At 63.9% G+C, this 55888-nt stretch carries 52 protein-coding genes and 1 pseudogene; 36 read left to right on the top strand and 17 right to left on the bottom strand.

Translation table 11 applies throughout. The annotated features are described in order from the left end of the window. Nucleotides 1–179 precede the first annotated feature (179 nt). Nucleotides 180–1628, top strand: coding sequence for an oligosaccharide flippase family protein (locus D8Y22_RS18860; RefSeq protein WP_141466226.1), 1449 nt, complete (start codon nt 180–182; stop codon nt 1626–1628). Nucleotides 1629–1799: 171 nt separating this feature from the next. Here the strand turns inward: D8Y22_RS18860 and D8Y22_RS18865 are convergent, their stop codons facing one another. Next, nucleotides 1800–2075 (bottom strand): hypothetical protein, encoded by a 276-nt coding sequence (locus D8Y22_RS18865; RefSeq protein WP_141466227.1) that lies wholly within the window; start codon nt 2073–2075, stop codon nt 1800–1802. Between the two features lie 77 nt (nt 2076–2152). Further along, nucleotides 2153–2410: a winged-helix domain-containing protein gene (locus D8Y22_RS18870; RefSeq protein WP_141466273.1), complete on the bottom strand. Its 258-nt coding sequence runs from the start codon at nt 2408–2410 to the stop codon at nt 2153–2155. Between the two features lie 250 nt (nt 2411–2660). On the opposite strand from D8Y22_RS18870, the gene D8Y22_RS18875 reads away from it, so the two are divergent. The 11 genes from D8Y22_RS18875 (at nt 2661) to cruF (ending at nt 12238) form a co-directional block, all read left to right on the top strand. Continuing rightward, the gene (locus D8Y22_RS18875) at nt 2661–3158 is read left to right on the top strand and encodes a hypothetical protein (protein ID WP_246084512.1); all 498 of its coding nucleotides are present in this window, start codon (nt 2661–2663) and stop codon (nt 3156–3158) included. After that, entirely contained in the window at nt 3151–4182 is a 1032-nt protein-coding gene (locus D8Y22_RS18880) for a hypothetical protein (protein WP_141466228.1), read from the top strand. Before D8Y22_RS18875 ends, D8Y22_RS18880 begins: the two co-directional genes overlap by 8 nt. Nucleotides 4183–4483: 301 nt before the next feature. Next, nucleotides 4484–5182, top strand: a complete 699-nt coding sequence (locus tag D8Y22_RS18885; protein WP_141466229.1) for a nucleotidyltransferase domain-containing protein — start codon at nt 4484–4486, stop codon at nt 5180–5182. Further along, nucleotides 5172–5681, top strand: coding sequence for a DNA-binding protein (locus tag D8Y22_RS18890; protein WP_141466230.1), 510 nt, complete (start codon nt 5172–5174; stop codon nt 5679–5681). Before D8Y22_RS18885 ends, D8Y22_RS18890 begins: the two co-directional genes overlap by 11 nt. Nucleotides 5682–5960: 279 nt before the next feature. Beyond that, the gene (locus D8Y22_RS18895; RefSeq protein WP_141466231.1) at nt 5961–6494 is read left to right on the top strand and encodes a DUF7437 domain-containing protein; all 534 of its coding nucleotides are present in this window, start codon (nt 5961–5963) and stop codon (nt 6492–6494) included. A gap of 154 nt (nt 6495–6648) precedes the next feature. Further along, complete coding sequence (locus D8Y22_RS18900) at nt 6649–6960, top strand: ribbon-helix-helix domain-containing protein (protein ID WP_141466232.1); 312 nt, start codon at nt 6649–6651, stop codon at nt 6958–6960. Further along, a complete protein-coding gene (locus D8Y22_RS18905) occupies nt 6957–7460 on the top strand; it encodes a PIN domain-containing protein (protein ID WP_141466233.1) in 504 nt (167 codons plus the stop codon). Before D8Y22_RS18900 ends, D8Y22_RS18905 begins: the two co-directional genes overlap by 4 nt. A 470-nt stretch (nt 7461–7930) precedes the next feature. Next, a complete protein-coding gene (gene aglF / locus D8Y22_RS18910; RefSeq protein ID WP_141466234.1) occupies nt 7931–8665 on the top strand; it encodes a UTP--glucose-1-phosphate uridylyltransferase AglF in 735 nt (244 codons plus the stop codon). A gap of 195 nt (nt 8666–8860) precedes the next feature. Further along, a complete protein-coding gene (locus tag D8Y22_RS18915) occupies nt 8861–10345 on the top strand; it encodes a phytoene desaturase family protein (protein ID WP_141466235.1) in 1485 nt (494 codons plus the stop codon). Between the two features lie 119 nt (nt 10346–10464). Continuing rightward, a complete protein-coding gene (locus tag D8Y22_RS18920) occupies nt 10465–11280 on the top strand; it encodes a prenyltransferase (protein WP_246084513.1) in 816 nt (271 codons plus the stop codon). Further along, nucleotides 11273–12238: a bisanhydrobacterioruberin hydratase gene (gene cruF, locus D8Y22_RS18925; protein WP_141466237.1), complete on the top strand. Its 966-nt coding sequence runs from the start codon at nt 11273–11275 to the stop codon at nt 12236–12238. Before D8Y22_RS18920 ends, cruF begins: the two co-directional genes overlap by 8 nt. Nucleotides 12239–12318: 80 nt before the next feature. On the opposite strand, the gene D8Y22_RS18930 is transcribed toward cruF, so the two are convergent. From D8Y22_RS18930 to D8Y22_RS18945, 4 genes are all read right to left on the bottom strand, one after another. Next, complete coding sequence (locus tag D8Y22_RS18930; protein WP_141466238.1) at nt 12319–12522, bottom strand: hypothetical protein; 204 nt, start codon at nt 12520–12522, stop codon at nt 12319–12321. 128 nt (nt 12523–12650) lie between these two features. Further along, on the bottom strand, nt 12651–13601 hold the full coding sequence (locus tag D8Y22_RS18935) for a phytoene/squalene synthase family protein (protein WP_141466239.1): 951 nt from the start codon (nt 13599–13601) through the stop codon (nt 12651–12653). 119 nt (nt 13602–13720) lie between these two features. Then, nucleotides 13721–15391 carry a bacterio-opsin activator domain-containing protein gene (locus tag D8Y22_RS18940; RefSeq protein ID WP_141466240.1) on the bottom strand — a complete coding sequence of 557 codons (1671 nt, stop codon included), beginning with the start codon at nt 15389–15391 and terminating at the stop codon, nt 13721–13723. A 69-nt stretch (nt 15392–15460) separates the two neighbouring features. Further along, nucleotides 15461–16702: an ornithine cyclodeaminase gene (locus D8Y22_RS18945; RefSeq protein ID WP_141466241.1), complete on the bottom strand. Its 1242-nt coding sequence runs from the start codon at nt 16700–16702 to the stop codon at nt 15461–15463. A 147-nt stretch (nt 16703–16849) separates the two neighbouring features. Between D8Y22_RS18945 and D8Y22_RS18950 the strand changes: the two genes are divergently transcribed. The 5 genes from D8Y22_RS18950 (at nt 16850) to D8Y22_RS18965 (ending at nt 19729) form a co-directional block, all read left to right on the top strand. Further along, nucleotides 16850–17437: an HTH domain-containing protein gene (locus tag D8Y22_RS18950; RefSeq protein WP_141466242.1), complete on the top strand. Its 588-nt coding sequence runs from the start codon at nt 16850–16852 to the stop codon at nt 17435–17437. A gap of 13 nt (nt 17438–17450) precedes the next feature. Further along, nucleotides 17451–17612 carry a hypothetical protein gene (locus tag D8Y22_RS22545; protein WP_174811914.1) on the top strand — a complete coding sequence of 54 codons (162 nt, stop codon included), beginning with the start codon at nt 17451–17453 and terminating at the stop codon, nt 17610–17612. An 82-nt stretch (nt 17613–17694) separates the two neighbouring features. Further along, complete coding sequence (gene msrB / locus D8Y22_RS18955; protein WP_141466243.1) at nt 17695–18099, top strand: peptide-methionine (R)-S-oxide reductase MsrB; 405 nt, start codon at nt 17695–17697, stop codon at nt 18097–18099. Nucleotides 18100–18149: 50 nt separating this feature from the next. Continuing rightward, nucleotides 18150–18572, top strand: coding sequence for a phosphoribosyl-AMP cyclohydrolase (gene hisI, locus D8Y22_RS18960; RefSeq protein WP_141466244.1), 423 nt, complete (start codon nt 18150–18152; stop codon nt 18570–18572). 5 nt (nt 18573–18577) lie between these two features. Further along, nucleotides 18578–19729 (top strand): DUF7118 family protein, encoded by a 1152-nt coding sequence (locus D8Y22_RS18965; protein WP_141466245.1) that lies wholly within the window; start codon nt 18578–18580, stop codon nt 19727–19729. Between the two features lie 28 nt (nt 19730–19757). Here D8Y22_RS18965 and D8Y22_RS18970 read toward each other — a convergent pair whose 3' ends face one another. After that, nucleotides 19758–21419: a helix-turn-helix domain-containing protein gene (locus D8Y22_RS18970; RefSeq protein WP_174811915.1), complete on the bottom strand. Its 1662-nt coding sequence runs from the start codon at nt 21417–21419 to the stop codon at nt 19758–19760. Nucleotides 21420–21704: 285 nt separating this feature from the next. Here D8Y22_RS18970 and D8Y22_RS18975 point away from each other — a divergent pair, with 285 nt between their 5' ends. Together D8Y22_RS18975 and D8Y22_RS18980 are read left to right on the top strand one after the other, a co-directional pair. Beyond that, the gene (locus tag D8Y22_RS18975; RefSeq protein WP_141466247.1) at nt 21705–23534 is read left to right on the top strand and encodes a histidine kinase N-terminal 7TM domain-containing protein; all 1830 of its coding nucleotides are present in this window, start codon (nt 21705–21707) and stop codon (nt 23532–23534) included. Nucleotides 23535–23886: 352 nt separating this feature from the next. Continuing rightward, nucleotides 23887–32484, top strand: coding sequence for a CARDB domain-containing protein (locus D8Y22_RS18980; RefSeq protein WP_141466248.1), 8598 nt, complete (start codon nt 23887–23889; stop codon nt 32482–32484). Here the strand turns inward: D8Y22_RS18980 and D8Y22_RS23435 are convergent. Further along, the gene (locus D8Y22_RS23435; RefSeq protein ID WP_217350904.1) at nt 32475–32939 is read right to left on the bottom strand and encodes a hypothetical protein; all 465 of its coding nucleotides are present in this window, start codon (nt 32937–32939) and stop codon (nt 32475–32477) included. The genes D8Y22_RS18980 and D8Y22_RS23435 overlap by 10 nt on opposite strands. A 162-nt stretch (nt 32940–33101) precedes the next feature. Then, entirely contained in the window at nt 33102–34466 is a 1365-nt protein-coding gene (gene glmM / locus D8Y22_RS18990) for a phosphoglucosamine mutase (RefSeq protein WP_141466249.1), read from the bottom strand. A gap of 83 nt (nt 34467–34549) precedes the next feature. Between glmM and D8Y22_RS18995 the strand changes: the two genes are divergently transcribed. The 3 genes from D8Y22_RS18995 (at nt 34550) to aglJ (ending at nt 37418) form a co-directional block, all read left to right on the top strand. Beyond that, nucleotides 34550–35440 (top strand): HVO_0234 family beta-propeller protein, encoded by an 891-nt coding sequence (locus D8Y22_RS18995; RefSeq protein ID WP_141466250.1) that lies wholly within the window; start codon nt 34550–34552, stop codon nt 35438–35440. 46 nt (nt 35441–35486) lie between these two features. Next, nucleotides 35487–36338 carry a ribose-phosphate diphosphokinase gene (gene prs / locus D8Y22_RS19000; RefSeq protein ID WP_141466251.1) on the top strand — a complete coding sequence of 284 codons (852 nt, stop codon included), beginning with the start codon at nt 35487–35489 and terminating at the stop codon, nt 36336–36338. Between the two features lie 69 nt (nt 36339–36407). Further along, on the top strand, nt 36408–37418 hold the full coding sequence (aglJ, locus tag D8Y22_RS19005) for an S-layer glycoprotein N-glycosyltransferase AglJ (RefSeq protein WP_141466252.1): 1011 nt from the start codon (nt 36408–36410) through the stop codon (nt 37416–37418). Between the two features lie 10 nt (nt 37419–37428). On the opposite strand, the gene D8Y22_RS19010 is transcribed toward aglJ, so the two are convergent. Continuing rightward, nucleotides 37429–37758: a DUF5789 family protein gene (locus tag D8Y22_RS19010; protein ID WP_141466253.1), complete on the bottom strand. Its 330-nt coding sequence runs from the start codon at nt 37756–37758 to the stop codon at nt 37429–37431. Between the two features lie 144 nt (nt 37759–37902). On the opposite strand from D8Y22_RS19010, the gene D8Y22_RS19015 reads away from it, so the two are divergent. After that, nucleotides 37903–38112, top strand: coding sequence for a ribbon-helix-helix domain-containing protein (locus D8Y22_RS19015; RefSeq protein ID WP_141466254.1), 210 nt, complete (start codon nt 37903–37905; stop codon nt 38110–38112). 277 nt (nt 38113–38389) lie between these two features. Here D8Y22_RS19015 and D8Y22_RS19020 read toward each other — a convergent pair whose 3' ends face one another. Then, nucleotides 38390–38821 carry an MPN domain-containing protein gene (locus tag D8Y22_RS19020; protein ID WP_141466255.1) on the bottom strand — a complete coding sequence of 144 codons (432 nt, stop codon included), beginning with the start codon at nt 38819–38821 and terminating at the stop codon, nt 38390–38392. A gap of 89 nt (nt 38822–38910) precedes the next feature. Beyond that, the gene (locus D8Y22_RS19025; protein WP_141466256.1) at nt 38911–39594 is read right to left on the bottom strand and encodes a hypothetical protein; all 684 of its coding nucleotides are present in this window, start codon (nt 39592–39594) and stop codon (nt 38911–38913) included. Between the two features lie 188 nt (nt 39595–39782). On the opposite strand from D8Y22_RS19025, the gene D8Y22_RS19030 reads away from it, so the two are divergent. Both D8Y22_RS19030 and D8Y22_RS19035 read left to right on the top strand, forming a co-directional pair. Next, the gene (locus D8Y22_RS19030) at nt 39783–40829 is read left to right on the top strand and encodes a hypothetical protein (RefSeq protein WP_141466257.1); all 1047 of its coding nucleotides are present in this window, start codon (nt 39783–39785) and stop codon (nt 40827–40829) included. Nucleotides 40830–40933: 104 nt separating this feature from the next. Next, complete coding sequence (locus D8Y22_RS19035) at nt 40934–41623, top strand: VOC family protein (protein ID WP_141466258.1); 690 nt, start codon at nt 40934–40936, stop codon at nt 41621–41623. A 55-nt stretch (nt 41624–41678) separates the two neighbouring features. Here the strand turns inward: D8Y22_RS19035 and D8Y22_RS22560 are convergent. The 3 genes and pseudogenes from D8Y22_RS22560 to D8Y22_RS19050 form a co-directional block, all read right to left on the bottom strand. Further along, a pseudogene (locus D8Y22_RS22560) lies at nt 41679–42099 on the bottom strand (histidine kinase dimerization/phospho-acceptor domain-containing protein); the annotation flags it as partial. 215 nt (nt 42100–42314) lie between these two features. Further along, nucleotides 42315–42605, bottom strand: coding sequence for a DUF5779 family protein (locus tag D8Y22_RS19045; protein WP_141466259.1), 291 nt, complete (start codon nt 42603–42605; stop codon nt 42315–42317). A gap of 224 nt (nt 42606–42829) precedes the next feature. Continuing rightward, nucleotides 42830–43285 (bottom strand): ferritin-like domain-containing protein, encoded by a 456-nt coding sequence (locus tag D8Y22_RS19050; protein ID WP_141466260.1) that lies wholly within the window; start codon nt 43283–43285, stop codon nt 42830–42832. 393 nt (nt 43286–43678) lie between these two features. Between D8Y22_RS19050 and D8Y22_RS19055 the strand changes: the two genes are divergently transcribed. The 7 genes from D8Y22_RS19055 (at nt 43679) to leuD (ending at nt 51108) form a co-directional block, all read left to right on the top strand. Beyond that, complete coding sequence (locus D8Y22_RS19055; protein ID WP_449421063.1) at nt 43679–44923, top strand: LeuA family protein; 1245 nt, start codon at nt 43679–43681, stop codon at nt 44921–44923. Nucleotides 44924–45228: 305 nt separating this feature from the next. Beyond that, nucleotides 45229–47055, top strand: a complete 1827-nt coding sequence (gene ilvB / locus D8Y22_RS19060) for a biosynthetic-type acetolactate synthase large subunit (RefSeq protein ID WP_141466261.1) — start codon at nt 45229–45231, stop codon at nt 47053–47055. Then, on the top strand, nt 47052–47717 hold the full coding sequence (gene ilvN / locus D8Y22_RS19065) for an acetolactate synthase small subunit (RefSeq protein ID WP_141466262.1): 666 nt from the start codon (nt 47052–47054) through the stop codon (nt 47715–47717). Before ilvB ends, ilvN begins: the two co-directional genes overlap by 4 nt. After that, complete coding sequence (gene ilvC, locus D8Y22_RS19070) at nt 47710–48768, top strand: ketol-acid reductoisomerase (protein ID WP_141466263.1); 1059 nt, start codon at nt 47710–47712, stop codon at nt 48766–48768. Before ilvN ends, ilvC begins: the two co-directional genes overlap by 8 nt. Nucleotides 48769–48785: 17 nt before the next feature. Next, complete coding sequence (locus D8Y22_RS19075; protein ID WP_141466264.1) at nt 48786–49052, top strand: hypothetical protein; 267 nt, start codon at nt 48786–48788, stop codon at nt 49050–49052. Next, nucleotides 49049–50470 (top strand): 3-isopropylmalate dehydratase large subunit, encoded by a 1422-nt coding sequence (gene leuC / locus D8Y22_RS19080; RefSeq protein WP_141466265.1) that lies wholly within the window; start codon nt 49049–49051, stop codon nt 50468–50470. Before D8Y22_RS19075 ends, leuC begins: the two co-directional genes overlap by 4 nt. After that, nucleotides 50467–51108: a 3-isopropylmalate dehydratase small subunit gene (gene leuD, locus D8Y22_RS19085; protein WP_141466266.1), complete on the top strand. Its 642-nt coding sequence runs from the start codon at nt 50467–50469 to the stop codon at nt 51106–51108. Before leuC ends, leuD begins: the two co-directional genes overlap by 4 nt. A gap of 34 nt (nt 51109–51142) precedes the next feature. On the opposite strand, the gene D8Y22_RS19090 is transcribed toward leuD, so the two are convergent. Continuing rightward, complete coding sequence (locus D8Y22_RS19090) at nt 51143–51487, bottom strand: CBS domain-containing protein (protein ID WP_141466267.1); 345 nt, start codon at nt 51485–51487, stop codon at nt 51143–51145. A gap of 147 nt (nt 51488–51634) precedes the next feature. Between D8Y22_RS19090 and D8Y22_RS19095 the strand changes: the two genes are divergently transcribed. The 3 genes from D8Y22_RS19095 to D8Y22_RS19105 all read left to right on the top strand — a co-directional run bounded on the left by D8Y22_RS19095 (nt 51635) and on the right by D8Y22_RS19105 (nt 53918). Next, nucleotides 51635–52615: an isocitrate/isopropylmalate dehydrogenase family protein gene (locus tag D8Y22_RS19095; RefSeq protein WP_141466268.1), complete on the top strand. Its 981-nt coding sequence runs from the start codon at nt 51635–51637 to the stop codon at nt 52613–52615. A gap of 176 nt (nt 52616–52791) precedes the next feature. Further along, a complete protein-coding gene (locus D8Y22_RS19100; protein ID WP_141466269.1) occupies nt 52792–53295 on the top strand; it encodes a protein-tyrosine phosphatase family protein in 504 nt (167 codons plus the stop codon). A gap of 95 nt (nt 53296–53390) precedes the next feature. Continuing rightward, nucleotides 53391–53918 (top strand): prolipoprotein diacylglyceryl transferase, encoded by a 528-nt coding sequence (locus tag D8Y22_RS19105; RefSeq protein ID WP_141466270.1) that lies wholly within the window; start codon nt 53391–53393, stop codon nt 53916–53918. 66 nt (nt 53919–53984) lie between these two features. Here D8Y22_RS19105 and D8Y22_RS19110 read toward each other — a convergent pair whose 3' ends face one another. Beyond that, on the bottom strand, nt 53985–55091 hold the full coding sequence (locus D8Y22_RS19110; RefSeq protein WP_141466271.1) for an aminotransferase class V-fold PLP-dependent enzyme: 1107 nt from the start codon (nt 55089–55091) through the stop codon (nt 53985–53987). A gap of 181 nt (nt 55092–55272) precedes the next feature. Here D8Y22_RS19110 and D8Y22_RS19115 point away from each other — a divergent pair. Beyond that, nucleotides 55273–55888 (top strand): IS607 family transposase (locus D8Y22_RS19115; protein WP_141466272.1); only part of this gene is annotated, 616 nt, incomplete at its 3' end.

Genomic DNA, 55888 nt, shown 5'->3' on the forward strand with positions numbered 1-55888 from the left:
TTGTCGGGTAGATCTACGGAGAACAGATTCGGCTCTGATTCGGCGGCAAATCACACTTCAGCGCCGGTTAGCTGAGGCTGATTTGTGAGGTACTGACTCTGAAATCATCAGTAACGATCCAAGCCTGAAAGTGAGAAGTACTTAGTTCGTCCCACGAGAGACACAACCGTACGTCTTCCATGCGCCTCGGCCAGACCTCCATTATATACGTCATTTCGAAGTTCGCTATCTCCGTTATTGGCTTTCTCGCCACGGTGTACTTTACGCGAACGCTGGGAGTGGAAATTTACGGATTCTATGCGATCACACTCGCACTGGTCTCCTGGCTAGGTGTCGTGAAGAGCGTCGGATTCGGCGATGCGATCGTCAAGCGAATGAGCGAGGACGAAGAGCCAGACGCCTACCTTGCTGCAGGAACGACGATCAAAGGGATACTCACCACCGTTGTTGCGGTTGGTGTACTGATTTTTCAGGAGCAAGTAAATTCCTACGTTGGCCAACCAGTTGCCGAGTTCGTTGTCCTCTTGCTAATTGTTTCAATATTCAGTGGACTGATCAGCTCTGCGCTTAAAGGTACACATCGAGTTCACGTTTATGCACCACTCAGTACGCTGAAAGAGGCTGGAAGAAGCGTAGCAATGGTTGCGCTCGTTTTTGCCGGCTGGGGGCTTTCCGGAATGCTTTTTGGACACGCTATCGGGACCGCAGTGATGGCTACGATCGGACTCTGGATCGTTCGACCGTCCATCGTTCGTCCCCAGTGGAGACACGTCGTTCGGTTGTTTGATTTCGCAAAATTTTCTTGGCTAGGGAGCATGCGAAAAAAGACGTTCAGTGAAGCGGATATCCTTATCTTGGGACTATTTGTCCCGGCTGGACTTACTGGAATTTATGCCGTTGCGTACTCACTATCGAAATTCCTCGAGATATTTGGAAGTGCAATCCAGAAGACGCTCTTCCCTGAAATGAGCAAACGATCTGCTCAGGATGATCTGGATATGATCGCGACTCTTACGAACGACGCACTTACTTTCGCCGGACTTTTCCTCATCCCTGGGATCGTTGGCTCGGCCATTCTTGGTGATCGACTGATGCTGGTCTATGGCCCAGGTTTTGACATCGGCCATTGGATTCTTGTCATCTTACTTGTTGGATTAACCGTCTATACCTACACGAAACAGCTCTTGAATACCCTCAATGCGATAGATCGTCCCGATCTCGCATTCCGAGCCAACGGTGCATTTATCGTCACGAACATTGTTCTCAATGTTGTTCTCGTCTACTCAATCGGCTGGTTCGGTGCTGCAATCGCTACTGCCTCTTCTACAGCTATTGGTTTCGTTCTCTCGCTCTACTACGTCAGGAAATTCATTGACACTCACTTGCCCTATTCTGAAATCGGTCGTCAGTCGATCGCTGCCATTAGCATGGGTGTAGTCGTCTATGTTGCCCGCCAACTTGGCGAAACAAATCTGGGATGGGTTGACGACTTCAACGTTGTATTTGTCCTGTTGCTTGTCAGTCTCGGCGCAGCCGTTTACTTCACCATTCTACTGGTTATCTCGAGGCGGTTCCGAACGACGGTCACGAACAATCTCCCATTCGACGTTCCGTTCGTGCCGACGTAACAGGGCTCACTTAGACTGTAGCCGGATCGAGCCCGTCGCTGTCGGGACTCGAGGCCTGATCGTCCTACCGTTCGAAAATCGAGACGGCGTCGACAAAGACCGCGGCAGAACCCCGGAGCATCTCGCATCGACGTCGTGATCTGATACAGGATGCCGGTGTCGACGAGACAGTCATCCGTAAAGAATATCGTCGATATCGGCCTCGTCCATCTCGAGGCCCGAACGCATCCGCCCCTGACGCATCGCCGTTTTCTCGTCCGCCGAAAGTGGCACCGTCGAGTCACGAAACGAGTCGATGACGTCGGTGCGGGATTCGTACGCGTCGTCGATCAATCGCGTGAGCAGTTCCTGTTGTGTGACGTTCTGGCCCGTTCGAAGACGGATCTCTGCCTGTAGCTCCTCGAGGTGCGATTTCGCGTCTTCGTCGACTTTTACCGCGGTCGCCATACGTCGCAGTTACACTCGTACCCCGGAAAACGTTTCCACGGTCCGGATGCGAACCGATTCGATGGTTCGCCCAGCGTTCAATCGTCGCCCTCGAGCGAACTCGCATCCAACTCCTCCTCCAGATACGCTATCCCCTTCTCGCTAACCTGATAATATCCTGCATCGTCGACTTTCTCGACTAGCCCGTGTTCCTCGAGTACACTCAGCCGCTGGCGCACAGTCGAATAGCCAATCTGGTGACCGTGACGATTCAGATTCTGATAGAGTGGCTTCGCAGGAAGCTCGAGGTCGTGTTCCGCGAGGAACTCGAGGATGAGTCCATCTTTGAGCGACATCCACGCAGGTCGGGGGCGCATTCGAGGCAGTCGTCCCACTGGTGAACATTAATTGTGGCTGGTCCCTCGACTGAACAACTTATTTCGTACGTGGAAGCGACGTAGATACGCTAGTCTATAAGTGGATCAAACTTGTTAGATAACTATACGGAAGCAAGAGTACGGACGTACCGCTCACAAGTCCGGAATAGCGGGCCGATGCCGCCAGCACCGAGCCCGCGAGAAGCTCCCGTAACAAGCCTACGGAAGCATGTCAAATGACGATTCACGGGGTAATGAAAGCCCCGACCGACGAGACGAACCGACCCCCTCGAGTACCATCCGAACCCACCTCGAGACGCTCGACACACTCACTCACGCGTTACTCGAGGCCCTCCACGATCCACACCTCGAGATCGATGGCCAGCCGCCCACGGAGTCCGATCGCCGCGAGGCCCGTCGACGGTGTCGCGAGATCAGAGCGGAGACGAGCCAGCTCGGGCTCCGCCTGTTTGGACCGGACGCGGTGATTCCCTACCGTCCGGAGGGCTCGAGCGACGCCGATGCACAGGGCGGCGTGACGGTCTACTCCGGCCCGGAGTCGGACCGCCTCGAGCGCGACCGGGACGACGAATCCGACGCGACCGAACTCGAGTCGGCCGACTCCACGGACGGTTCCGAACCCGATCCGAGAACTCACGACGACGGTTCAGACGAGAGCCGGGCCACCGACGACCGACCGGACGACAGCGAGGGGACCGATGACTGAGACCGACGCCGACGCTGCCCCGGATGCCCCCGAAGCCGCCGCGGCCGATCCATCCCTCGAGACCGTCCTCGAGGAACTCCGCACCCTCCGGGCGGAGACCGAACGCCTCGACACACGAGTCACGGATCTCGAGGACGAACTCGCCGACCGGACCGAAACGGTCGACACGCTCGAGGCCCGGATCGCCGACCTCGAGTCCCAGCTCCAGGATTCCGACCGACGCCTCGAGAGCTGCGAGTCCGAGACCGAGCGCCTGGACGCCCTCACCGAAGCCACCCGCAACCGCACGGGGGCCACCAAGGCCCGTCTCGAGGAGCTGCAGGCGCGCGAACTCGAGAAGGGGGCCCACCTTCGCGCATCCAACGTCGACGTCCACGAGGTCGACGTTCCGGGCGACCGCCTCGAGCGGGTCACCAAGTCCGACGGCGAGCGCTACGTTCGGCTGCCGAACGACGACGACCCGCTCGAGCGCGAGACGACTGTCGCGCTCGCCCACGCGGATCTCCTCCCGATCCAGCAACTCGCCAGACTGGACGCGGACCTGCGGCGCTCGAGCACGGACGCCCTGCCGACCAGACTCGCGGCGAGACTCTGGGAAGCCCGCGCCGACCCCGCCGTCGACGACGATCCCTGGACCGAGGGCTGCAAGTCCGTCCGGGAGTACGTCACGGCCGGCGATCTGAAACACTGGATCCGCAGACAGGAACCCGGAACGAGCGACGCCTACGCGAAGAAACTCGTCTCCAGGACGATCGACGCCATCCTCGAGCTCTCGAACCACCGCCTCGCGGTCCGCAAGCGTACCCAGCGAAAGAACGGTCTCGAGTACACCGAGCGCCGGCTGCTCCTCCCGGCCGACGCCGAGATCCCGGGGGAGACGACCGCCTCGAGCAGTACGCCGTCTGACTCGAGCAGTAAACCATCCGCCTCGAGCGGTACCCCGTCCGACTCGAGCTCGAGCGATCGATCGAACGACCGCGAACCCGACGCCCCGGACCCGGAGACAGCTGACGTCCTCGGCTGACCGTGGACGCCCGCGAGTACCCCCACCTCGAGCACGCCTCAAGCGAGGTCCCCACGCGCTGACTCACCACGCGACCCCACGCCAGCGGCCGTCTAGCTCGTGTCGGTAGCCGTGGTTGTCCCGACTCGAGCAGTCTCGGCAGTCCACAGTGGGACGCCCTCGAGGCTTCCGCCGAAGACGACGGTTGTCCACGGACATCGATCCGATGACGCACCGAGACGATTCGAGACGATGGCGTACTTCGCCAACTCGAGAGACGGCCTATATAAAATATAAATATGAATAGAATCCATACGCTACCATGGAAGCTGAAGGTGAAACAGATGGGGGCGGTGAATCCCAGTACGGAATGTCAATCACTGTCCCGATACCGGCCGCTGATAACGACTTGTACAGATACGAAGCGACCGACGGGGTGCTTCGGATCCTCGCGGACAACCCCTACGAGGAGTTCACGATCCGAGAGCTGAGTCGATTTGTGGGGTACAGTCACCCCGCGATCTCGAACGCAGTCGGCGTACTCGAGTCGAACGCGCTCGTGACCGTCTCGGCGGAAGGGAATCGAAAGCACGTCTCGATCGACCGCAACAGACTGACGAAACCCGACGATCCGGTGCTTCGGATTCCGCAGTCCGAATTTCACGCGCCCGTTCGAACGGCACTGGACCGATTACAGGACGAATTGGCCGATGTCGTGGGCATCCTCGTTTTTGGAAGCGTCGCTCGCGGTGAGGCCGATCGGCAAAGCGACATCGATCTGTGGGTACTCGTCCAGAGCGATCGCGCGACGAACCAGCGGAGAGCGAACGAAATCGGGACAGATCTCACAGAGACGCGATTCGCCGGCGATCGATACGAGTTTCAGATCCTCGTGGAATCGGCTCGATCCGCGTTGAACGTCAGCGATCGACTCACGGACGTGCTCGCCTCGAGTATTACGCTGTACGAGACGGAGACGCTCCGTCGGTTCAAGCGAGAGGTGCGTAGCGATGCCGAGTGACCCGTCTTCAATCGTCGCGGCGCTTCGCGATGCCGAGGAGGCGTTCGGAGGATATCGGTCTGGTGCCACGTACGAAGCCGATCTGGAGCCGGACGATCCGGAGATCACACAGCTTCGAAAAGCGTGTCGGCTACTCGAGGCCAGTCGAACGCTCCGAGCGAACGACGGGTATCATACGAGCGTGATAGAGATGTCCTTCGCGGCGATCGAACGAACGCTCGAGTGGTACGTCCTCGTTCAGTCCACCGATACTGTCGGGGATTTCCAGTCCCACCGATACGCGTACGATCGGGCGGCAGCACTCGGACTATTCTCACAGTCGCTTTGCGATGAACTCTATCAGATGCATTCCGACAACCGCTCAGCCGCGTACTATCGGGATACGGTTGCGACTGCAGAACAGGCGGACGCGTTGTTTCACCTTGCCGTCGAAATCCACGAATATACCGTCCAACACCTGCAGTATTCCCACGAGTGTCGCTGTAGCCAGACACACTAACTTCGGGTTATCGGTTGCCGTCGATCCACTTGAGCCGGGAGCGACCACCGACGCTCGTATTGTTCGCGTCTGATCTGGACCGACAGTCTACAGATACCCACGGCGAGTGTCTCGGTGTCATTCGCAGGATCCGGTAACCTGCATCCCTTCTCTCGAGCAGTCTCGGCAGTCCACAGCGGGACGCGCTCGAGGCTTCCGCCGAAGACGACGGTTGTCCACGGCGGGTCCTGAACCAAGGAGGGAAACAGTTATTGCGAATTATCCATAATTCGTAATTAGATGTCCCAATCAACGTCGCCCGGGACTCGAGTGCCGATCGAGCGGCTTCGAACGGCGATCGAGCTCCTGGAGAACACGTCGCTCGCTCGAATCTACGTGTACGTTCTCCGGACCGACGGCGCGACGGTCGACGATATCGTCACTGACCTCGAGATTCCCCAGGGGACTGCCTACGACTACGTCCGGCGGCTCGAGGCCGCGGACCTCGTGATGAAGACGCGATCGCAACGGCCCTACGAGTACCGCGCCGAACCGCTGTCCGTGACGATCACGGTCGAGGGAGACCAGCGGACGATCACGGCGGCGCTCGTGGATGCAGTTGCCAGAAGCGAGACGAACGAGGATATCGCCGTCTATCTCGAGCGTCACGGAATCGACGGACTCGCAATGGCCCTCGAGTACGCTCGCGAATTCGTCGACGGGACGGTCAACGCGAGACTCGCCGCTCGCGAACTCGACTGTTCGGTGATGGAAGCGGAGATAGTTCTGCAGGCGCTCGAGCCGGTCGTTCTCGACCACCGCGACGACGAATGACGGCGGTCCACCTCGCTGATCAGTATCTATCGGGTTCACTGGCATCGCTTCCAGTAACCGACGTCGACGTACCGCGTCGAGTGAACTGACACGATCGCGAGCATGACCCGAGGCCACCGACAGAACTACGGTATCGTGCACACAATGTACATGTATGAGTTCGAGTACTCGCGTCCACTTTCGTGCGCCCGAGCGATTGATCGAACAGGCGGACGCGCTCGCCATCGCGGAGGACAAGAACCGAACTGACGTCCTCGTCGAGGCGCTCCGGGAGTATCTCGCGAACGCCAGTGACGAAGCGCCCGTTCAGCAGGCGATCGCGAACGCGTACTACGAGGACCGACTCGAGTACGAGCAGGTGAAAGCGATCGTCGGCGTCGAAACCGCGCAGAACTTCCGCGTGCTCAAAGGTCAGTTGACCGATGATCAGCTGAGTGACGACCTCGCGGCCGCGCTCGACGAATGATCCTCGTCGCAGACACGTCCGCACTCGTCAGTATCGCGAGTACCGACGATGCACGGCACACCGCGCTCCCGATACTCCTGAACGGGTACGACGTCACCGCCCCGGAACACGTGATCGACGAACTCGAGTCGATCGCTGCGTACGAGGACGAACACGGAACGGCGGCACGAGCTATTCTCGACGAACAGGAGCGACTAACGGTCAGCGCGGTCGACCTCGATTCGGACTTCCCGCTCGACGACGGCGAAAACGCGGCGGTACAGTTAGCCGAAGATATCGAAGCGGCGTTCTTCTACTGTGACGAATACAACCAGCTCGCGCTCGTCCACGCGTCGCTCTCTGACGCTCGACTCGTAACGACGCCTCGGCTCCTGAAGGCGTTCGTCGTCGACGGTGACCTCTCGGCATCGGCGGCCAAAGACCTGCTAGATGGCATTGCAGAGCGACGGAGTTGGGGCGGTAACGCGTACGTTCATCAGGCGACACGCCTGTTCGAGTGATCGATAGTACCGACGAAGCCAGACACGGGAACCGGTCGGTAGTGTTTAGATAATACCGTGAGTTATCGATACAAGCAACAAACACCACGAAAGCCCCTGGCGCTCTCGGGTCGGTGCGCTCGCTGCGCTCCTCACGTCGTTGCGGTGCTTACGTCACGCGCCTTCCCCGTGAGCGCCAGCCCCTTTCATTCCCACCCGTGTCGCCTGACCAATCGGCCATCGCGGGGTGGGAATGAAAGGGGCTGACTCGCCTCGATCCCTCCCGGGCGACGGTGAGCCGAACGACGCGAAGCGAGTCTTTCGGAACAAGCACGCGACGGAGGAGCGCGCGCAGCGAGCCCCGGTGGGTCGAGCGAGTCAGGGGCTTTCGTGGTGGTCACAGCCATTTCTGGGAGACAAGGGTGCAAACTAAACACGACCAACCGGTTCGCTCACAAAATATATACGACCACATCCGAACCGTGTAGAGTATGCAAGCAGTCGTGCTGGCCGCGGGCAAGGGCACCCGCCTTCGGCCGCTGACCGACGACAAGCCGAAGGTCCTCGTCGAGGTCGACGGCACACCCCTCATTGAGGACGTCTTCGACAACCTCCTCGAGATCGGCGCGACCGAGTTTATCGTCGTCGTCGGGTATCAGAAAGAACAGATCATCGAGCGCTACGGCGACGAGTACGAGGGCGTTCCGATCACGTACGCCCACCAGCGCGAACAACTCGGTCTCGCCCACGCCATCCTTCAGGCCGAGCCCCACATCGATGATGACTTCATGCTGATGCTCGGCGACAACGTCTTCCGTGGGAACCTCGGGGACGTGATCAACCGCCAACAGGAAGATCGCGCGGACGCGGCCTTTCTCGTCGAAGAGGTTCCCTACGAGGAGGCCTCACGCTATGGCGTGCTCGACACCAACGAGTACGGCGAGATCGTCGAGGTCGTCGAAAAACCCGACGAGCCGCCCTCGAACCTGGTCATGACCGGCTTCTACACGTTCACCCCTGCGATCTTCCACGCCTGTCACCTCGTCCAGCCCTCCGACCGCGGCGAGTACGAACTGCCCGACGCGATCGATCTGCTGATCCAGTCCGGGCGGACGATCGACGCGATCCGGATGGACGGCTGGCGCATCGACGTCGGCTACCCAGACGATCGCGACCGGGCCGCCGAGCGACTCGAGGACGCCGATACACCGACACCGGCGGAGTAACGCCTCGAGGTGGTCCTCGCGTCGGCGTCGGCCGCGGACTCCGTGAGTTGCTGGCGGCGCGTGCGGACGACGACCTGGCCGTTCGAAAGCGGATCGGCGACGAGCTGTAAGCGGTGGGGAGTGTCCGTCGATCGGACCAGTCGTCCTCACTATGTGTGTCCCACGTTTATGCCCTAGTCCCTATTCACGTAGGGTATGCAATCGCTGGCCGGCGAGTCAGTCGTCGTGATCGGGAGCGGGTTCGGTGGGCTGGCAACGGCCTGTTATCTCGCCGACGCGGGTGCCGATGTCCGCGTTATCGAGAAGAACGACCAACTCGGCGGGCGGGCGAGTCGCCTCGAGCGCGACGGCTTTCGCTTCGATATGGGGCCGTCGTGGTATCTGATGCCGGACGTCTTCGAGCGGTTTTTCGGCGACTTCGATCGCACGCCGAGTGACTACTACGAACTGACCCATCTCGACCCACATTACCGCATTTGTTTCAAGGATGGCGATCGGGTCGACGTGACGCCCGATCTCGAGCGAACGAAAGACATTTTCGAGGAGTACGAAGCCGGTGCCGGCGACGCCCTGGAGCGCTACCTCCAGAAGTCCCGGGAGAATTACGAGGTCGGGATGGAACACTTCGTCTATGAGGATCGGACGCAACTGCGGGACTACCTCGATCTCGACGTGGCACGGCAGGCTCGTGGCCTGTCCTTGCTCGGCTCGATGCAGGGTCACGTCGAGGACTACTTCGAACATCCGAAGCTCCAACAGATCATGCAGTACACGCTGGTCTTTCTGGGCGGGTCGCCGACGAATACGCCGGCGCTGTACAACCTGATGAGCCACGTCGATTTCAATCTCGGCGTCTGGTACCCCGAGGGCGGTATCGGCAGCGTCGTCGACGGGATCGCCGATCTCGGTCGCGAACTCGGCGTCACGTACGAGACCGGTCGACCGGCGACGGCGATCAAGGGTCGGGAAGGTGCGTTTCTCGTCGAGACGCCGTCGAAACCGCTGCGACCGGATCTGGTGGTCAGCAACGCCGACTACGCCCACACGGAACGCGAGTTGTTGGCTCCCCAACAGCGCAGTTACGACGCCGATTACTGGGAGTCTCGGACGTACGCGCCGTCGGCGTTGCTGCTCTATCTGGGTGTCGAGGGCGATGTCGCGGAGCTTGCCCACCACACGCTGGTCCTGCCGACCGACTGGAACGAACACTTCGACCAGATCTTCGAGGATCCCCAGTGGCCCGACGATCCGGCCTACTACGTCTGTGTGCCCTCCGAAACCGACGACAGCGTCGCGCCGGCGGGCCACAGCGCGCTGTTCGTGCTGGTCCCGATCGCGCCGGGTCTCGAGGACGGCCCCGAGACGCGGGATCGATACCGTGACCGAGTGCTGTCCGATCTCGCGGCGAACACCGGCTGTGACCTGCGGGATCGAATCGTCCTCGAGGAGCGCTTTTGCGTCTCGGATTTCGCCCAGCGGTACAACAGTTTCGAGGGGACCGCGCTGGGGCTGGCCCACACCCTTCGCCAGACGGCGCTCTTTCGCCCGCCTCATCGATCGAAAGCAGTCGACGGGCTCTACTTCGTCGGGGGCGATACCACGCCGGGCATCGGGATGCCGATGTGTCTCATCAGCGGAGAGCTTACGGCCGAGACGGTGCTCGCGGATCACGGATCGTGACTGGGGATTCGGCCGATTCCGCGCGCGGGAGCGACGACGGAACCGGAACCGACGAGGGGAGAGGAGCCGGTTCCGGGGCCCCTCGAGCAGTCCGGGGATTTCGGTCGCAATGTGGCTATCTGCTGACGCTCTCGCGGCCGCGGTTCTGGTTGTATCTGGCGGGGCCGGTCGTCGTCGGGGTCGTCTACGCGGCCGAGACGACTGGGGAACTGTTCGCACCGGCGGCGATCGCCCTGTTTGCGTACTTCCTGGTGCCGGCGAACGTGTTCCTCTACGGAATCAACGATGTCTTCGACCGGGAGATCGACGCGGCTAATCCGAAAAAGGACGAGCGAGAAGTCCGCTACCGCGGGCAGCGATCCGTCCCGATCGCCGTCGTCGCGTCGGCAGCGCTCTCGTTGGCGCTCGTCCCGTTGCTCCCGCCGGGAGCGCTGGGTTGGGTCGGCGTCTTCCTCGTTCTCGGGGCGGCCTACAGCGCGCCGCCCGTTCGGTTCAAGACAACGCCGCTGCTGGACTCGGTTTCGAACGGCCTCTATATCGCCCCGGCCGGCGCGGCCTACGTCGCTATCGCCGGCTCACAGCCGCCACTTGTGGCCGTCGTCGGCGGATGGCTCTGGGCGATGGGGATGCACACGTTCTCGGCGATTCCGGACATCGAACCCGACCGGGAAACCGGGATCCGGACGACGGCGACGGTGCTTGGCCAGCGTCGAACCTACGCCTACTGCGGGGTGTGCTGGCTCGGGAGCGTCCTGGCCTTCGGCGCGCTCGAGTACCGCCTGGGGGCGGTAATGGCCGTTTATCCGGCCCTCGTCGCCGTCATCGCCGCCACGTCAGTTTCGGTCGATCGCGCCTACTGGTGGTTTCCGGCGATCAACACCGTCGTCGGCACCGTACTTTCTCTCGGTGGACTCTGGGTGATTCTGCATGGATGAATCCGATTTTGGTGGAGAATCGAGCGACGAGTCCCCGACCAGTCACGACCCTCCGACCGGTCGCCCGATCGACGAGCACGCTACTGGGACGGGGTCGACGGTGGCAGCCGATGACGGGTCGACGACGCGGGCAACGGTACAGCGTCGCCTCGAGAGCGTCATTCGGGAGAATCGGTTCACGATCGCGGTCGTCTTCCCGCTCGTCGGGGCGGTGACGCTGGTCGCCAGCGCCGAAGGGAGGCTGCCGGCCCCGCTCGCGTACAATCCGCTGTTGATCCTGTTCGGGACGCTGGTGATGCGGTCGCCGCTGCTGGTCGGGCTTGCACCCCGGATCGGCTGGTGGGCGCTCGGTTCGCTTGGCCTTTTGACGATCTACACCTACGCGATCGAACTCGTCGGCGTGCGAACCGACTGGCCCTACGGTGCCTTCGAGTATACGATTCAGCTCGGGCCGATGGTACTGGGCGAGGTGCCACTCGCGCTGCCGGTGTTTTTCATCCCGCTGGTGTTGAACGCCTACCTGCTGACGCTGCTCGTCCTGGGATCGTGGCGAAATCGCGCCGTCGTTCGGGTGCCGACGGCGATCGCCGCCGTCGTCGCGATCGATCTCGTCCTCGATCCGGCCGCCGTCGCCATCGGCTTCTGGGCGTTCGAACCGCCGGGGATCTACTACGGCGTCCCCGTCTCGAACTACGTCGGCTGGCTCATCTCCGGCAGCGTCGCCGTCGTCCTCGTCGATCTGGCGTTCGATCGAACCGCGCTGCTCGAGCGCGTCCGCGATTGCGAATTCATCCTCGACGATCTGGTGAGTTTCGTGTTGCTGTGGGGCGGGATCAACCTGCTCTATGGCAACTGGGTCGCCGCCGCCGTCGCCGGTGCGTTCTGTCTCGGCCTCGCGAGGACGGACCGATACGACCTCGAGATGGTGCGGACGGCCGTCCCCGGCCGCAGCGGGTGACGCGACTCGCGATTCCCGAATCCGTCGGCGAGAACCGTCCTCGAGTGGGTTCGGCGAAAACCGCCGACGACTGGCGCCGGTCAGACGAACACACTGCTGATCGGATCCCCGAACACCAGCAAGAGCCCGACCGCGGTAAACGTCAGCGCCAACCAGATGCCGAGGCCGGCCGCAGCCGTTCGGGCCATCTCTCGGTCGATCGCCACGGCGTCGTGGTCGTCTATCACTACGGGGTCGGCTTCGGGCTGTCTGGTCGCCGTCTTGTGACCTGATTGCGTACTCATACGCCACCGTTGGATCTGCCAACCCACAATTTCGCAGCCATGATATCGAGGGCATTGAAATACTCGTGACTTGCTCGAACCGATCTGCATGCACGCAGCAAGTGAATTACCGGGCGATGGCGCGAGCGTTATCGGGTCGGGACGCTCCCTTCGTGGCCCGGCCCTCGCCGCTCCGGCTCGACCGTCGGGATCGCCGAGACGCGCTGAAAGACGGCCTCGGGGTCGCGATTCCAGTGCCAGTGCCATCGGGTCTTCGCGAGACACCACAGCTTCCGGGTCGTCGATAGCGACGGCTCACTCGAGAGCACGTCGTACTCCTGGTTGCGGATGAGCGCGTGGTGTTCGGCATAGAGGACGGCCGCGAGCAACACCGGCAACTGGCAGTCCTCGGGGAGATAGCGGATTCCCGCGACCCCCTCTCGGTAGAGATCCTCAGCGCGCTGGAGTTCGTCGGCTATCGCCGCGGCGAACGCCTCCGAGTGCTCGAGGCGCTCGATTTGCTCGGTCGAGACGCCATGATTTCGCAGCGTCGACCGGGGAATGTAGATGCGGTCGCGGTCGACGACATCCTCGCGGACGTCCCGCAGGAAGTTGGTCAACTGGAAGGCCTCGCCGAGCCGTCTGGCGTGGGGGAGGGCCGTCTCGTTCATCGCCGGTTCCATGATCGCGGTCATCATCACGCCGACGGCGGCCGCCGAGCCGCGCATGTACGCCTCGAGGTCGGCGTACGTTTCGTACTGACTGGTCGTAATGTCGGCGGCCATCGCGTCGATAAACTCGTCGACCGTCTCGTCGGCGATGTCGTAGCGGTCGCGAAGTTCGACGAACGCCTCGAGCACTGGGTCCTCGGCCTCGATTTCGCCGAGTGCCTGTGCCCGCAGCGACTCGAGTTCGGCGCGCTGTTCGTCCGGGGGAACGCCGGCGGCATCGTCGACGATTTCGTCCGCGATACGAAAGAACGCGTAGAGGACGTGGGTCGCGTGACGGACTCGCTCGGGGAGGAATCTGGTCGCGAGGTAGAACGTCTTCCCGGTCCGCTTCTGTATCGCCTTGCTCGCGTCGATCTGTCGTTGATGCATTATGGCTCCGTTCCGATGGGGTCGGATGCCAATTCTACGACAAATGTCTATAAAATACCTCTCCCCTACTAGTCAGGGATTACCGCGGTAGGGAGCCGATACTCCCCTACCTGAGGTCCCTACTCGAGGGAGTAATCGATGCCACCGTCGAACAGCGCCTCGACGAGCTTGCGCTGTGCCGAGCGGAGGTGCTGGTGGAACGTCGACCGCGAGATATCCATCGACGCGGCCAGTTCCTCGCCAGAGACGGCACGCGGCCATGCGAAGTAATCCGCAGCGTAGGCCTTGCGAAGCGCCAGTTGCTGGCGGTCGGTGAGTTCCGATTCGACGGTCGCGGCGAGATCCCAGGGCGTCCGCGAGGGCTGTTCGGTCTCGTGATAGCTGAGGAGCTCGACGCGGTCGTAACGCTCCTCGAGAACGTCGTAAATCGACCGAGCGGCCTGCCCGTTTCCGGCCTCGAGAGCGAGGTCGGCGATCCCGTCGGAAACCGTGAGCTGACGGATCACCACGCCGTGTTCGCCGAGCGTCGTCACGAGCCCGCTACGGAGTGCGACTTCCAGGAGGAGACTGTCCTCGTAGGCTGCAACCACCGCTGCATCGACGATGGCGTCGACGGCGGTCGCCGCCTCGGTGACGTCGCCCTCGTGTTCGGCGAAGTCGGCTCGATCGACGTGGACGAACGCAAGCGGCGTTCCCTCGTCGTAGGCGAGGCCGCGATACTCGAGACTGGTCCCGAGTTCGTCGGCGAGTGCAGTGACGAACAGATCGGGGTCTTCGATCGCGAGTTCGACGTTGACGACGCCGTCGCTGGTGACCATTCGCTGGGTTTCGATCGCGTTGATGGCGGTCGAAATCGTCCCGCCGAGGGCGTCGAGGACCGCCAGCTCTCGCTCGGTGATTGCCCCAGTGTCGGCGACGTAGAGGACGACGACGCCGTAGGAGACGTCGCCATAGCTGATCGGGACCGCGACGACGGATCGAACGGGAGGGTCGGTTCCGGCGGGCCACCAATCGACATCCTCGCCCGCGGTCTCGTCTTCGAAGCGTTGGGACTTGCCGGTCTCGATCGCGCGAACGGCGGGATGAGTGGCGTCGCCGTCGTGGTTGACAGTTGGGAGCGTAATTTCGTCATCGATCGTGGATCCATCGGCACCCTCGAACTCCGTGGCGCCCGCCCACGCTTGCGGGGTGAGCCGTTGGCTCGTCACGTCGAGACGACCGACCCACGCGCCGACGTAGGGATCGGTCTCGACGAATTGGTCGCAGACGCGCCGTTCGATCGCTTCGCGCGAGGTGGCGCTGACGGCCGTATCGGTCACGTCCTGGACCAGTCCGTTTAACCGCTCGAGAACGTGCTCGAGCGCCTGGCGTTCAGCCCGGGCGCGCTTGGCCGAGTCCTCGGCAGCGATCTCGGCCAGCCGCCGGTCGGTGATATCGAGGTGGGCAACGGCAACCCGAACCGCACCATCGACCGTGAACCGAATCGCCCGCATCGTAAACCACCGTTTCTCGTCGGGCGAGTGGCACGGATACTCCATCGCGAACTGGTCGCGGTCCCCCTCGAGAACGGCCTCGAGGCCGGTGACCGCACGACTGGCGTGACTATCATTGTCCTCGCTCATCGCGGCCGTCGCGACGTAGTTTACTCCCACGTAGTCGGTCGAATCGTCCGATCCGAACTCGCGCCAGGCTCGGTTGGTTAGTACGATTTTGCCGTCGCTATCGATGACGGCGACCGAAAACGGGAGCGTCTCGAGGGTCGCTGCAGCGAGCTCGTTCCCAGCGGACATCACTCGACAGTACGAAGAGAGCAACCTTAACGCACGCGGATATCGACCGATGAACCAGTCATCCGGCTGTTAATTTGGGTGCTCGAGTAGCTCGTCGCGCAGCATCGGCAGAAATGTGCCGATGTCCGTAACCATCCCGACGGCTTGTGCGCTGCCGCGATCGAGCAACTGGGTGACGGTTGCCGGATTGATATCGACGCAGACGGTTTTGGTGGTCGACGGAAGGCAGTTGCCGACGGCGACGGCGTGAAGCAGCGTCGAGAGCATGAGTACGAGGTCGGCCTCGCGAGCCTGCTCGCGGATCGCGTCCTGGGCCTCGACCGCGTCGGTGATCGTATCGGGAAGCGGCCCGTCGTCGCGGATCGACCCCGCGAGAACGTAGGAGACATCGTTGTCGACACACTCGTACATCACGCCCTCCTCGACGACGCCCTCGGCGACCGCCGCCGGAATGCCGCCGAGGCGGACGATTTCACTGATCGTGTAGATGTGGTGTTTGTGGCCCGATCGCGGATGCTCGAGCGATTCCGTATCGACCCCCAACGAGGTGCCATAGAGGTCGCGCTCGAGGTCGTGGACGGCAAAGCCGTTGCCGGCGCTCAGGCTGTCGACGTAGCCCGCACGGACGAGATCGGCCAGCGCGTTTCGGCCGCCCGCGTGGACGATCGCCGGGCCACAGACGGCGAGAACGCTGCCGTCGTCGTCCCGAACCGACCGCATCTCGTCGGCGATCTCCTCGATCAGCGATGTCGAGGGGCGCTCGCTCGAGACGCCACCCTGCATGAAGCCGAACGATCCGTCGGCCTCCCGAGGCCGCTCGGGCGGCTCGACCCGGATGCCGGTTTCACCGGTGACGACGAGGTCGCCTGCCTCGATAGCGTTCAGGACGGTGGTATGGACGCGAGGCGTTCCGTCGTCGTCAGCTCGGTCGACGACGAGCGCACAGTCCATCTCGGCGTTCTCGACGGCGAGCCACTCGCCGTCGACGCGGACGAACGTCGGATGATTCGTCGTCGAGTAGAAATCGACGGGAACGACCTGGTCGGCCGGTGCGGGCTCGAGGACCGCGTCGCGGGGGTCGGCGACGGTCGCGCCCTGCTGGTTGAGTTCGTGGAGGATCGCCCGGAGATCGGCCTCGCTGTCCGCCAGGACGCGCATGCGACAGTAGGTTTCCTCGTGTTTGTGGCGGCCGACCTCGAACGCGTCGACATCGAACTCGCCGCCCATGTCCATCACGATGGCAAAGCAGGCACCCATCGTCCCCGAGTCGATGATGTGACCCTCGAGTTCGACGGTCTGTGAGACGGTCATTGGTTGCCATTCGTTGCCACAGTCCGTCAATCTGTGCGTTCGATCAGTGCCGGCTGAAACTGGTCTCCGAGCCGGCCGTTCACGCCCGTTGAGAGGTCGACCAATACTTTTGTACAGGGTCGTCGATGCCCACACCAGCGATCAATCGTGACTACTGACCACCCAGCGTCGCGGACCGTCGAACTGTGGATCCGGGGATGTACGTCGCCAGCCCCCGATTCGAACCAGGAACGGGCGCTCGATACGCTCGAGCAACTCGACGAACGTGGTGTCGTCGAGGGAGTGACAGTGGGTGTCTGGGGCGACACGTTCGAATCCTCGTCGCTCTCCGAGCAGGTCTCACAACTCGAGCGCATCCAGTCTCGCCTCGAGGCTTTCGAGGCGTGGGCCGCCGAGAACGATCGTCGGCTCGAACCCTGCTTTCGACGGCGACAAACCCACTCGCAGCTGACAGGAGCGAACCGCGAGGTCTGGCGGCTCCCGGCGGTTGCACTCGCCGAGTTCGACGGCGACGACCTCGTCCACGTTGCGCCCTGCCGGGACGGCGATCGAACGGTGGACATCTTCGACCGACTCGAAGTCCTCGAGTCGGGTACCGGTTCGGAGACTGTCGTCCGATTCGACGGCAACCGCGGGAACCCGCGGGAGACGGGCGACGGTGACCGAACCGAACCACGCACGGAGCGTGACGAGTTCGCTGGTCCACGGGTGGGCAACCCATATGGGACTCGATAACATAGTGGTGCGTATGTCCGGCGATTCAACCACAGCCCGACTCTCACGGTGTCGAAACTGCGGCTTCGAGGCTCCCGGCGGCGGCGAGGAATGGCTACGACTCGAGGTACCGAAGCTCGGCCGGATGACCCAGTGTCCGAACTGCGAGAGTACCGACGTTATCACACACCGATAACGTCGCGAGCGCTGCACTCGATTTCCACGCGGTCGCCTCGTGCGTGGACAGACTCTTCAACGTCACGCGCCAAGGGAGACGTATGAGCCAGGAGTCGACCCCGGACCTTCCAGAAACCGACGAACAGTGGCGCGAGGAACTCGACGAGGAGGCCTATCGCATCCTTCGCGAGGCCGGCACCGAGCCGAAGTTCAGCGGCGAGTACGTCGATCACAAGGCCGACGGAAGCTACGCCTGTGCCGGTTGTGGCACCGAACTGTTCGACTCAGAGACGAAGTTCGACTCCGGCAGCGGCTGGCCGAGCTTCTACGACGCCGCCGGCGACCGCATCGAGACTCGATTGGATACCAGCCATGGCATGCGCCGCACCGAAGTGCTGTGTGGCACCTGCGGTGGTCACCTCGGGCACGTCTTCGACGACGGCCCCGAACCGACCGGCAAACGCTACTGCATCAACTCCGCCGCCCTCGAGTTCGACGAGGTGTAGGACCCGCAAGCAGCAAAAGACCTATCGCCACGTCGTCCAACCACTCGAGCATGGAGGACGACGTGACGGTCGATTTCGGCGCGGACGGACTCGTTCCCGCCGTCGCACAGGACGCCGAGACCGGCGAGGTACTCATGCTCGCGTACGTCTCGGCCGAAGCGCTCGAGCGAACCCACGAGACGGGTCGAGCCCACTACTACTCGCGAAGCCGCGACGAACTCTGGGAGAAAGGCAAGACCAGTGGCCACGTCCAGCGCGTCGAGGAGATACGGGTCGACTGTGACGCCGATACGCTGCTGTACGTCGTCGAGCAGGACGGCGGGGCCTGTCACACCGGGCATCGCTCCTGTTTCTACCGGGCGATCGACGGCGTCTCCGTGGGCGACACGAACGGCGACTCGTCGGGCACGATGGTCGATGTCGAGAACGTCGGCGAACAGGTGTTCGATCCCGACGCGGTCTACGAGGCGTAACCACGATGTCCGAACGTCTCCGCCGCCCCGAGACCGAGGAGGAGACGCCCCTCGAGGCCCTCGAGGCGGCTCGCGAACGCTACGCCGAGGCCGAACGCGAGATCGAAACCCACGGCGGCGACGCCGTCGAACACGCCGCCCGCGCCTACCGCAACGCGACGGAGTTGCTCGAGAACTACGTCGACCGGGCCACCGGTACCGGCCGCGACAACTTCAAAGCCTACGTCCAACTCGAGGGCCAGTTCGCCGCGCTCGTCGAGAATCTTCCCGACGACCTGCGCGGACGCGAGGCATTCGAGCAGTCCCTCGAGGCGATCGACAAACGTCGACTCAGCGAGTCCGATTTCGAACGCGCTCACGACGAACTCGAGCCGGCGGCGCGGTATTCGGACCTGCTGGAGGAACGCGAGGCCGCCCGCGGGGCCGTCGACGAGGCCCGAACCGCGGCCGCGAAACGGCTGCGGGAGATCGACGACGAGATCGACGACCGAGAGCGTCTGCTCGAACTCGCCACCGCCGATTTGGACGCTCCAGTCGAACGCCTGCGGGAGCCGATCGAGAGCTACAACGAGGCGATCCGCGAGGCGTTCGCCGACTACCGACTCGAGGCCTCCGCACGCGATATCTTTTCCCTCCTCGATCGCAGTCGCTGGTATCCCTTCGTCGACTACGACCAGCCCCCGTCTGATCTGTGCGAGTACGTCGAGACGAGCCCCGACGGCGAACACACCATCCCCGAGTTGCTCGAGTACGCCGACCAGTCCCGCTCGAAGCTCGCCCACTACGTCGCGGACGCGGACCGGCTCAAGCGACGGGTGGCGACCCAGCAAACCTATCTCGACGGGATCGACGCCGAACCGCTGACGATCGCGTGGCCGCCGGGACCGGCCGGAGAGCTTCGACGGCGAACGCGGGAGTACCGGCCGTTCGTCGAGCGCGTCGGCGACTCCGAGACCGTCTCGCTGCTCCGTGACGTCCGGCGACTGACCTACGACGACGAGTACGATCGGCTCCAGACCGCCGCCCAGGCCGTCGCCCAGCTCTCGCCCACAGAGCGCGACCGGCTGACCGACGGCGACATCGACGACGAACTCGAGGCACTGCGGGCCGAACGGGCCGCCCTCGAGGACGCACTCGAGGTCGACGATCCCGTCTAAACGATCCGTCGAATCGCCCCACACTATCTTACGATGCGGAGTCGAACATCTGTGTGAGAAGTTTCCGTTCGGCTGCGCGGAGATGCTGGGTAAACGTCGCCCGGGAGACGCCGAGCTTCGAGGCTATCTCCGTGGTGTTGTGCTCGCGCGGTCGCTCGAAGTATCCCGCATAGAAGGCGAGCTCGATCGCCTGCAGTTGTTTTTCCGTCATCGAGTCCAGTAGCTCGTCGAGGGTCTGCTCCCGTTCAGGATGGGGCCTCGAGCGGATCGAGCCGACAGTCGCCACCGGATATCGCTCCTGGAGCGCAGCGGTGAGCTCCTGAATGGCCGCGTCGGTCGGACAGACGACGGTCACGGTTACCCGTCCCCGTCGGACGACCGTCTCGAGGACACGTGCTCCGTGTGTGGCGAGGACGCCTTCGGGAGTCGGACGGGAGACGAACAGCTCACACCGACGCTTGGTATCCTCGACCGCGACGGACGTGACCCCCTCGACCATCTCGGCAGCAGCGCGAATCGCCGACGCTGAACCCGAGTCGACGCGGATGATGTAGCACAAGTCGTCCTCGAGCGGGATGGCAGTCAGTATCTCAATCGATGTCCCATCCGGTAGGCACGTGGCGAACGCGCTCAGCGTCGTCCGTTCATCGCCGAACTCGTACTCGACGGCGACCGGTGTCGTCGAGACGAGCGACCGTTTCCACTCGGCCGTCCGCAACGCGTAGCCGATCGTCCGGCCGTACGCCTGGAGCACGCTGACTTCGCGGTCGTCGACTTCGCCGCCGTCGGCAGCGTACACGGTGAGAGCACCGACGACGGTTCCGTCGTGTTCGATCGGGACTGCCACACCCGAAACGTCGTGGGCGTGATCGATTTCGTGCCACTCGGACCGCCTCGTGGCTGTGTCGATGTCCGTCCCGTCTCGAGCGTGGTGGTCGTCCGCCGATTCCCCTCGAGCGGTCGAGCACGTTGGTGGGAGAACGACCGGTTCCCGGCGTTCGAGCACAGCCTGCGCCGGATCGGGCTCTCGAGCCGATCCCTCCGCGCCGAGCACCGCCTCGAGAACGTCGTCGTCACCGGCAATGGACTGGACGAGAAGTTCGTTCGTCCCGTCACGAGTGGCGATCCACGCACAAGCGTAGTCACGCTCGTCGACGAGGTGTTGGCAGAATTTGCGCGTGAGTCCGTCACGGGACGTCGTCGCGGTGACGATCTCGAGCATCGTCTCCTTGCTTCGGCGCTCACGGGCGAGTGCCCGCTCGGTTCGATATGAGCGGACCGTCGCCTCGATCCGACGTGCCAGCACGTCGTCGCGGCCGGCAAGCGATCGTTTCGGGAGGTAGTCGGTGACCTGTCGACCGATGGCGTCGCTGGCTATCCCTTCGCTTCCGGCCCCGGTCACGAGCAAGAACGGGCGCTTCGGATCGATCTCGCGGACCTCGGCTAACAGCTCGAGGCCGGTGCCGTGTTCGAGCTGGTAGTCACAGACCACACAGTCCGGATCGGTCGACGCGAAGCGGTCCGCCGCTGCCGTGAGCGTGGTCGCCGTCGTAACGGAAAACCCCTCGCGCTGGTACTCGAGCACCGTTCCGGTCGAGTCGACCCACGCGTCGTCGTCGTCGACGAGTAACACGTCGATCTCGTCGACATCGTCCCGTCGGTCGCCGAGTGCATCCTGTGGGTCGTCCAATTGATCCTGTCGTTTACCGCACGGGTTCGGGCTCGTTTCGTCACCGCCTGTCATGTTCGCTCGGGGGCAGCGTGTGGCGTTCGTGTTGTGACCGGCGACGAACGAATCCTCCACCAGGGGTGTTCGGTGAGTCTACGACGGTGGATCATTTTTCTGTGTTTTCCGGCCATCATAATAAATACGATACCTTCGCATGGTGGTAGTATCTGTTCGAATTGTCGGTTCCGTACGCGTGACAGTCGTGTCGATGGAAAGTTATAGACAAGTGGCGTGTGTGGGTCAGCCATGGCATGGCAGTGGACCGTGTTTACGCTGCCGCTCGTGCTCACGTTCGGGCTGCTCTGTGTCGTCTACATCTTTCTCTTCGCTCGCTGGCGGCGGGGCGACAGCGTTCCCGGTACCGCCCTCGCGACCGGGCTGGTCGGTTGTATCGGAATAACACTTGGCTGGTACGTCCTCGAACTGTCCGCTGTCCCGCTCGAGACGAAGCTGCTGTTTAACCAACTCCAGTATCTTGGGCTCGCACCGCTGACGGCATGCATGTTGGCTTACGTTCTCGTCTACATCGGCCGGGGTGAGATCCTGACGGCCCGGACATACGCACTGCTGTTTGCCCCGCCACTCGCGACGATTCTCGCGGTATTCACCTACGACCTGCACTGGCAGTTCTGGACCGCCGTCGCCGTCGACGACAGCGGCGCGTACGCGATGGCGGTAAACGACCACGGGCCGGCTTATTTCGCGTTCTTCGCGTACACCGCCGCCTACGCGATCGTGAGCCTCGGACTGTTGGCGCGGAAGGCGATCGATGTCCGTGGCGTCCATCGCTGGCAGATCGGGGCCATGGTCGTGGGTATCCTCGCGCCGCTGACCGGCGGCATCGTCTACGTTCTCGAGGTCGTCCCACCGCAGTATCCGACGCCCACCTACGTCGGGTTCGTCGTGACGGCCGTCGCCTTTTCCTGGCCCGTTTTCCGTCTCGATCTGTTCGGGCTCGTTCCGATCGCACGACGGACGGTGCTCGAGCAGATGGACGACGGCGTCGTCGCCTGCGACGAGAACGGGGTTATCGTCACCGCCAACGAGGGTGCTGGGAGGGTGCTCGGGTCGAGCCAGGCGGCGATGATCGACGCACACGTCGAGGACGTGTTGGCCCCCCTCCTCGATGAGCGGACGCGTTTCGAATTCGAAGCCGAGACCGCGACTACTGGCGAGGCCAAACTCGACGGAATTTCGAGCCCCGAAGCCGCGATCGAGGATGGGGACGGCGAGTGGACCGCGACGGTCGAAGGCCAGGTCATCGACGTTTCGGTCACGCGGCTCAAACAGTCCGGCCAGCCGGTCGGGCGACTCGTCACGCTGACGGACGTCACCGAGCGACACACGCGAGCACAACAGCTCCAACGGCAGAACACGTACTTAGACGAGTTCGCAGAGGTGGTCTCCCACGATATCGCCACGCCGCTCGGCGTCATCGAGAACCGAGCGCAGTTGATCGAGCTGACGAACGACCCCGAGCACGTCGACGATATCTTCGACTCGACCGAGCGCATTCAGCGACTAATGGACGATCTGTTGGAACTGGCTCGCCAGGGTAGAGCGATCGACGAGACCGAACCGATCGCGCTCGACTCGCTCGCAGTGGAGGCCTGGGACGGGATCGAGTCCGGTGGAATCACGTTGACGGCCGACTCCTCGATGCGCGTTCTCGCGAGCCGGGGTCGACTCAGACAGCTGCTCGAGAACCTCCTTCAGAACGTGGTGTCCCACGGTTCGCCCGCCGAAACGGCCGAGTCGGCTCGAGCCTCGTCGGACTCGACGAGTGTCGCGGCTATCAACGGTACGACCCTGACAATCCGCGTCGGTGCGCTCCCCGGCGGCTTTTACCTCGAAGACGACGGCGTCGGGATTCCCGAATCGGACCGACCGCAAGTGTTCGAACAGGGGTTTACCTCGAAGCCTGCGGGGACGGGTCTGGGACTGGCGATCGTCGCCCGAATCGTCGACGCCCACGGATGGGCGATAACGGTTACCGAGAGCGAGGCAGGCGGCGCACGATTCGAGGTGACGGGCGTCGAGATCGACGAATCGGGGGTACGCGGAGCCGGCGAGTGATCGTCGAGACGAGAGAGTACGGTCGGGGAAACCGGACACAGCTGCGAGCGAGACGTGATCGGTGACTCGTCACCGTCCACGTCCGCCTGACGACCCACCACCACCACCACTCGCTGGTATCTCCTTCATGGAAGGGCGGTGTGACAGTTCACGTAACAGATATGAGCGGCGACGTCACGAGCCGAGATGTCCAATCGACAGGGAGGGGTACTGGGGATCGATCAGTCAGTGGCCAGCACAGCGCATCGAGTCGTACTGACGGCGCGGCGTCCCGAGGCGGATTCGGGATCGGCGGCGCGTTCGAACCGACTCGGCCGAAATCGGTTCCCCACCACAATATCGGAGGGCAGCGATGAGGGACAGGCGGACGGCTCTGCGGACAGTCTTCTTCGTGGCCGTGGCGCTGGTCGCGCTCGGCGTCTCCGGCGTTGCGGCTGCGGATGGGCCGGCGGGGATGGACGGGGACGGAACCGAAAGCGAGCCCTACGAGATCACGAACGCGACGCAGCTACAGGCGATGGAGGAGGACCTCGGGGCGCACTACGTGCTCGTTGAGAACGTCGACGCGGACAGAGATGCCTTCGTTCCCATCGGCAATTCGACCTCGCAGTTTACTGGTTCCTTCGACGGACAGGGCCACACTGTGGAACGACTCTTCATCGACGACAGCCGGGATTCCATCCCCAGCGAGGACGTGGGTCTGTTCGGCAACACGTCCGGGGCGACCATCGAGAACGTCGGTATCGAGGACGCAAACATTGTGGGCGAGTCCGGCGTCGGTGCGCTGATCGGCGTCGCAGACGACACAGACGTTTCAAACGTCTACGTCGGAGAGAAAGTGGTGGTCAGCGGCGACACCCGCTTCGGAGGCCTGATCGGGGTTCACGAGGGCTCGGGCACCGTCTCAGATAGTCTGGCTATCTGCGATTTGGGTTGCCGGTTCGACGACCCAGACACGAGCGGGCGTCTCGTCGGTACCGGAAGCGGGACGGTGACGGATTCGTACTACCGGTCCGGTTCCGACGACCACGAGATGATCGGTGAAGGGTACGATGGAGACGCACTGACCGGCTCTGACTCGGTCGAAACGCTCCCCTTCGACTTCGACGACACGTGGATCGCGACCGACTACTATCCGATTCTCCAGGGGAGCGTCGACGACTACTCTCTCGAGGTTACCGACGAGGTCCTCACCGTCGGCGACACCACCAATGTAATCGTCGAATTGCGTCGACCCGTGATCGGGTCACAATCGGCGACCGAACCAGCCTCGATTACGACGAACGAGTACGTCTCGATCGACGGCCAAACGCTGACCGCCGAGCGCGGCGGAACAGGCACCGTGACGGCCTCGGCGTCGGGGTACAGCGACGAGGCGTCCGTGACGATCACCGGGCCGCCGACGTTCGAGATCAGCGAGGCGGTGTTCTCCGACACCGTCGACGCGGGGGAGAACGTGACCGTCTCGGCGACCATCGAGAACGTCGGCACCGAGGCGGGCGAGACCGACGTGGAACTGGCCGTGGCTGACGAGACCGAAACCACCACCGTCGCCCTCGCCGACGGCGAGAGCGAGTCGGTCGAACTCGAGTACGAACTGCCGCCGGACATCGAAACCGGGTCGGTCGACGCGACTCTCTCGACAGCCGACGACAGCCTCGAGCAGTCAGTCGACGTGAACGGCAACGAGACGGTTTCGGGGACGCTCACCGACGGCGCGACCGGCGAGACCCTCTCGGGCGTCGACGTGCTGGTCGACGGGAGCGTCGCGGACACCACCGACGCGAACGGCGAGTACGAACTCGAGGTGCTGAATGCCTCCGCGGTCTCGGTCTCGGCGACGAAGACCGTCGGGGACGAGCACTCACTCGAGATCTCGGCGGCGAACGCGACGACCGTCGACGGCGCGACGACGCTCGACCTGGCGCTGCACCCCGAACTGGCCGGGTCGGGAACCGAGAGCGACCCCTACGAGATTTCCAACGCCCGCGAGTTGCAAGCGATGAACCAGGATCTCTCGGGTCACTACGTGCTCGTGGACGACGTGAACGCGAGCGGGACTGCTGAGTGGAACGACGGGAAGGGGTTCGACCCGGTCGGGACGGCCGACGATGATAGTGGTCCGGATCCAGCGATGTTCTCGGGCTCTCTCGACGGCCGGAACCATTCGATAACGGGACTCTCGATCAACCGCTCGGACGAACCGTTCGTCGGTCTTTTCGGTGCCGCCGATACGACGACGATACGGGATCTCTCGCTCACGAACGTAGATATCCGTGGTGCATCCGAGGAAGACGTAGGAGAGAGTACGGCAACCGGTGGGCTCGTCGGGCTATCCGGAAACCTCACTGTATCTTCAGTCCACGTCTCAGGGGCTATCAAAACGGGATACTCCGCTGGTGGTGTCGTCGGGAGCAATTACGGGGGGTATTACTCAGACGGTCCGATCCTCGACCTCAACGATGTCACGTCGGAAGTTAGCGTCACTACCTCCACCGACGATCTCGGTTCTGCCAGTGGCGGCGTCATCGGATTCTGGGGTGGGCCAGTGACGATTTCGAACTCACGTACATCCGGAGACGTCCTCGCTAGAGGTGATCATGTCGGTGGGTTCGCCGGATGGATCGGTACTACGTGGGACGAAGTGGAACTGTCTACAATATCGAACGTCTCCGCGACGGGGAACGTCACACCATCGGGCAGTGGGTCTATTGGATATGCTGGGGGGCTGGTAGGAACAGTATACAATGCCGCCATCGACAATGCCTCTGTGACCGGTGACGTAAAGTCCGGTGGTGGTGATCGTGCTGGAGGATTAATCGCTCGACCCCAATCAGAAACTCGTATCAATAACTCGTATACGACAGGCGAGGTCACTGGTGCGGATAATGTCGGCGGTCTGGTTGGACATAGCGCGGATGAGATCACTGACTCGTACGCCGCAGGCTCCATTAGTGGGGGAACCGTCGCCGGGATTGCCATCCTCTCGGTCGGAGAGATGGATAATGTCTACTGGAACGAGAGCACAACTGATGATGCAGTCACTTCCGGTGAAGACGCCGGAGCTATTGGCCTCACGCCCGATGAAATGACCGGTCCAGACGCAGTCGACAACATGGACGCTCTGGACTACGACGAGACGTGGCTCGCCGTCGACGACGACTACCCACTGCTCGCGTGGCAGGTCGACAGCTACGACCTCGCGCTCGCGGACGACGAAATCGACGTGGGCGACACCACCGAGGCGACGGTCGACGTCACGCTCGAGGACGGCACGCAGACCAGCGCAACTGAGGCCTCGAGCTACACCACCGAGGGCAACGTCTCCGTCCAGGCGGGGACGGTCACGGGCGAGAGTTACGGCACCGACACCGTGACCGCCACCGGCGGCGGCCACGCTGACGAGGCCTCGATCACCGCCTTCGGTTCGGACTACCGGATCGAGAGCGTCGACGCGCCGGAAATCGTCACTGCCGAGGGGTCCGTCACCGTCGACGCAACGATCGAAAACCGCGGCAACGCGGACGATACGGTCGACGTGATCCTCGCGTTCGACGGTCACGAACTCGCGAGCGAACCGACGACGGTCGCGGCCGGCGGGGAAACGACGGCGACGGTAACCGGAATCATCCCCACGACCGCCGAAACCGGTGCGGGACGAAACCTCACCGTCACTGCGGCCGACGACGAGCTCAACGTATCCGTCGAGGTTCGCACCGCAGAACCCGTCTCGGGGACCGTGACCGACGGCGCGACCGGCGAGCCCGTTTCTGATCTCGAACTCGAGATAGACGGTGACCGCCCAACCGACGAGCCCGTCCTCACGGACGGGAACGGCTCGTACGCCTTCGATGCGGTCAACGGCACGTCGCTCGAGGTCGCTGCAACCGACACCGTCGAGGGAGTCGACCTCGAGACGAACGACTCCGTGGACGTCGACGGCGAGACGTCGCTCGACCTCGAGCTGTGGCCCGCTCTCGCCGGCAACGGCACGGCGGAGCAGCCGTTCGAAATTTCGAACGCCCACGAACTGCAGGCGGTCGATCGGAACCTCTCGGCGCACTACGTGCTCGTCGAGAACGTCAGCGCAAGTGAGACCGTCGAGTGGAACGCCGACGGCGACGATCCGCGGGGCTTCGATCCGATCGGCAGCGACGACGCCTTTGCGGGAACGTTCGACGGAGACGGTCACACCGTTTCCGGACTGTCCGTCGATCGGTCGGACCGAGGCGGGCTGTTCCACGAGATCGACGGGAGCGCCACTGTCGAACGCGTGACGCTCGAGGATGTCGACGTCGAGGGTTCGGTATGGACGGGGGCACTCGCCGGCCAAAACAACGGCGAGATCAGAAACGTCACCGCGACGGGCGATGTCGACGGCGGCGGATCCAATACGGGCGGACTGGTCGGATACAACGACGGCGGACGGATCGTCGACTCGTCGGCGAACGTCTCCGTGACCGGCAGTCATCACACGCCGAATGTTGGCGGACTGGTCGGCCGAAACAGCGGCGACATCGATCGCTCCGCCGCGAGCGGATTGACCATAACCTCGGGCAGTGTCGATGGCAACGTCGGCGGACTGGTCGGGAGGCACGACGCCCTCTCCAGTATCGACGACTCATACGCCACGACGACCGTCAGCGGCAGTCAGGACACGACCGGCGGCCTCGTCGGGCAAAGCAATGGACCGATCACCGGCTCGTTCGCAGCCGGCCCCGTCGACGAGTCCGGGCTCGCAAACCGGGCCGGCGGGCTCGTCGGCGAAAACGGCCACGACCTCGAGCGCAGCTACTGGGAGACCAACGCGACGACCCAATCGGCTGCTTTCGGTGAGGACGGGGCCGACCCTGGCCTCACCGACGTCGCGGGCGTCACGACCGAGAACGCGACCGGCTTGACTGTGGTCACCGAACTCGAGGGCCTCGCGTTTACCGGCCCCTGGCAGGCCACCGAGGGCTATCCGCGACTCGAGTGGGAGCGTGTCGACGCCATCGAGGGCGTGCGAATAACGGGACTCGACGCCCCCGAGACCGTCGAGATCGGCGAGCAACTCACCGTCGAGGCGACCGTGATCAACGTCGACGAGGAGTCTCCCGGTGACCTCACGCTCTCGATCGCCAACGGCGAGGACACCACCGACGCGTCGTCGCTCGAGTCGCTCGCGCCCGGCGAGACCGAGACCGTCGCGTTTTCCTGGGAACCGGAGACGGGGGCGGACGGCACCTACACGATAACGGCCGCAACTGCGGACGACGTGGCGAATCGAACGGTCGACGTCGGCGACATCGGCCTCGCGGAGCCTCGAGAGATCGATACGCCCGGAACGTACGAACTCGAGGACGATATCACGAGCACCGAGACGGTGTTCGAGATCACGGCGGACAACGTGGTCCTCGATGGCATTGGTCACACGGTCACTGGCGGCTCCGAGAACGCCACCGCGGCCGAAGACGAGGCCGGTATTCGGGTTACCGGTGACAACGTCAGCGTTACGAACCTCACCGTTCGAGGGTGGGGAAGCGACGACGATCCGTTCAGTGACGGTGGCTACGGGATCCAGTATGTCGGGACGGACGACGGAACCATCGCCGAGGTTACGGCGACCGAAAACGAATACGGCATCGGGGTTACCGAAGAACAGCCAGGACCGGAGGCCGCCGTCCCGTCGAACACCGTCGTCCACAATACCACCGCGACCGATAACGAGGTCGGTGTGGTGATCCGCGGGGCCGTCGGAAACGAAGCCGACAACACGACCGTTGCTGACAATACCATCGCTACCGCCGAATCGGCCGGAATTCAACTCGGACGGACGACCGATAGCACCATTGCTGGAAACACGGTGACCGAAACCGGATCCCAGGATTCCGGCTCGGCGGTGGGAATCTATGTCGACGACTCGGTCGACGCCGCCCTGGAACACAACACGGTTACGGAGTCTTCCCTAGGGATCCTGGTGGCCGGTTCGGATGGGACCGACCTGGTGAACAATACCGCACGGGACAATTTCGGCGGTGCGATCGGCATTCAGAACGCTCAGCAGACGACCGTCGACTATCTCGACGTTGGCGCGTCGACCGCACCGAACACGACGGTCAGCTTCGAGGGCGAGAACGTGCTCGTCGCGGCGGTCGACGACCCCGACAAGAACCCGAACGCTGCGTCGATCGACCGATACCTGTCCGCCGAGTTCGCGACCGAGGACGGAACGGTTCGCAATCTCACCGTTCGCTACGACGACGACGATATCAGCCAGGTCGAGGAGGAGGATCTCCGTCTCTGGACGAACGCGAGCGGCTCGTGGACCGATCTCGAGAACTCGACGGTCGATCCCGACGCGGCAGTCGTCACCGTCGAGACGATCGACGAAGGCGGTACCGTCGGTGCGTTCGCACCGCTCGACCCCTCCGCGCTCGCAATCGACGCGCTGGCGACGAACTCGCCGGTAGGCGAGGGCGACACGCTTTCTGTCGAAGCAACCGTGACGAACGTCGGCGAACGCGAGGCAGACCGGCCGATAACGCTCGAGATCGACGGCACAGCGGTCGACAGTCGACCCCTGTCGCTCGCGGGCGGTGACACTGACTCGATCGTCCTCGAGTGGGACACCGACGGCGCGGATCCTGGCGAGTACGAGGCCACCGTCGACGTCGACGACGAAACGGCCACCACCACGGCGACCATCGAGGACGTGTCCGAACCGGCCGAATTCACGCTCGGTGTCGACGACGACCACGCCGTCACGGCGGGCGAGACCGCGACGATTACCGCGACCGTCACGAACGAGGGCGACGAAGCGGGAACCCACCCCGTGGTGCTGTCGGACGGCGACGACGTACTCGACGAGACGCTCGTCTCGGTTCAGGGCGGCGGACACGAAACGGTCGATCTCGAGTGGGAGACCGACGAAACCGACATCGGCGAGCACGAGCTGACAGTTTCCGCCGCCGAGGACGCGGTGACGACGGTGGTCTCGGTTGCCGAACCGACCGAACCGGCGGTTGTCGCGGTCGAACTCACCACTGTCACGGACACGGTGGACGCAGGCGACGACATCACCGTCGAGTACACGCTCGAGAACACGGGCACCGAAACGGCCACCCAGGAGATCGACCTACTCGTCGATGGGACGGTCGAAAACAGGTCGACGGTGTCGCTCGAGCCCGGCGAAATGCGGACGGAAACCAGGACCTACACGACGAGCGCGGACGACGCTCCTGCCCTCGTCGTCGCCCTCGAGAGCGCGGACGACAGCGACGACGCGACGGTTTCGGTCGAGACGCCAGCCGTCGATCCCTCGTTCCACGTCGAAATCGTCGACCTCGAGACCGAACTCACGGAAGGCGACGAGGTAGCAGTGACGGCGACCGTGACGAACACGGGCGACGAGGTCGACACGCAGGTCGTCTCGCTCGTCGATACCGGCTTCGCCGAGGAAGTTCGCGACACGGAATCGATTTCGCTCGAGCCCGGCGACTCGAGCGAGACGACACTGCAGTGGCAGACCGACCACGGCGACACGGGATCGGGAACCGTGACGGTCTCGAGCGATACCGAGACCGACGCCGCGTTCGTGACGGTCGATCCCGACCGTGAGGTCGAGGGCGGCCGGGAACTCGAGCACGGTGGCACCTACGATCTCGGCGACGACATCGACGGCGAGAACGCGACAGTCGAGATCACTGGAAACGATATCGTCCTCGATGGAAACGGTAACACTATCGAGGCCAGTGGCTCCGACACCAGCACCATCCGCGTCGACGATATCGAGAACGTCACCGTTCGAAACCTGACCGTCGTCCACGACGTCGACGAGTCGGCGCTCGAGATCGGCACGGCGTCGAACGTCACCGTCGAGGCGCTCACGGTCGGCGACATGAACGCCACGACCGCAAACACGACGCTTTCGTTCGGCGGCGAGCGCGTACGGGTCGGTGCGGCCGAGCTGCCGCCAGACGGCCCCGGTGATCGGGTGTCCCTCGAGCGGTACTTCGAGGCGACCGCCCCCGACGGCGGACAGCTGACCGATGTCGAACTCGGCTACGCGGGCCAAGAGACCGACGAGTTCGACGCAGCGACGATTACTCTCTGGAAGTTCGACGCCGAGACGGAGACCTGGACCGAACTCGAGGACTCGGCCGTGGATACAGCCGCCGGCGTCGTTTCGGTGGCTTCGATCACCGAATTCTCTACCTTCGGCGCGTACGCCCTCGAGGAGTCCGACTCGGATTCGGGTGGGAGAAGCGGTGGCGGCGGTGGCGGTGGCGGCTCCAGTGGTTCCGACGACACTGTGGCCCTCGAACTGTCGGACGTTCAGCTATCCACAGCTGCCCTCGAAGACGGAACGATCGAGCTGACGATTCCCGTAGACGCCGTTACCGGCGACGACCGCGTTACCGACCTCGAACTTCGGATCGGTACCGAGACGGTCGCAACGGCCGCTGACGTTGCACTCGAGAGCGACGAAACGGATGCGATCACGTTCACCGACGTGGATCTCGCCGCCCTCGAGCCCGGCGAGTACGAGTTCGCCGTCGTGGGCGATGCGGACGCCGGCGGTATCCTGACGATCTCGGCGGCCGAGACGCGAACGCTGACGGTGACGGTCGTCGACTCGACGGACGACTCGCCCCTCGAGGGCGCGACCGTCGCGGTCGACGAAACGTCTGTCGTGACCGACGCCGATGGGATCGCGACCGTCGCTGGTCTCGAGGACGGCTCGCATACGGTGACCGGTTCGGCCGACGACTACGAAGATGCCACTACGACGGTCGAACTCGACGGCGAGGACGGCGATGCCTCGCTCGAACTCGAGTCCGAAACGGCGGCTACTACAGACGATAGCACGGCAGCCGACGCCGACGCCGTTGCCGGTTTCGGGCCCGTCGCTGCGCTGGTGGGTGTGATACTTCTGCTGTCGGTTGCACTCAAGCGCCGCTACCGATAGTGGCCCCTCGAACTCGAATCGATCGCCAGACAGTAGCGTCTCGAGCCCGTCTCGGCCGATATGTCACACCAGCTACTCGTGCCGATGGACGACTCCGAGGCCGCACGTGGCGCCCTCGAGTACGCGCTCTCGCGGTTTCCCGACGACGAGATAACGGCGTCCACGTGGTCGACGACCTCGAGGCGTTCGAAGAAGGTCCGCGAGGAGGAGAGCGGAGAGGACCCGCCGATCGCCGTCGAGGCATACCCAATGATACGGTTTACTGTAAGTCGTTTCCGGTGCAACCGCGTCCCGTCTTGCGGTTGCACCGGTAAACCGTTACAGCAATCCGTATGAAAGACGTCGTCGAGGGCCGTTCCCTGGCCGACGAGAGGATCCGGCTGGGACGCCTGTACGTCGTCCTCGTCGTCGGAATCGATCATCTGATCCGCCACCTCTCGAATCCGATCTGTCATCTCTCGATCCGGTGTTTCGAACCGGGAACCACACTCGTGTCAGCGGTGGGCACGATAGCATATCGACCCACCAGAGCCAGCCTGAACGCGTTGCTGCTGGCAGTTCCGTCGCTCCGCGGGACGTCGATCCGGACCGATCACGCCACTCCACGGAACGGATCGTCAAACGTCGTCCTTCGCGTCGGTAAGCGTCTCGAACAGCTCGCGGGCGAGTTCGGTCGCGCGGTCTTCGTCGCGGGCTTCGGCGTAGATCCGGACGAGCGGCTCGGTACCCGAGGGTCGTGCGAGCACCCAGGCGTCGCCGTAGTCCAGTCGATAGCCATCCCGCGTGTTGAGTTCGGCGTCGGCGGCGTGGGCGTGATTGGCCGCCGCGTCGAGCATGGCGTCGCGTTCGGCCGTCGACTCGTAGTCGACGTTGCGCCGAACGTTGGCGTAGCCGTCGTAGGGGGCGACGATCTCGCTGACCGGTCGCTCGGCGACGAGTTCGAGGAATCTGGCGGCTGTAAATGCGCCGTCGCGCGAGAGTCGGTAGCTCGGGAAGAAGATACCGCCGTTGCCCTCGCCGGCGATTGGGACCCGTCGGCCGTCGGCCTCGAGTTCCTCGATCCGGGTAATGATGTTCGTCGAGCCGATCGGCGTCAACTCGAGGGTGGCGTCGACCTCGCTCGCCACGTCGACCAGTCGCTGGGAGACGTTGACCGCCGAGACGGCCGTGTCGCCGGCCTCGAGTTCGGCCGCGGCGAGTGCCGCGAGGGTGGCATCGCCGGAGACGTACTCGCCCGTCTCGTCGAAGAAGATGGCTCGATCGGCGTCGCCGTCGTGGGCGATCCCGACATCGGCGTCGGTCGCCCGGACGAGCCGACCCAGATCCACGAGGTTGTCGGGGACGGGTTCGGGATCGCGACCGGGGAAGTGGCCGTCGGGCTGGCCATTGACGGTGACGACGCGACAGCCCAGTTCCCGGAAGAAATCCGGGCTGGTGAGCGAGCCGGCGCTGTGACCGGGATCGAGTGCGACGGTGAGCTCGGCGTCGGCGATACGCTCGCGGTCGACCGCCGCCAGCAGTGCGTCGATATAGTCTCGGCGGAGTCCCTCGACCGTCCGAACGCAGCCGGTCTCGTCCCACGGGGCGACGCCGAACGATTCCGCGAGCAGGACATCCTCGATTTTCTCGAGGTCGGTGACGGCGAGTTCGACGCCGTCGGCACCGACGAGTTTGATCCCGTTGTACCGCGGCGGATTGTGCGAGGCCGTCACGACGATGACTGGCACACCCTCGCGTTCGGCGTAAAACTGTGCGCCCGGCGTCGGCACGATCCCGAGTCGATCGACATCGGTCCCCGTACTCGCGAGCCCGCTCGCGGCCGCATCGGCCAGCATTCGCCCCGTCGCCCGTGTATCGCGAGCGATCGCCACTCGATCGACCCCCCAGGCCGTTCCCGCCGCTTTCGCGACGCGCAGGACGAACGCCGGGGTCAGCTCCTCGTTGGCGACCCCGCGTGTCCCACTGGATCCGAACACTTCCATCACTGCCTAGTCCGGGCGGCCGCCTCAAAGACATTCCGAAGCGCAGACGGAACGCTTTCGGTTCGGGACGCCCGAGCTATCGCATGGCTACGATCGAGGAAAAACGCGTCTACGGCGACCGCGAAGGGGCGATCGATGCCTACGTCGCGAGCGCGATGGGCGTGGTTCGGGTTCGAGTCGCCGGCGCGACCGTCGGCGAGTTTTCCCTCCAGCACCGGTGTAGCGCTCGAGATATCACGGTGACCGACGTCGGTATCGCGGTCGCTACCGACGAGAACCTGTGCATACTCGAGACCGACGCCGCGACGGACACAGACCGAAACGGCGACGACCCGCCCGTCGTCGACACCGAATTCGGTCCGGCGGTCGCTGTCGGCTCGACCGGTCCCGATCTCGTCGCCGCCGACGCCGATGGTCGAGTCGCACGCCGACGCGACGACGGCAGTTGGGAGTCGCTCGTGCCGGAGCCGATCGACGCCATCAAAGCGATCGACGGCGACCTCGTCGGGACGGACAGCGGCGTCTACCGCATCCACGGCGATACGCTCGACCACGCCGGGTTGACCGACGTCCGCGACGTCGCGGCCGCAGCCGGCGTCCCGCTTGCGGCTACCGTCGACGGCCTGTACAAACTCGGCAACGGTTGGCTGCCTATCCGCGAGGGGAACGTCGACGTCGTGACGGCCGATTTGCAGGCCGATCCCGGCCGGCTGACCCGAGCCCACGCCGTCTCGGGCGAGACGATCTACGAGTACGCCGGCGACGACGAGTGGGAACGCCTCGAGACGCCGCCTGTCGACGGCTCGATCGTCGACGTCGGCTACGGCGAGACGGTCTATGCCGTCACCGACGACGGCACATTCTGTGCGGCGACGCTCGAGGACGGCGTCCGCGGGTGGCGAACACGAGCGCTTGGGATCACCGACGTTCGGGGACTGGCGATCGAGCCGTCCCGAGCGCCCGCGGCGGAGTGAGCGCGAAAACGGAAACGGGTTTACCCCCCGGACAGTGGGGACGCATATGATCGTCAGCGGATCTACGTCGCAGGCCCTCGCCGGGGCGCTCGCTCGCGAACTCGAGGAACCACTCGCAACGACCAGCTACGACCGCTTTCCCGACGGCGAACTGCTCACAGCCGCCCCCGATCTCGACGGGGCCGACCGAGCGGTGATCGTCGCCTCGACGGTCTCGAGCGATGCCCACCTCGAGGTGTTGCAGTTACAGGACGCCGCCCGCGAAGCCGGGGTCGAGGAAGTCGTTACGATCTTGCCGTACATGGGCTATGGCCGACAGGACGAAGCCTTTGAGACGGGCCAGCCGGTCTCTTCGCGGGCGGTCGCTCGCGCCATCTCGACGGGTACGGATCGTGTACTGACCGTCAACCCTCACGAAACGGGTGTCTGTGCGTTCTTCGAGCCGACGGCAACGGCCGTCGACGCGGCCGGTCGGCTGGCCGAACCGCTGCCGGGAGGGCTGACCGACCCAATCTTTCTCTCGCCCGACGCGGGCGCGATCGAGCTGGCTGAAACCGTTCGCGACGCCTACGGGACCGGCGAGACGGACTACTTCGAGAAGACGCGCCACTCGGGCACCGAGGTCGACGTTTCGCCCAGCGACGTCAATGTCACCGACCGCGACGTCGTCGTCTGTGACGACATCGTCGCCACGGGCTCGACAATGAGCGAAGCCGTCGGCGTCCTCACGGACCGCGGTGTCGGCCGGGTATACGTCACCTGCGTCCACCCGCTGCTCGTTCGCAACGCCTACACGAAACTCGCTCGCGCCGGCGTCGAAGCTGTCTTCGGTACCGACACCATCGAGGGCACCTCGAGTGCGGTGTCGGTCGCGCCCGCACTCGAGAGTCACCTGTAGCGTCTGGGTGCTGTCGGGGCGTGAGGTCGATCAGTACTCTTTTGCGCCCCGATACACGAGTGAGTGGCGATGGAGCATGACGGGGTCCGTGCCGACTCGGCCGACACCGACGACGAGGTCTTCGCGATGAGCGAGTCGACGCGCGAGATTTCGGCCGAGGAGGTCTGCGTTCTCATTCCCACGCTCGAGGAGGCGGCGACGATCGGCGGCGTCATCGACGGCTTCTACGCCGAAGGCTACTCGAACGTCGTCGTCGCCGACGGTGGCTCGGACGACGATACCCGCGAGATCGCCAGCGAGCGCGGCGCCGAGGTGTTCGTCCAATCCGGGGACGGCAAGGGTCAGGCCGTCCGCGAGGCCCTCGAGTATATCGAAGTACCGTACGTGTTGATGCTCGACGGCGACGGAACCTACGATCCAGCCGACGCCGACCGGATGGTAGAACCGCTCTCGCGGGGGTACGAACACGTCATCGGCAACCGGTTCGCGGACATGGACGAGGACGCAATGAAGGCGTTAAACGGCGTCGGCAACCGGCTGATCAACCGCTCGTTTCGGTTCGTTCACGGGGCCGACTACGAGGATATTCTCTCGGGCTACCGGGCCTTTACCGTCGACTCGTTCGAACGGCTCTCGCTCGATTCGGACGGCTTTACGATCGAGACCGAACTCGCCGTCGAGTGTGTCAAACACGGCGTCGACACGACCGTCGTTCCGATCAGTTACAGCGCACGGCCCGAAGACTCCGAAACGAACCTGCACCCGATCAAAGACGGCGGCACGATCCTCCTCGCGCTGTACTCACTGGCAAAGACCAACAACCCGCTGTTTTACTTCGGCAGCCTCGGCGTCTCCTCGATCCTCGCCGGCGGCGTCATCGCGAGCTACGTGCTCTGGCGGTGGCTCCAGTACCAGCAAGGCCACGAGATTCTGGCGCTTGCATCCGCGGCGGCGATCTTACTCGGCGTGCAGTTACTGATGTTCGGCGTCCTCTCGGATATGCTCGTCACGCTGCATCGCGAACAGCGACGCCGCCTCGAGCAGATCACCCGAGACGCACGAGAGCGCGACGAAAAGTAGGCTCACTCGCTCAGAACGGCAACATCGAACGGAACTGCTGGAAGACACCCCCGGAGTTCTCCCGCCGGTACGTCTCGAAGGGTTCGTGCAATTCGTTCAGCAGTTCCTGGCGCGAGCGAAACTCCGTCGTTGTGACCTCCGCGAGCATCTCGCCGAGTGCGACGTCGTTGCCGTGGACATCGTAGGGGATGCGCTCGTGGCCGAGTGCAGCCTGCACGTCGTCGGTCGTCGCCGGAAAGGAGAGATCGGACTCTCGCAGTTTGGCGTCGACGGCGGCGATACCGAACTCGATGCTCTCTGGCTCGTCGTCGTCCCCACTCGATGGTGGCCGGACTCCCATACCCCCGATTTCTCGCGGGCAGGCAAAACCGCTACGGAGACGACCAGGGCATCGCTACATCGCTGCCGAAACCAGCCGCCTCGAGTGAGGGCCGGTCGATCGCCTCGTCGACACGCCTTTGGGGACCGATGCGGAGTATCGTGTATGACCGAGTACACCACGGTCTCGATCCCGAAAGACCTCGCCGAGCGCGTCGACGAGACGATCGAGGGCACGAGCTTTCAGTCGACGAGCGATCTCGTTCGTTTCCTGCTTCGAAGCATCGTTATCCAGCACCAGAAGCAAGGCGAACTGACCGAAGCCGAGTTCGAGGAGATCACCGAACAACTCCGCGGGCTCGGCTATCTGGAGTGACGACAGGGTCGGGACGGACACCCTCGACGCAGCTACGTTTTGTCTCGAGCACGGAGTCCCGACTGGAGGGGGATCGGCATGCCAGTAGTCCCGGACTTCCCGACGGAAGACCGTGACGAGGACGAGAGCCGACCGAGTCGTAGCATCATCGATCAGATAATCGACGGCGGCTTCCCCACGCCGTCACGCGGCTGAGCGGCGATACTCCCGTCTTTACACCGATCAGGCACCAGAGGGCGCTTTCGAGTGGTCGGCAGCTCGGCGAGTGGCCCATCGGTCACACCGCCCCGTCGGAGAGCGACCGTTCGGGGGGTGCGGCCTCGATGATCTCGAGGGGCTGGCGCTCGCCGGTTCGGTCGAAGGCGCCGAACGTCTCCTCGACGGCGTCCCACGGCGGCACGGCGACGAAGATCACTTCCGCCAAGTCGTCGCGTTTGGTCACCTCGAGTTCCCGGACGGGATGGGAGACGAACTGTCCCTGCGCCGACCGGGCTGGCGTCGAGAGGTTGACGCCGAAGACGGCGTTGACGGCGTTGCCCGGATCGGGGAGGTAGAAGTCGGTAAAGACCGGCGCGTCGGGCGGCAGCGTCTCGGCGCCCTCGAGTTCGGCCGCTGGCGTAATCGAGACGCCGGTCGTCACGCGGTCGGGATCGGCGTCGCTGGCGAGATCGAGCAAGACGTCGACGAGTGCGCGCGTGATGTAGACCACGGTTCGGTTGCCCCTACGCAGGCCACGCAGATATAGTGTGTCCTCGCAACCGCTGCGGGTGGCCGCTATCCGGTCGCCGGGACGATCGATCAGAACGGCCCGAGCGCCCACGCCGTTTCGGCGTAGAGCCGCGGTGCGCGCCGTCTGGCCGTTCGAAGCGCTTCCTCGAGGACCGCAGTCGCATCCTCGGTGATACCGGCGCCGTGACCGACGAGTATCCGCTCGGGCCCGGCCCGGCCGAGTTGTCGCCGCGGCGGGACGAACCGGCGCATCGGATGGACGCCGAGTCGCTCGCTGCCAGCACAAAAGTAGCCGACGGTGCCGACGGATTCGGGAACGAGCAGCGTGCCGGCTTCGCGATCGAACAGGGCGACTTCCTGCCAGAATCGGTTGGTGACGATCGGGTAGGCTTCGATGCCCGTCTCCGCGAGTTCGTCCTGGAAGCGGACGACCGGCGCGCCGAGCTCTTTCGTCACGCCCTCGAAGTGCTCGGGCAGATAGACCGGCACGTCGTGGCGATTCGCGATCGTTGCGGCGTCGCGTTTGTGGCGATCGAGGAGGACGGCAACGCCCGCGACCTCGCCGAACTCGGCCAACAGCTCGTCGAGACCATCGGCGTCGACGGGATCGACCACCCAGACCTCGCCGTCGACCTCGAGGGCGTGGCTCGCTCGCTGCATCCGCTCGTCGGGATGTGCGATCCAGCCGACGCCCCTGTCGTATCGGTCGATCTCCTGAAAGTCACTCGCTCGCTCGTCGACGCGAAAGTCCATACCGACGCTACTGGCGCCAACGTCATAAACGGGACGAAGTAGAATATGGTTGTTTGCTCTATATAGATTGTTAAAATACACATATAACTGTATGTTTGCACAGTTATTATGTATGACAGATGTGATTGTACAGATATGTTGGAGCTTCGCCTCGGGAACGCTGGTCGGTATCCGGGCTGGAGATCGGCGTGACGGCCGGCGCAGTCATGCTGTGGCTGTGGTTGCTCCGGTGGACACACGCCACACACCTGCCGAGAGCACAGCTCACGCTCGGATTCGTCGGCGGTTTGCTCGCCGTCTACGCGCTCGCCGAGGCACGGTCGGCCTTCGCTCGCGGTGACCGACTCGGTGTCGCCACGACAGCCGGCGCTGCAGTCGCGATCGCCCTCGCGACCGTCGGCTACTACCTGCGTTTTCGTCGCCTCTACGTGGACCAGTCGCTGACGACCGTCGATCTCGCGCTCGGCCTCGGCCTCGTACTCGCGGTTACCGCGCTCGCGTGGAACGAATTCAGCGAGACGATCCGCGGCTGTCGGCTCGCGGTCTCGGCGTTCGCGCCGGTGCTCCTCGTGACCGTCGCCGTCGCCGGCGCGTTCGATCTCCTGATGACGATCGATGTCCTGTCCGGCGTCGGTGCGGTGCTTGGCGACCTCGGGATCGTCGGCCCCGTCCTCGCGGTGGCACTCGCGCTCGTCGTCGCCGCCCTCGTCACCGCCGGTCTGCCCACGATCGCGGCCGTCGCGATCGTCTCGTTCCCGCTCGGCACTGCCCTCAGTACCGAGTTCGGCTTCGACGCCGTCACCGCCCACTACGCGATGCTGTACGCCGCGGTCGTGGTCGGCGTTCTTCCGCGACCGATGACGGCTGTCGGCGAGACTGCGGCCGGCATCGCCACCGACGGTTCCAGTCGGGCGGTCGCCGGCGTTGCCGTGGCGCTGCTCGGACCGATGTTTGTCTTCCCGTTCGCGTTCCTCGCCCACCCAGAACTGGTCTCGGCGTCGCCGGATCTCGAGGCCGTCCGCGCCTGGGTATTCGCCCTCGTCGGCGCGCTCGCGCTCACCTACAGTACGACCGCACCGCTTGCCCGCAAAGCCACGTTCGGTCGCTCGCCACGGTGGATTCGCGCCGGGCTGGGAACCCTCGGCGTGCTCGCGATGGCGGCGCCGTTGATCCCACTACAGACCCTCGCCGCCGTCGGCGCGATGGTGGTCGTCGGCCTCGTTTCACGCAGTTGATCGATAGTTTCACCATCTCCGACCGGTGATCGACCGCAGTCGCTCGGTGTGTCAACCTGCGAACCAGCGACGCTTCTTTCAGCACGCTCCGCGAACGTCGGGACATGCTCACTGGGCTTTCCTGGCTCGCACTCGAGGTCAAATATCTCGAGCGCGCACGCGAATTTTACGAGGAGACGCTGGGGATGTCGGTTCGCACGCGACGCGACGATCCGTCGGAAGTCGTGGTTGTCGCTGGCGACACCGACCTCGTGCTCCGCCGACCCGACGGATTCCCGCGGGGTGGCGTCCACACTCACTACGCGTTCTCGATTCCCGACGACGAGTACGACGAGTGGTGGGATCGCCTCTCTGCCGACTACGATCTCGAGGAAGCCCAGTTTGGCGACGCACGCTCGCTGTATCTCTACGATCCCGACGGCAACTGCGTCGAACTCGGCCAGCAGGGCGTCGACGGCCCCGGGATCGACGGTCTCTTCGAGGTCGTCCTCGAGGTCGAGGATCTCGAGCGCTCGCAGGCGTTCTACACCGATCTCGGCTTCGAGACGGTCAACGTCGGCGACGATCGCAAACGCGTCCGGATGCAGGGACCGATGGCACTGGAACTCTGGGAACCCCACCTGGGCATCGCCGACGCCCGCGGCGGCGTCCACGTCGACATGGGCTTCGAGACTAGCGAACCGGTCCAGGCGCTCGAGGCGGTCTCGAATCGGATCCAGCGCGTCGATCGCATCGACGACGAGACGGTCGTCGTCCGCGATCCGGACGGACACGTGCTAACGTTTGCGATCTGACGCCGTTCCCGCTGGAGCACGGTTTTCGCCCTCTCACGACCAGTGCGGGGGCGCGTTCGAACGAATAACCCTGGGTGTCGATCCGCGAGTACTCGAGCAGTGCGTCGATCATGTCACGCATCCGACCGGCACCGTCGACGGCGAACTCGAGGAATTCTTCGGCCTCTTCGTCGAACGACTCACCGTACCGATGCTCGAGTAGCTGGAGTAGCTGGTGACCATTCGAAGCGGCTCCTGCAGGTCGTGAGAGGCGACGTAGGCGAACTGCTCGAGTCGCTCGTTCTCTCGGAGAGCGGCAGTTGGGCGCCGGGCTCGAGGTGGTCGTGGTCGGCGCTGATCGCTTCGATTTCAAAGGTGTTACCTGCCGGATCAATAATCGCCAGTCCGCCCAACTCGAGGTCGAATCGGTCACAGCCCAGTTCGAAAAGCGACTGTAGTTTCTCGTCGAACGACCGGTCGGGATCCGCCGCGATTTCGGTCTGGCGCTCGAGATGCTGCTGGTAATCCCGGAGTTCGAGTCGGGCTCTCGTTCGGTCGAGTAACGTCCCCATCATGCGGTCGATCTAACACGGGGACGAAACACGCATCGCTCGCGGCGAGGGCTCGATTACGACGACCTCGAGGCTTGCAGCACGGCCGGCCGTCGCTTGTAGCCTTCGTGTATCGACACCATCACCGCGAACAGTCGCCGCTACAGCCGCTCGGTGCTGACGTCGACGCCCGGCGGCGTCACCAGCAAAAATCCCCGAAAGTGGACGAGATTCCCGCCGGACTCTTTGACATCCCGGGCAAACCCCGACGCCAGATCGTTGACATCACCCTCGACATCGAGGACGAGCACGTTGCCCTTCGAGATCGCCTCGAGCCACTCCTCGTCGCCCGTCTCGCCGTCGAGAACGCCCAGCACGATACTGCCGTCGATCTCGAGTTCCTCGTCGATGTGTTCCTCGACGGTCCGCAAGTCGAGGTCGAAGTCGCTCATACCGGGTGGGTCGAACCGGGACGAGAAAAACGTTCGCCTCCGACCTTTTGCTCTGCGGTCTGCCGTGCTGGTGGCTCGCCACACAGTACGGCGTCCCTCGGCAAAAGGTTGATCAAAAGCACAGCGTCACCCCCTCAACCGCGCCGACGGCGCGGCATCGAGGGTTCCTCGGCCCCTCGTTCACTTCGTTCACTCGCGGCTGCTATCACTTCGCGACAGCGTCGCTAATCCTGCGGGAACTCCTTCTGGAACCCGCGGAACTCCGTGTGGTGGGCTTCCTCGTCGGCGAGGATCGTCACCGCGACATCTTCGGTGACGGGATCGTTCGCCTCCGAAGCGGCCTCGTGGAGCGCGCGATAGGTCTCGATTGCGTCGTCTTCGGCCTCGAGGACGCCCTCGATGACCGACTGGACGTCAGTCGTGTCCTCGGGCGGCTGGAGACTGTGCTGGTTGGCCTCGAACGACTCGGAGCCGGGCGGCGCCTCGTCGAGTTGCTTGAGGCGTTCGCCGAGCATGCGCGCGTGCTCGAGTTCCTCTTGGACGTCCGCCTCGAGGCTCGTCTTGACCTCCTCGGCGTGAACACCGTCGAGGACGATGGCGTTCGTGAGGTAGTTCATCACGGTCTCGAGTTCGTCGACGTAGGCCTCCGTCAGGAGGTCGGTGATTTCGTTGGTCGTCATTGCGGGACGTGCTCCCACACCGAGGCGTATAGTCCTGACACGCGCGAGTAACCCAACACGCGGCGCGAGTAGCCACTCGACGGACGGCGTGGCTGGGCCGTTCGCCACCGAGACGACTGTGCTATTGGTCAGTTTTGCCGGTCGAGAACGCGCAGTGGTGACTGTTCGTCCATCCCCTCGGTGCGCGCGACCAGGTTCGAACCCATTCGAACGGCCAATTCCAGAAAGAAACCGACCGCAGGGGATGGTAGAACATATGGTAATAGGGCATATATATAGTAATAGGACGTTGATGTACGGTGGTTTTCTGCTGCCTATGGTTTGGTACTGAATCACACAGTTTCGATTCCGGACCGGTACAGCGTCAGGTTTATATACATCGTCGCACCTCGGATACTGATACAATGTCTGCACAAGACAACCCGTCCTCTGACACCAGTCAGGGGGGTCGAGTTCTTCCAGGGCACGTTAGATTCCACTGACGAAATAGAGTCAGCACGTGTCTTCGACACCACCCTCCGGGATGGTGAACAGTCACCCGGTACTTCGTTCTCGTACGACGATAAACGCCAGATCGCCGCGGTTCTGGACGACATGGGTACCCACGTTATCGAAGCTGGGTTTCCCGTCAACTCCGACGCGGAGTTCGAGGCCGTTCGTGATATCGCTTCTTCGACATCGACGACCACCTGCGGGTTAGCCCGCGTCGTCGACGAGGACATCGAGGCTGCCCTCGAGTCCGGCGTCGAGATGGTTCACGTCTTCGTGAGCACCAGCGACGTCCAGATCGAGGATTCGATGCACGCGACGCGAGAGGAAGTGACCGAACGCGCAGTCCAGTCGGTCGAACGCGTCAAAGAGGCGGACGTGACCTGCATGTTCTCGCCGATGGACGCGACGCGAACCGACGAGCAATACCTGATGGACATCATCGAGGCCACATCGGCGGCCGGTGCCGACTGGATCAACATTCCAGACACCTGTGGCGTCGCGACGCCGACGCGGTTCAAGGCATTGATCGAGAAGGTTTGTGCCCACACCGACGCCCGCGTCGACGTCCACACCCACGACGACTTCGGACTGGCCACCGCCAACGCGCTGGCCGGCATCGAAGCGGGTGCCGATCAGGCCCAGGTCTCGGTCAACTCCATTGGCGAGCGCGCGGGCAACGCCGCCTACGAGGAGTTCGTGATGGCCGTCGAATCGCTGTACCAGACCGACACCGGGATCGATACGACCCGCATCGCCGAGCTGTCGGATATCGTCGAGGACAAAAGCGGCATGCCAACGCCGGGCAACAAGCCCGTCGTCGGCGACAACGCCTTCTCCCACGAAAGTGGGATCCACGCCGCCGGCGTCATCGAAAACTCCGACACCTTCGAACCCGGCGTCATGACGCCCGAGATGGTCGGCGCCGAACGCAAGCTGGTCATGGGCAAACACACCGGCACCCACTCGGTTCGGGAACGCCTGCACGAACTGGGCTACGAGCCGACGACGGACCAGGTGCGTGCGATTACCCGCCGCGTCAAAGACTACGGCGCCGAAAAGCGCCGGGTCACGGTCGACGACTTAGAGCGCTTCGCATCGGAAGTCGGCCTCGAGCGCGAATCGGAGGAAGAGGAGGTGCGCGTCTAAGGGATGTCCTCCCTGTTTGCCACCGTTGGCGAGCCCCGGCTATCGCGTCCGGGCGCGACGACTCGCAAGGGTTATGTGGGTAGCGCAAGTTACCCTGTAACTGATGACACGTCGCGTCTGGCTGTCGGACCGCACTCGCACGGTCGGCAACAGCGCGCTCGCTCCGATTCCTATTGTAGGGGCGGCCTAGCCCCCCATTCAGTACTTCACGCCGTTTCGACGCTCGCACCGGCTTCACAGCGCACCGCAATCCAGCAGATGACACACTGTACACACAATCGCCCCACGACGGCGGGAGCATATCGATGAGCGAACGCGCAGCATCGGTTACACCCACAGAAGCGGACGAACAGGACGATGACCAGGAACAGATCACCGACAGCGCTGCCCCGGACGCAGCCGCGGATACCGGACCTGCCGAGACGACAGACAGCGAGTCTGCACCGGTCACGACGGGCGCCGAAGCCGTCATTCGCGCCCTCGAGAACGCGGGCGTGGAGTACGCCTTCGGCGTCCAGGGCGGGGCGATCATGCCCGTCTACGACGCGCTGTACGACTCGGAGATCTACCACGTGACGATGGCCCACGAACAAGGCGCGGCCCACGCGGCCGACGCCTACGGCATCGTCTCGGGGGAGCCCGGCATCTGTCTCGCGACCTCCGGACCCGGAGCGACGAACCTCGTCACGGGGATCGCAGACGCCGACATGGACTCGGACCCGATGGTCGCACTGACCGGACAGGTCCCGACGGAGTTCGTCGGCAACGACGCGTTCCAGGAGACCGACACGACGGGCGTCACGACGCCGGTAACGAAGGACAACACCTTCGCTTCCGACTCCGACCGCGTCGGCACCGATGTCAGCGAAGCTTTCGCACTCGCTCGGGAGGGCCGTCCCGGGCCGACGCTCGTGGACCTGCCCAAAGACATCACCAACGGCGAGACCGACGCCGAACCAGACGCGCCGACGACGCCCGACACCTACCAGGTGCAAGAACGGGCCGATCCCGAGATCGTCGCCGAGGCCGCCGAGCGAATCGAGAACTCGGCGCGACCGGCGCTACTGCTCGGTGGCGGCGTCATCAAGGGCGAAGCCAGCGAGGTCTGTCGCGAGTTCGCGATCGAACACGAGATTCCGGTCGTCACGACGATGCCCGGCCTCGGAGCGTTCCCCGAGGATCACGAGCTCTCGATGGAGATGGCGGGCATGCACGGCACCGGCTACGCCAACATGGCGATCACGCACTGCGATACGCTGATCGCCGTCGGCACCCGGTTCGACGACCGCCTCACCGGCGGTATCGAGACCTTCGCGCCCGACGCGGAGGTCATCCACGTCGATATCGATCCCGCCGAAATCTCGAAGAACATCCACGCGGACTATCCGTTGGTCGGCGACGCCGACACGGCCGTCTCGCAACTGGCCGAGGCGGTCGACTCCTCGCCGGAGGCGACGAAGTGGCGCGCCCAGTGCCAGCAGTGGAAGTCCGACTATTCGATGGCCTACGACGCACCCGACGACGCGCCGGTCCAACCGGAGTTCGTCGTCGAGGCGTTAGACGAGGCTACCAGCGACGAGGCGATCGTCACGACTGGTGTCGGCCAACACCAGATGTGGGCCTGCCAGTACTGGACGTTCACCGAACCCAGAACCTGGGTCTCGAGTCACGGGCTCGGCGCGATGGGCTATGGACTCCCCTCGGCGATCGGCGCGCGACTCGCGGCCGACGACGATCAGGAAGTGATCTGCGTCGACGGCGACGGCTCGTTCCTGATGACCTTACAGGGGCTGTCCGTGGCCGTCCGCGAGGAGCTGGACATCACGGTCGCCGTGCTCAACAACGAGTACATCGGGATGGTCCGTCAGTGGCAAGACGCCTTCTTCGAGGGCCGTCACGCCGCCTCCGATTACGGCTGGATGCCCGAATTCGACAAGCTCGCCGAAGCCTTCGGCGCACAGGGCTTCCGAATCGACGACTACGACGAGGTCGCCGACACCATAGAGGCCGCCGTCGACTATGACGGCCCGTCGGTGATCGACGTCCACATCGATCCCGAAGCGAACGTCTACCCGATGGTGCCAAGCGGCGGCGACAACGGGCAGTTCGCGCTGACGGAGGACCAGCTATGAAACGCGGATTGGACGGTCCAGCGCCCGAGGAGCGACCGACGCCCGCGGGTCGGCGCAACAAACAGGGCATCCGCATCGACCCCGAGGTCGAAGCGACCCACCAGCCGCGCCGTACCGTCATCTCGGCGCTGGTCGAACACGAACCCGGCGTGCTCTCTGATGTCTCGGGGCTGTTCTCGAGGCGCCAGTTCAACATCGAGAGTCTCACCGTCGGCCCGACCGACGACGCGGAGTTAGCGCGGATTACCCTCGTCGTCGAGGAGACCGATCCCGGGATTGACCAGGTCAAAAAGCAGCTGCGAAAACTGGTGCCGGTCATCTCCGTGCGTGAACTCGCACCCGACGCGATGCGACGCGAACTCGCGCTGATCAAGGTCGACGCCGAACGCCCGGATCAGGTCGCGGCCGTCGCGGATATGTACGGCGCGACGACCGTCGACTCGAGTCCGGAGACGGCGACCTTCGAGGTGACGGGAGCACGCCAGAAGATCGACGCGGCGATCGACACCTTCAGCCAGTTTGGCATCCGCGAGATTTCCCGGACCGGCATGACGGCACTCGCACGCGGTACCGACGAGACGACGGGTCCGTCACCCGCCGACGCGAGCGTATCGGCCGCCGACGAGGCGAATCAATACACGGAGACAGCAGACGATGACTGACGAATTCACTACCCCGATCTACTACGACGACGATGCGGACGTATCGACGCTCGACGACGACACTGTAGCCGTGCTGGGCTACGGGAGCCAGGGCCACGCCCACGCGCTGAACCTCCACGAAAGCGGGGTCGACGTGGTCGTCGGCCTGCGCGAGGACTCGGCCTCGCGCTCGGCCGCCGAAGCCGACGGACTCACGGTGACGACGCCGGCAGATGCCGTTTCACAGGCTAACTACGTCTCGGTGCTCGTTCCCGACACCGTCCAGGCGGCGGTCTACGAAAACGCGATCGAACCGAACTTGGAGGCCGGCGACACGCTGCAGTTCGCCCACGGGCTGAACATTCACTATGAGCAGATCGAGCCGCCGGCAGACGTCGACGTGACGATGGTCGCCCCGAAGAGTCCGGGCCACCTCGTCCGGCGTAACTACGAGAACGACGAGGGAACGCCGGGGCTGCTTGCGGTCTATCAGGACACCACGGGCGACGCTCACGAGCGCGGGCTGGCCTACGCGAAGGCGATCGGCTGTGCCCGTGCCGGCGTCATCGAGACGTCGTTCCAAGAGGAGGTCGAATCCGACCTCTTCGGCGAGCAGGCAGTGCTGTGTGGCGGCGTCACCTCGCTGGTCAAACACGGCTACGAGACGCTGGTCGATGCGGGTTACTCGCCCGAGATCGCCTACTTCGAGTGTCTCAACGAACTCAAGTTGATCGTCGATCTGATGTACGAAGGCGGTCACGCCGAGATGTGGGATTCGGTGTCGGACACCGCTGAGTACGGCGGCCTCTCGCGAGGCGACCGGATCGTCGACGAAAACGTCCGCGAGAACATGGAAGAGACCCTCGAGGAGATCCAAAACGGCGAGTTCACGCGCGAGTGGATCCTCGAGAACCAGGCCGGGCGACCGAGCTACACGCAGCTGCGCCAGGCCGAGAAGAACCACGAGATCGAAGCGGTCGGCGAACGACTGCGCGACCTCTTTGCGTGGGCCGAAGAGCAAGAAGACGACCAGAGCGAAGACGACTCCGTTCAGGTACAGGCAGACGACTAACCGGACACCAGAATACAATGACCGACAACGACACGACAGATCGGATGGCCGACATCAGCCACACCAACCCCGTCACCGGGGAGAGGGCTGGCCGGCTGTTCGAACGCGGACCGACCGTCGTAGCGGACGGCGGAGAGGAAGCCACGACGGACGCTGCGGGGCGTACAGAGACGACACAGACCGAGACAATGGCCGACATCGACCACACGCCACCCCAGGCGGCCGACGACGCCAACCGCGTCTTCGAACGCGGCCGAAACTACCCCGTAGAGGAAGACGAATGAGCGAGGGAACGCTCTACGACAAGGTCTGGGACCGACACACGGTGACGACGCTGCCGACCGGACAGGACCAGCTGTTCGTCGGCCTCCACCTCATCCACGAGGTCACGAGTCCACAGGCCTTCGGCATGCTTCGCGAGCGCGAGCTCGAGGTCGCCTTCCCGGAACTCACCCACGCGACGGTCGATCACATCGTCCCGACGGCCGACCAGTCCCGGCCCTACGAGGAAGACGCGGCAGAAGAGATGATGGCCGAACTCGAGGACAACGTCCGCGAGGCGGGCATCGAGTTTTCCGACCCCGACTCCGGCGATCAGGGGATCGTCCACGTCATCGGCCCGGAGCAGGGGATCACCCAGCCCGGCAAGACGATCGTCTGTGGCGACAGCCACACCTCGACCCACGGCGCCTTCGGCGCGCTCGCGTTCGGGATCGGCACCAGCCAGATTCGCGACGTGCTCGCGACCGGGACGCTTGCCTTCGAGAAACAGCAGGTTCGCAAGATCCAGGTCGACGGCGAACTCGGCGACGGGGTCGAAGCGAAAGACATCATCCTCGAGATCATCCGTCGACTCGGCACCGAGGGCGGCGTCGGCTACGTCTACGAGTACGCGGGCGAGGCCATCGAGAACCTCGGGATGGAAGGCCGGATGTCGATCTGCAACATGTCCATCGAGGGCGGTGCTCGAGCGGGCTACGTCAACCCCGACGAGACCACCTACGAGTGGCTCGCAGACACCGACTTCTTCCAGGAGAACCCCGAGAAGTTCGACGAGCTCAAACCCTACTGGGAGTCGATTCGATCCGACGACGACGCCGAGTACGACGACGTCGTCCACATCGACGCCGACGACTTAGAGCCGGTCGTCACCTGGGGAACCACGCCCGGACAGGGGATCGGTATCAGCGAGGAGATCCCAGCGCCGGAGGACCTGCCCGCGGACAAGGAAGACACCGCGCGACGCGCACAGGAACACATGCGTGTCGAGCCCGGCGAGACGATGGAGGGCTACGAGATCGACGTTACCTTCCTGGGATCGTGTACGAACGCCCGTCTGCCCGACCTGCGCCGCGCGGCCGAGATCGTCGAGGGCCGCGAGGTCGACGACGACGTCCGCGCGATGGTCGTCCCCGGCAGCCAGCGCGTCCAAAAAACCGCCGAGCAGGAAGGCCTGAAAGATACCTTCGAGGAAGCCGGCTTCGAGTGGCGCAACGCCGGCTGTTCGATGTGTCTCGGCATGAACGAGGACCAACTCGAGGGCGACGAGGCCTGTGCCTCCTCCTCGAACCGGAACTTCGTCGGCCGCCAGGGTAGCAAGGACGGTCGTACGGTCCTGATGAACCCCCAGATGGTCGCCGCGGCGGCGATCGAAGGGGAGGTCACTGACGTGCGCGAACTCAAGGAGGTGACCACGGCATGACTGGCGACGACGAGGTCGAGATTCCGGAAGTCGACTACGTCTCCGGCTCGGGCATTCCGGTCCGAGGGAACGACATCGACACCGACCAGATCATCCCGGCGCGGTTCATGAAGGTCGTCACTTTCGACGGCCTCGGCGAGTTCGCGTTCTTCGACGTGCGCTTCGACGAGGACGACGATCAGAAGGACCACCCGTTCAACGAGGACCAGTTCCAGGACTCCTCGGTGATGGTCGTCAACAACAACTTCGGCTGTGGCTCCTCGCGCGAGCACGCCCCCCAGGCCCTGATGCGCTGGGGGATCGACGCGATCATCGGCGAGAGCTTCGCCGAGATTTTCGCGGGCAACTGCCTCGCGCTTGGCATCCCGACGGTGACGGCAGACACGGAGACCATCGAGGAACTGCAGGCCTGGGTCGACGACAACCCCGACGCGGAGATCGAGATCGACGTCGAAGCCGAAACCGTCACGTACGGTGGCGAAACGATCGACGTCACCGTCGACGACGCCCAGCGTAAGGCCCTCGTCGAGGGCGTCTGGGACACGACGGCGCTGATGAAGTCGAACGCGAGCGAAGTCCGCAAGAAGGCCGAAGAGCTACCCTACGTCACGGACTCGGCGATCCCGGAAGCCGAATAGCCACTCCCGTTCGACCTCGATTCTCGGTACACTGCTAGGAGAGCTGTGCGGTTACGTCCGTCGAGGAGATCATCCCGACGTACTCGTCATCGCTGTCGACGACCGGAAGGTGTTTGATACCGAAGTTCGTCATCATCGCGGCGACCTCCTCGATATAGATATCCGGCGGGACGATCTCGACGGAATCGGTCATCACCTCGGTGACGGGGACGTCTCCGGAACGTCGGCCCTCGGCAGCGACTGCAAGCACGTCAGTGCTAGTGACGATCGACGGTGGATCGGTGGTCACGACCAGCGCGCTGATCTCGCCGTCGCGCATCCGCTCGGCGGCGTCCTGTACCGTCGCCGCTTTCGAGATCGTCTCGAGGGGTGTCGACATCACGTCTCGTACCTGAACTCTGTTATCAGCGTTCATGACTCGTGGTACGGATGCTCGTCCTATTGGTGTTGTGCTCTCGGCGTGTTCGAACGGAGCGCTCGGTCCCGAACCGAATCACTTTCCCACCCACACTGTGACCGCCACAGTATGACTCACGAAATCGTCGTCATCCCGGGCGATGGCATCGGACAGGAAGTCACTCCAGCGGCCGTCGAGGTCCTCGAGGCGACAGACGTCGACCTCGAGTTCGTCGAGGCCGAGGCGGGCGACGCGGTACAGGAAGCGACCGGCGAAGCGCTGCCACAGGAGACCTACGACCTCGCCGCCGAGGCGGAGGCGACGCTGTTCGGTGCGGTCGGCGAGACGGCCGCGGACGTGATTCTTCCGCTGCGTGATGCGGTCGACTCGTTCGTCAACGTCCGACCGGCGAAAGCCTACCCCGGCGTCGACGCCGTCCGTCCCGAGACGGACATGGTCTTCCTGCGAGAGAACACCGAGGGCGTCTACGCGGGCCACGAAGACCGACTGACCGACGACGTGTCGACGCTGACCCGCGTCGTCACGGAATCGGCCTCGAGAGAACTTGCCGAGTTCGCCTGCGAGTACGTCGCGGGCGACGACCACGACGGCGTTACGATCGCGCACAAGGCGAACGTCATGCGCGAGACCGACGGGCTCTTCCGGGACACCGTCGTCGATGTCGCCGACGACAACGGCGTCGAAACCGACGAAGTGCTGATGGACGCTTTCGCGACGCGGGTCTGTCTCGACCCGACGCAGTTCGACGTCGTTGTCTGTCCGAACCTCGCGGGCGATGTCCTCTCGGATCTCGCCGCGGGACTGGTCGGCGGACTCGGCCTGCTTCCGAGCGCGAACATCGGCCACGAACGCGCGCTGTTCGAACCCGTCCACGGTTCGGCCCCCGACATCGCCGGTGAGGGTATCTCGAACCCGGCGGCGACGATCATCTCCGCCGCCATGCTACTCGAGTATCTCGGATACGACGACCAGGCCGCGGCCATCCACACCGCCGTCGAAGAAACGCTCGAGGACGGCCCGCGGACGCCGGATCTGGGCGGCGACGCCGCGACCGAAGACGTGACCGAAGCGGTCATCGACCGGCTGTAAGGCTGTCTGGGATCCGCACCGAGTTGGTTGATCGAGCGTCGCGTCAGCGGGTGGTTGGTTTCGCGGTATAGATTCAAGTGTGTGAACTCGGTACAGAGGGTCGTGACAGACGAGTTGGATTGCCCGCAGCGTCCGGCCGTGCGTTCGGTGGGACCTGAAACGGACGGTGAGTGCCGATGAACGTCGCCAACGTCGGCCAGATCGGCGACGAACCGGTTTTCGGCGCCTGTCGACCGGGTCACTTCGGCGCCGACCTCGAGGAGTGGACCGCCCTGCTGGCCGACCGGGACGTGACCGGCGTCCTCTGCCTGCTCTCGGAGCGAGAAGCGGGCCGCTGGGGCGTGCCGTCGGCCTACGAGGAGACGTTCGAAACCGCCCACGTCCCGATTCGGGATCGTCACCTCCCCGATGTCGATCGACTCGTTCGAGCCGTCGATCACGTCGAGTGGTTGCGGGCCGACGGCGGCCACGTTGCGCTTCACTGCAATGCAGGCCTCGGACGGACCGGCGTCGTCGCAGCCGGCTGGCTCGTTCGCGAGCGCGATCACACGCCACAGTCAGCCATCGACACGGTCGAGACGAGGCCTTGGCCACGGTCGCCGACGGAGGCGATCAGGGACGGTAACGCGACCGACGCCGAGCTGACCGAGTTACTCGAGGCCGTCGCGAATCGCGGTTGAGGCGGTCTGCTGTCGTCAGTTCCGCGGACGATGGCGTGACAGACGACCGTCGATCGGTCCAAAGTGACTTCGCAGGGGAGCCCCAATCGCCGAGCATGGACGAGGACGCGAACGAGGACGGGGACGCCGCGTCGACGCTGTCGGTCGCGGAGTTCGTGACGTACTGTCGGACCCAGGCCGGGCTCCTCTCCGGACAGGTCCAGACGATGGGCGACGAGGCCAACAAACTGCTCGCAGACGTCGACGAACAGGTGACCGAGATTCGCAGTCGCCTCGAGCAACACCGAGAGGGCGGGCCGGGGACGGCGAGTCCGTCGTCGACGGCCGGACCAAACAGCGACGTACTTGACGTCGACGAACTCGAGGCCTTGCAGGACGACCTCGAGAAGAAACAGTCGCTCGTCGAGGCCAAACAGGCCCGGATGGAAGCCTTCCAGGAACTGGCGGCGGGCTACACCGATCTCGCCGAGGAACTCGAGACCGCCGTCGACGACGGGGCCACGGCCTTCGAACGGGTGGTCCAGTTCGAAGCCGACGCCGACGCTCCGGCGTACTTTCCGGAGCGAAAGACGCTCGTCGAAGCCGCGGCCGAATCCGACGACGACCCATCCACGCCAGAGTGAGAGTCGGCGTTTCCCTCGCTACCGCGTTACGCCTCGAGCGTCGTGTCGACGCCCGATCGCGGTGTTCTATAGCGCCTCGAGAACCGCGTCGATGTCGCGTTCGGTATTGAGCGCGTGCACCGAGACCCGGATCGCGTCGGGAGAGGGGAGGTCTCGGACGGCGATCCCGTCCGCGGCGAGTCGGTCGACGGTGGCGTCGGGATCGTCGACATCGATCGTCACGAGGCCGGATTCGAACGCCCGCGGGCTCAGCAGTCGCTCGTCGGCGATACCATCCTTCAGTCGGTCCGTCAAGGTCTCGATCCGTCCGCAGATGCGGTCGATACCGATCTCCTCGACCAGGTCGATCGCCGCGACGAGACCGGCGTGTGGCGCAGGACTCGCGGAGCCAATTTCGAACCGCTTGGCACCGGTGGCGTAGCTGTACCGGTCGGCGTCCGGTTCGGCGACGCTCCGGTAGCCGATCGCGGCCGGTGTGCGGTCCCGTTCGGCGCCGTCCCGGACGTAGAGAAATCCGGAGCCGAACGGACCACAGAGCCACTTGTGACCGGCAGCGACGACGAAGTCGGCCCCCCACGTCTTGACATCGATCGGGACGTGACCTGGCGCCTGCACCGCGTCGACCAGGACGTGTCCGCCGGCGTCGTTGACGATGTCGACGATATCCGCGATCGGCAATCGCGTTCCGTGCGTCCACGTCAGCGAGCTTATACAACACAGCGTCGCATCCGTCGCGGCCGTTTTCACGTCCTCGAGATCGAGTCGACCGTCCTCGGTCTCGAGTACCCGAACGTCGACGCCGTACTCACGTTCTAGCCGCTGCCAGGGGAGGATACCGGCTGCGTGCTCGAGATCGGTGCGGACGAGGACGTCCGTGTCGTCCCAGTCGAACGCGCCCGCGACGCGATTGATGCCGTCGGCCGTACTCTCGGTCAGTGCGATCTCGCTCGCCGTGGCCCCCAGTAGGTCGGCGATCCGCTCTCGGGCGTCCTCGTAACCGTCGAACGCCGCGGCGTACATTCCCTCGTTCGTCGGCGCCTCGTACTCGTGGTACTCGAGTGTATCCTCAGTTGCCTCGACGACGCGGCGGGGACTCGGTCCACCCGCACCCCAGTTGCAGTAGACGCCGGTCTCGAGCGCGGGAACGGTTTCGCGAAGCGATAACGGATCCATTACCCGGTCGTTCGCAGGCCCCGGTGTTCGCTCTGACGGTTGCGGCAGGTCCCGGCCGAGATCCGCGTTGACGAATCGTCCCACACTGTTCGTATCGCAAGACGGTCATAATTGGGGTAGTGTAACTGTTACAGAATCCAGTATCTATACGTTTCTACTAGTAGTAAACAGTAACATCAGGATGCCACGGTCGTTCTCGATTGGTGAGTTCGCGGACGAACTCGGTGTTCACGTCCAAACCGTCAAACGCTGGTGTCGCAATGACGACCTCGATTACACCCGAACACCGGGCGGTGAACGTCGGATTCCACACCGAGAACTCCGCCGACTCGCAGGCGATACTCGTCCGACAGACCGTGTTGTACTCTACGCTCGCGTCTCCAGTCACGGCCAGAAAGACAACGGCGATCTCGACCGACAACTCGACCGACTCACAGACTACGCTCACGACCACGGCTGGAGCGTTGAAAACACCTACACCGACGTTGGCAGCGGCCGCAACGAAGACCGCCGTGGCCTCAACTCCCTCCTCGATAACATACAGGAAGCCGACTACGGGCGCGTCCTCGTCACCTACGAAGATAGACTCACTCGTTTTGGCTTCTCGTATCTCAAACGGTACTTTGACTGTTACGGCGTTACAGTCACCGTCATCGAAGACGAGACGGACAAATCTGCACAGGAAGAACTCGTTGACGATTTCATCAAGCTCGTCGCCAGCTTCAGCGGCAAACGCTACGGCATGCGCTCATCGAAAAAACAACAGGTCGTCAATACCGTCGAATCAGCGGTGAAAC

The organism is Salinadaptatus halalkaliphilus (assembly GCF_006543045.1).
GTDB lineage: Archaea > Halobacteriota > Halobacteria > Halobacteriales > Natrialbaceae > Salinadaptatus > Salinadaptatus halalkaliphilus.

Bases quoted from the DNA above. Each gene is read 5' to 3' on its own strand.
- D8Y22_RS18860 (WP_141466226.1), top strand. From the start codon at position 180: ATGCGCCTCGGCCAGACCTCCATTATATACGTCATTTCGAAGTTCGCT.
- D8Y22_RS18865 (WP_141466227.1), bottom strand. From the start codon at position 2,075: ATGGCGACCGCGGTAAAAGTCGACGAAGACGCGAAATCGCACCTCGAG.
- D8Y22_RS18870 (WP_141466273.1), bottom strand. From the start codon at position 2,410: ATGTCGCTCAAAGATGGACTCATCCTCGAGTTCCTCGCGGAACACGAC.
- D8Y22_RS18875 (WP_246084512.1), top strand. From the start codon at position 2,661: ATGTCAAATGACGATTCACGGGGTAATGAAAGCCCCGACCGACGAGAC.
- D8Y22_RS18880 (WP_141466228.1), top strand. From the start codon at position 3,151: ATGACTGAGACCGACGCCGACGCTGCCCCGGATGCCCCCGAAGCCGCC.
- D8Y22_RS18885 (WP_141466229.1), top strand. From the start codon at position 4,484: ATGGAAGCTGAAGGTGAAACAGATGGGGGCGGTGAATCCCAGTACGGA.
- D8Y22_RS18890 (WP_141466230.1), top strand. From the start codon at position 5,172: ATGCCGAGTGACCCGTCTTCAATCGTCGCGGCGCTTCGCGATGCCGAG.
- D8Y22_RS18895 (WP_141466231.1), top strand. From the start codon at position 5,961: ATGTCCCAATCAACGTCGCCCGGGACTCGAGTGCCGATCGAGCGGCTT.
- D8Y22_RS18900 (WP_141466232.1), top strand. From the start codon at position 6,649: ATGAGTTCGAGTACTCGCGTCCACTTTCGTGCGCCCGAGCGATTGATC.
- D8Y22_RS18905 (WP_141466233.1), top strand. From the start codon at position 6,957: ATGATCCTCGTCGCAGACACGTCCGCACTCGTCAGTATCGCGAGTACC.
- aglF (WP_141466234.1), top strand. From the start codon at position 7,931: ATGCAAGCAGTCGTGCTGGCCGCGGGCAAGGGCACCCGCCTTCGGCCG.
- D8Y22_RS18915 (WP_141466235.1), top strand. From the start codon at position 8,861: ATGCAATCGCTGGCCGGCGAGTCAGTCGTCGTGATCGGGAGCGGGTTC.
- cruF (WP_141466237.1), top strand. From the start codon at position 11,273: ATGGATGAATCCGATTTTGGTGGAGAATCGAGCGACGAGTCCCCGACC.
- D8Y22_RS18930 (WP_141466238.1), bottom strand. From the start codon at position 12,522: ATGAGTACGCAATCAGGTCACAAGACGGCGACCAGACAGCCCGAAGCC.
- D8Y22_RS18935 (WP_141466239.1), bottom strand. From the start codon at position 13,601: ATGCATCAACGACAGATCGACGCGAGCAAGGCGATACAGAAGCGGACC.
- D8Y22_RS18940 (WP_141466240.1), bottom strand. From the start codon at position 15,391: ATGTCCGCTGGGAACGAGCTCGCTGCAGCGACCCTCGAGACGCTCCCG.
- D8Y22_RS18945 (WP_141466241.1), bottom strand. From the start codon at position 16,702: ATGACCGTCTCACAGACCGTCGAACTCGAGGGTCACATCATCGACTCG.
- D8Y22_RS22545 (WP_174811914.1), top strand. From the start codon at position 17,451: ATGTCCGGCGATTCAACCACAGCCCGACTCTCACGGTGTCGAAACTGC.
- msrB (WP_141466243.1), top strand. From the start codon at position 17,695: ATGAGCCAGGAGTCGACCCCGGACCTTCCAGAAACCGACGAACAGTGG.
- hisI (WP_141466244.1), top strand. From the start codon at position 18,150: ATGGAGGACGACGTGACGGTCGATTTCGGCGCGGACGGACTCGTTCCC.
- D8Y22_RS18965 (WP_141466245.1), top strand. From the start codon at position 18,578: ATGTCCGAACGTCTCCGCCGCCCCGAGACCGAGGAGGAGACGCCCCTC.
- D8Y22_RS18975 (WP_141466247.1), top strand. From the start codon at position 21,705: ATGGCATGGCAGTGGACCGTGTTTACGCTGCCGCTCGTGCTCACGTTC.
- D8Y22_RS18980 (WP_141466248.1), top strand. From the start codon at position 23,887: ATGAGGGACAGGCGGACGGCTCTGCGGACAGTCTTCTTCGTGGCCGTG.
- D8Y22_RS23435 (WP_217350904.1), bottom strand. From the start codon at position 32,939: ATGACAGATCGGATTCGAGAGGTGGCGGATCAGATGATCGATTCCGAC.
- glmM (WP_141466249.1), bottom strand. From the start codon at position 34,466: ATGGAAGTGTTCGGATCCAGTGGGACACGCGGGGTCGCCAACGAGGAG.
- D8Y22_RS18995 (WP_141466250.1), top strand. From the start codon at position 34,550: ATGGCTACGATCGAGGAAAAACGCGTCTACGGCGACCGCGAAGGGGCG.
- prs (WP_141466251.1), top strand. From the start codon at position 35,487: ATGATCGTCAGCGGATCTACGTCGCAGGCCCTCGCCGGGGCGCTCGCT.
- aglJ (WP_141466252.1), top strand. From the start codon at position 36,408: ATGGAGCATGACGGGGTCCGTGCCGACTCGGCCGACACCGACGACGAG.
- D8Y22_RS19010 (WP_141466253.1), bottom strand. From the start codon at position 37,758: ATGGGAGTCCGGCCACCATCGAGTGGGGACGACGACGAGCCAGAGAGC.
- D8Y22_RS19015 (WP_141466254.1), top strand. From the start codon at position 37,903: ATGACCGAGTACACCACGGTCTCGATCCCGAAAGACCTCGCCGAGCGC.
- D8Y22_RS19025 (WP_141466256.1), bottom strand. From the start codon at position 39,594: ATGGACTTTCGCGTCGACGAGCGAGCGAGTGACTTTCAGGAGATCGAC.
- D8Y22_RS19035 (WP_141466258.1), top strand. From the start codon at position 40,934: ATGCTCACTGGGCTTTCCTGGCTCGCACTCGAGGTCAAATATCTCGAG.
- D8Y22_RS19045 (WP_141466259.1), bottom strand. From the start codon at position 42,605: ATGAGCGACTTCGACCTCGACTTGCGGACCGTCGAGGAACACATCGAC.
- D8Y22_RS19050 (WP_141466260.1), bottom strand. From the start codon at position 43,285: ATGACGACCAACGAAATCACCGACCTCCTGACGGAGGCCTACGTCGAC.
- ilvB (WP_141466261.1), top strand. From the start codon at position 45,229: ATGAGCGAACGCGCAGCATCGGTTACACCCACAGAAGCGGACGAACAG.
- ilvN (WP_141466262.1), top strand. From the start codon at position 47,052: ATGAAACGCGGATTGGACGGTCCAGCGCCCGAGGAGCGACCGACGCCC.
- ilvC (WP_141466263.1), top strand. From the start codon at position 47,710: ATGACTGACGAATTCACTACCCCGATCTACTACGACGACGATGCGGAC.
- D8Y22_RS19075 (WP_141466264.1), top strand. From the start codon at position 48,786: ATGACCGACAACGACACGACAGATCGGATGGCCGACATCAGCCACACC.
- leuC (WP_141466265.1), top strand. From the start codon at position 49,049: ATGAGCGAGGGAACGCTCTACGACAAGGTCTGGGACCGACACACGGTG.
- leuD (WP_141466266.1), top strand. From the start codon at position 50,467: ATGACTGGCGACGACGAGGTCGAGATTCCGGAAGTCGACTACGTCTCC.
- D8Y22_RS19090 (WP_141466267.1), bottom strand. From the start codon at position 51,487: ATGTCGACACCCCTCGAGACGATCTCGAAAGCGGCGACGGTACAGGAC.
- D8Y22_RS19095 (WP_141466268.1), top strand. From the start codon at position 51,635: ATGACTCACGAAATCGTCGTCATCCCGGGCGATGGCATCGGACAGGAA.
- D8Y22_RS19100 (WP_141466269.1), top strand. From the start codon at position 52,792: ATGAACGTCGCCAACGTCGGCCAGATCGGCGACGAACCGGTTTTCGGC.
- D8Y22_RS19105 (WP_141466270.1), top strand. From the start codon at position 53,391: ATGGACGAGGACGCGAACGAGGACGGGGACGCCGCGTCGACGCTGTCG.
- D8Y22_RS19110 (WP_141466271.1), bottom strand. From the start codon at position 55,091: ATGGATCCGTTATCGCTTCGCGAAACCGTTCCCGCGCTCGAGACCGGC.